We start from the raw sequence: 57,671 nt of genomic DNA on the forward strand, positions 1-57,671 counted from the left end.
TTGCCGATGGTGAAGGCCATGGCGCCGAAGGCGCCGATCGGGGCGAATTTCATCAAGATTGCGACGAGGCGGAAGACCGGAGCGGTCAGAACCTGGAAGAAATCCAGCACGGGCTTGCCACGCTCCCCGACGGAGCCGAGCGCAATGCCGAAGACGACTGAGAAGAATAGCACCTGCAGGATGTCGCCCTTGGCGAAGGCGCCGACGATCGTGTCCGGGATGATGTTCATCAGAAAGCCGACGATCGTCGCATCATGGGCCTGGGCGGCATAGTTGTTGACCGCCTTCGTATCGAGCGTCGCCGGATCGATATGCATGCCGGCGCCTGGCTGCAGCACGTTGGAAACAACGAGGCCAACGACGAGCGCCAGCGTCGAAAAGACGAGGAAGTAGCCGAGCGCCTTGCCGACCACGCGGCCGAACTTCTTGAGATCGGCCATGCCGGCTATGCCGGTCGTGACAGTCAGAAAGATGACGGGTGCGATCACCATGCGCACGAGCTTGATGAAAGCGTCTCCGAGCGGCTGCAGCGAAGCGCCGAGAGCAGGGTAGAAGTGGCCGAGCAGAATGCCGGCGGCGATGGCGGCGAGAACCTGCACGTAGAGGTGCCGGTAAAAGGGAGTTTTGCCGCGCTCTGTAGCGGCGTTCATTGCAATATCCATGGTGTCCTCCACTATGCCGGACGCCAATAGGGCGACGGCCAAGTCATGATGGTCAAACAGCCTCCCGACTGATGAGGACTTGTTTGCAACGCGCGTGCCAGTTACTTCCAATTGCCTAATTCATTGATATTATTGAATGCGTCGGGCTGACCCAGAAACGATAGTGCGATTTTTCGCACAAAGTGATTTGCTGGCCGTGCGAAAAGATGCACAATGCGGCCATGCTCCAGAGGACAGCAAATGAACCTTTACTGACGCCTGAACAGCTTGGCCGGCGCTCCCGATCCGTCTGGCTGATCTTTGCGGCGCTCGCCGCCGTCCTCATCGGAACGGCCCTTTACGGCGCCGGCATCTACGGCCGCCTGCAGGCAATTGCAGCGCTGGAGGATCAGGGGCAGACCGACGCCAATCTCAAGGTGGCGCTGCTGCGTGCCGTGCTCGAGGGGCCACGGGCTCTGCCGCTGCTCCTTGCCGATGACCAGCAGGTGCGGGACGCTTTGGCCTCGGGGCAGGGAGAAGCCGTCATGGGGCTTGACCGCAAGCTCCAGAGCCTTGTCGCCGGCACCCGCGCCTCGGTTCTCTATGTAACCGGCAAGAACGGCATCGCGATCGCTTCCAGCAATTGGCGGGAGCCCCTGAGTTTTGTCGGCAACGACTATTCCTTCCGCGATTATTTCCGCCGTGCGATGGAAACGGGCACGGCGGAGCATTTCGCGCTTGGTAATGTCAGCAACCGGCCGGGCCTCTATATTTCCCGGCGGGTCGGGGATGCCGCGGCTCCGCTTGGTGTCGTCGTCGTCAAGATGGAGTTCGATCAGCTGGAATCCGACTGGCGCGATGCTGTCCGGCCCGCCTATGTTGTCGACGAGCACGGTGTCGTGCTCATCACCAGCCTGCCGTCCTGGCGCTTTATGACGGCGAAACCTCTGCCGCAAGAAAGCCTTGCGGCGATCAGGAGCAGTTTGCAATTCGGCGAGGCGCCATTGCTGCCCTTGCCGATCGACGAACGGCAGGCGCTGGGGCCTGGAGCCGCAATCGTCCATGCCATCATGCCGGGCGCCGGGGAGGGCGAGTTCCTGCGATTGCGCACGGAGGTGCCATCGACAACCTGGCAACTCGAATATCTTGTGCCGACCGAAGCGCCGATCGCCTCTTCGGTGCGCGAATGGCGGCTGCTGACATTGGCCGCCCTCATTCCGGTGCTGGCGATCATGACCTTCCTGCTGCGCCGCCGCCAGATCGTCGTCATGCGTATCGCGACCGAGCGCGCCGCCCGCGAGGAGCTGGAGCGCCGGGTGCTGGAGCGCACACAGGACCTGAGCCGCGCCCGTGACCGTCTGCAGGAGGAGATATCGGACCACCGCGCGACCGAGGCGCGGCTGCAGGTGGTGCAGCAGGAACTGGTGCAGGCGAACCGCCTGGCGATCTTGGGGCAGGTCGCCGCCGGCGTGGCGCATGAGATCAACCAGCCGGTCGCGACCATCCGCGCCTATGCCGACAATGCTCGCACCTTCCTCAAACGCCATCAGCCGGAATCGGCCGACGGCAATCTCGATGCGATTGCCAGCCTGACGGAGCGCATCGGCACCATCACCGAGGAGTTGAAGGCCTTTGCCCGCAAGGGCCGCACTGCGGCGGAGCCGATCGAACTGCGCGCCGTCATCGAAGGCGCGGTCGTACTGCTGCGCAGCCGTTTTGCCGGCCGATTAGATGCGCTCGATATCAGGCTACCTGCAGCCGATCTGAAGGTGAGCGGCAACCGCATCCGGCTGGAGCAGGTACTGATCAACCTCTTCCAGAATGCGCTGGAAGCGCTGGAGGGCAGGGAGGCCGCGAAGGTTGAGATCTTCTGCGAGGAGACGGACAGCGAGGTGGCGGTGACTGTGGCAGATAACGGCCCCGGCATATCGGAGAACATCCTTGGCTCGCTTTTTTCGCCTTTTAACACCTCGAAAGAAAAAGGCCTGGGCCTTGGGCTCGTCATTTCTAAGGATATCGTTGCCGATTATGGCGGCCGTATCGAGGTCGAAAGCAACGAAAGCGGCACCCGCTTTACCGTTTATCTGCAGAAGGCACAGGCATGAGTGAAGCAATCCCGGTCTTSCTGRTCGATGACGACAAGGATCTCCTGAAGGCGACGAAACAGACGCTGGAGCTTGCCGGCTTTTCTGTTTCGACCTTTTCCGCCGCTACGGAAGCGCTGAAGGATCTGACCGCGGAGTTCTCGGGTGTGGTCGTTTCCGATATCCGCATGCCGCATGTCGACGGATTGCAGCTCTTCGATCGGATCCGCCGGCTCGATGAAGACCTTCCCGTGATCCTGATCACAGGGCACGGTGACATCCCGATGGCCGTCAAGGCGATCCAGGATGGGGCCTATGACTTCATCACCAAGCCTTTCGCGGCCGACAGGCTGGTGCAAAGCGTGCATCGTGCCGCCGAAAAGCGCCGGCTCGTGCTCGACAACCGGTCGCTGCGCGAGGCGGCCGAGCAGGCACAAGGCGACCTGCCGCTGATCGGCCAGACGCCGGCCATGGAGCGCCTGCGGCGAACGCTCCGGCAGATCGCCGACACGGATGTCGATGTGCTGGTGACCGGCGAGACCGGCAGCGGCAAGGAAGTGGTGGCAAGCCTGCTGCATCGCTGGAGCCGTCGCTCAAAGGGAAACTTTGTGGCGCTGAATTGCGGCGCCCTGCCGGAAACCGTGATCGAGAGCGAACTCTTTGGCCATGAGGCCGGCGCTTTCACCGGCGCGCAGAAGAAGCGCATCGGCCGCATCGAACATTCGAGCGGTGGGACACTCTTCCTCGATGAAATCGAAAGCATGCCGCCTTCCGCGCAGGTGCAGATGCTGCGCGTCTTGGAAATGCGGGAAGTCATGCCGCTCGGTACCAACGAGGTGCGCCCCGTCGACCTGCGTGTCGTGGCCGCTGCCAAGATCGATCTCGGCGATCCGCGTGAGCGCGGCGATTTCCGCGAGGACCTCTATTACCGGCTCAATGTCGTGACGATCAGCATCCCGCCACTGCGCGATCGGCGCGACGATATCCCGCTTCTCTTCGCCCACTTTACCGAACGGGCTGCCAACCGCTTCAAACGCCCGGTTCCGCCTGTTGCGCCCGAACTGCATCGCCATCTGAAAGACCATGACTGGCCAGGAAATGTACGCGAGCTCTCCCACTTCGCCGAGCGCTTCGTGCTCGGTCTCGAAGCGGCGCCGGCGGAAACGCAGCAAGACGGGATGGCGAACAAAGAGGCCTCGCTCCCTTTGCCGGCGAGAATTGACCGCTATGAGGCCGATATCATCCGGGAGACGCTGACCCGGAACGGCGGCGACGTGCGCCGAACGATCGAAACACTCGGCATTCCGCGCAAGACCTTCTATGACAAGCTGCAGCGTTATGGCATCGAGCGTGCCGCGTTCAGCTCTTCAAAGGCGGAGAGCTGACACATCGGTTACCGGCGGTGCCGAAACGGATCCCGGTATAAACACCTTGGTTGAGAGTCCGGGACCGTGACAAGTCGTCAAGCCGCGCTAGTTCCATCGATGCCTCACCCGGTGATTCATGGAACGAGCGCTTGATTTATGATGTTGTTGTCGTCGGCTCCGGCTTTTCTGCGATCGCAGTCGTCTGCAATCTTGTCCGGAAACTTCCGCAGACGGCGTCGATCGCCGTCATCGGCGATGATCCGGGTTTTGGCAGAGGCACGGCCTATCGCACTGAAATGCATCTCCACCGGCTGAATGTCCCAGCGGCGCGCATGAGCCTCTTCACGGACAGGCCGGCCGATTTCGTGGAATGGCTGAGCCGCAAGAACCGTCCGTCGCGGGATGCCGATTTCGCGTCACGGAGCGATTATGGGCTCTATGTCAGGGATACGCTCGCAGATCTGCTGCGGCCTCGCGACGACCGGCGCCGCGTCGATTTCATCAAGGCCAAGGCCACCGGTTGCGTCGAGCGCTATCCGGGCGCCCTCGGCTTTCTGCTGGAGCATGGCGGCGAAATCGCCGGCCGCCACGTCGTCCTCTGTCTTGGGTTGGGAAATGCGAAATTGCCGGTCGATACCGGAGTTCTTGGGAGCGCCACGCGTTCGCATGTGATCGAAAATCCCTGGCGCCTTTCCTGGCTGACACATGTCGGCCCGCAGGATCGGGTCTGTATCCTGGGCTCGGGCCTTACCATGATCGATCAGGTTCTTGGGCTTCGGTCGCATGGGCACCGCGGCCGCATCGATGTTCTCTCCCGTCGCGGGCTCGCGCCGCACGGACATGCCCGCGATCCGAAATCACCTGCGGCCATCGAGATCGATGCAAACGGGACGACACTCAGCCAGATCCTGCACGATATCAGGCGGCGGGTAAGATCGGGGGCCGACTGGCGAAGCGTCATGGATGGGCTGCGGCCCAAGACCCAGGCGATCTGGCAGAACCTCGCTCCAGCGCAGCGGTCGCGTTTCCTGCGGCATGCGCTGCCATGGTGGAACATCCATCGCCATCGCGTGGCGCCTGACATCTGCGACCGGTTCGAGCAACTGCGGCAGCAGGGCGTCGTCAATTTCCACGCCGGCTATCTCAAAACGCTCAAGGACGCCGGCGACGGGATCGGCATCGAATACCGCAAAAGAGGACGCCGTGAGACGATCGCTCTCACAGTCGATTGGATCGTCAATTGCACGGGGATGGAACGGGCGGGGTTGGCGCATTCACCGCTTCTGCAGGAAATGCGCCGGCAGGGCTTTGTCGTTGCGGATTCGCTTGGGCTCGGAATCTCGGTAAACCGGGATTCGCGCGTGCTGAATTCAGAAGGCGTGACGCAATCGAACCTTTATGCGGTCGGCGCGCTGACAGCCGGTCAATTCTGGGAGATTACCGCCGTTCCCGATATCAGGGCTCAGGCAGAACAGGTCGCTGCGCAAATAGCAATGTGAGAAGGACCCTCAGCCTTGACCGCATGGGTTGCGCCGCTGGCCTGTTTTCGATCAGGCCTTGCTTTTCTCACGGGCGGTTCTTGAAGGCATATTTCACATTCGGACGGCGAGAAATCCTCGCTCCATCGAATCAGGCAGCCCTTTAAGGGGCACCAACACATATTCACATCATGGCGTGAAGGTGCGCGGCGTTCTCTTTCATACCGCGCGCGAATAATACTCCCGGTGCTGCCGCAAATCTATAGAGGCGGTCAACTTTCGAGGATCAAATCGGCAGGTTACGCGCAATTTTTTGTGTAGCGATGCTGGAATGCCAGCGATGTCTTATTTCCGTCTAGGAGGACCTTGATCTTTCAAAACATTGGCGCACCATCTTACTTAGCGAAGGCGAAAATCGCTGAGGCAGACCTTTATAGGAGGGCCTATGCTGAACAACTCCCTATTTGATGCGTTCACCCGTAACTACGAGTCTCGCCGCGAGACGGATATGTCTATCGCGGACTATTTGTCCATATGCAAGAAGGATCCGATGGCTTACGCCAACGCCACCGAGCGGCTGCTGGCGGCAATCGGCGAACCTGAGATCATCGATACAGCCAAGGATTCGCGGCTCGGGCGGGTCTTTATGAACAGGACGATCCGAACCTATCCGGCCTTTGCGGGTTTTTTCGGTATGGAGGAGACGATCGAGCGGATCGTGTCCTTCTTCCGGCATGCAGCCCAAGGCCTGGAAGAGCGTAAGCAGATCCTCTACCTGCTCGGTCCCGTCGGCGGTGGCAAGTCTTCGCTTGCGGAGCGCCTGAAGCAACTCATGGAGGTCAATCCCATTTATGTGCTGAAGGCCGGCGACGACTTGAGCCCGGTCTTCGAAAGCCCCCTCAATCTCTTCGATCCCTTGGCCATGGGGCCGTTGCTGCTCGAAGAATACGGTATCCCTACCCGTCGCCTCAGTGGCCTGATGAGCCCATGGTGCCTGAAGCGCCTCGACGAGTTCGACGGCGATATCTCTCGTTTCCGCGTCGTGAAAATCCAGCCGTCCAGGCTTCGCCAGATCGCGATCGCCAAGACCGAACCGGGTGACGAGAACAACCAGGACGTCTCATCGCTGGTCGGCAAGGTCGATATCCGCAAGCTCGAGCACTATTCGCAGAACGATCCAGACGCCTACAGCTATTCCGGCGGTCTCAATCGCGCCAATCAGGGCATTCTGGAATTCGTCGAGATGTTCAAGGCGCCGATCAAGATGCTGCACCCGTTGCTGACGGCGACGCAGGAAAGCAACTACATGGGCACCGAGAATATCGGTGCGATCCCGTTCTCGGGTATCATCCTTGCCCATTCGAACGAAGCGGAATGGCAGACTTTCAAGGCCAACAAGAACAATGAAGCCTTTATCGACCGCATCTGCGTCATCAAGGTTCCCTATTGCCTCCGGGTCATGGAGGAGCAGAAAATCTACGAGAAGTTGATCGAAGGCTCGGAGCTTGCAGATGCAGCCTGCGCGCCAGCGACGCTGGAGATGCTGGCCCGCTTCTCCGTCCTGTCACGGCTTCGCAAGCACGAGAATTCCAATCTCTTTTCAAAGATGCGCGCCTATGACGGCGAAAGCCTGAAGGAAACCGATCCGCGCGCCAGAAGCGTACAGGAATATCACGATGCCGCAGGCGTCGATGAGGGCATGGACGGAATATCGACACGTTTCGCCTTTAAAGTCCTTGCGTCGACCTTCAACCACGACACAACGGATATCGGCGCCGACCCCGTTCATCTGATGTATGTTCTGGAACAGGCTATCCGCCGCGAGCAGTTTTCCGAGGAGACGGAAAAGCGCTATATGGAGTTCATCAAGGCAGAACTGGCGCCGCGTTATGCGGAATTCATCGGCAACGAGATCCAGAAGGCCTATCTGGAATCCTACTCCGATTACGGTCAGAATCTGTTCGACCGTTACGTCGATTACGCGGATGCCTGGATCGAGGACGTCGATTTCAAGGACCCCGATACAGGACAATTGCTCGACCGCGAACTTCTGAACCAGGAGTTGACGAAGATCGAAAAACCCGCGGGCATCGCCAATCCCAAGGATTTCCGCAACGAGATCGTCAAGTTCTGCCTCAGATCGCGCGCCCACAATGGTGGTAAGAACCCATCCTGGACCAGTTATGAAAAAATCCGGGAAGTGATCGAAAAGCGGATGTTTTCGCAGGTCGAGGATTTGCTGCCGGTCATCTCCTTCGGATCGAAGAAGGATAGCGAGACTGAAAAGAAACACAGTGAGTTCGTCTCGCGCATGGTCGCGCGGGAATATACCGAACGGCAGGTTCGCCGGCTGGTGGAATGGTACATGCGCGTCAAACAGGCGAGTTAGGTAGGCTGTCCGGCGAGTACCCATTAGGAGCAAACATGCACATCATTGACCGGCGGCTCAATCCGCGCGGTAAAAGTTTAGAAAATAGACAACGGTTTCTACGGCGTGCCAAGGACGCCGTAGCACAAGCGGTTAAACGATCTTTGCAAAACCGCTCCATCCGCGATGTGCTTGATGGCGGTGAAGTTACTCTCCCGATCGGCGGCATGGCCGAACCGGGCCTTCACCGGGGCGGAGGGGGAATTCAGGATCGTATCCTTCCCGGCAATCAGAAATTCGTCGAGGGTGATTTCATCAAGCGTCCGCCGGCATCGGGCGGCGGCCGTTCGTCCGAGGCGGGGGAGGGCGACGGCGAAGACGGCTTCCGCTTCGTCCTGACCCGGGAGGAGTTCCTCAACATCTTCCTCGAAGATCTGGAATTGCCTGATCTCGCCAAGCGGCGACTGAGCGAGACCGAGGAGGTGACACCGCAAAGGGCCGGTTTTTCTGTCTCCGGCTCCCCCTCCAACATCGCCGTCGGGCGCACGACACGCCTTGCCATGATGCGGCGCCTGGCGCTTCATCGCCCGAAGGTAGAGGAAATAGAGGCGCTCCAGAAGCAGATCGACGAATGCGACAATGCGGAAGAGCGCCTTGTTCTTGAAGACAGGCTGAGGACCCTGACGCTCAAGAGCAAGCGCATCCCCTATATCGACCCGCTCGACGTCCGCTACCGGCGCTTTGAAAACACACCGAAGCCTGTCGTCAAGGCGGTGATGTTCTGCCTCATGGACGTGTCCGGTTCCATGAGCGAGCATATGAAGGATCTCGCCAAGCGTTTCTACCTGCTCCTCTACCTCTTCCTGTCGCAGCGTTATGAGAAGGTGGAGATCGTCTTCATCCGCCATACTGAAAAGGCGGAGGAAGTCGATGAGGAGACTTTCTTCTATAGCCCGGCGACAGGCGGCACGCTGGTTTCCAGTGCGCTGGCGGTCATGCGCTCGATCGTTGCCGCGCGGTTCGATCCGACGGAATGGAACATCTATGCGGCGCAGGCCTCCGATGGCGACAATTCCTATTCCGACGGCGCTCTGACCGGCCAGCTGCTGCAGCAGGAAATCCTGCCGGTCTGCCAGTACTTCGCCTATATCGAAGTCGGTGAGGAAGACGGGGATTCCTCAATGTCTAGGTCACCGCTCTGGACGCTCTATCAGGAGATCCGCTCCGCAGCTCTGCMTCTTGCCATACGCAAGGTCTGCCGCAGGAACGAGATATTCCCTGTTTTCCATGACCTGTTTCAGAAGAAGGCTGCCAAGGCAGGGGCTACGCCATGAAGACCAGCACGCGGCATAAGGAAAAGCTTCTGTTTGAAGGGGCTGACTGGGATTTTCCGACCCTGCAGCGCATTCATGATGCCTGTGAGGACATCGCGCTTGGGGAACTGGGCCTCGATGTCTATCCGAACCAGATCGAGGTCATTACATCGGAGCAGATGCTCGATGCCTATTCCTCGACAGGCATGCCGCTGTTCTATCGCCACTGGTCCTTCGGGAAGCATTTTGCCCATCACGAAGCCTTCTACCGCCGCGGGATGCGCGACCTCGCCTATGAGATCGTCATCAACAGTTCGCCCTGCATCTCCTATCTCATGGAGGAGAATACGGCGACCATGCAGACGCTGGTCATTGCGCATGCTGCCTTCGGCCATAACCACTTCTTCAAGAACAACTATCTGTTCAAGCTTTGGACCGACGCCGAAGGTATTCTTGATTATCTCGACTTCGCCAAGAGCTACATCTCGCGTTGCGAAGAACGATATGGCGAAGTGGCCGTCGAACGCACGCTCGATGCCGCACATGCGCTGATGTCGCACGGTGTGCACCGCTATGCCGGCAAGACGACGGTCGACCTCCGGCAGGAAGAAAAGCGGCTGCAGGAGCGCCGTGCGCACGAGGAGAAGATCTTCAACGATCTCTGGCGCACCGTGCCTGTCGGCCTCAAGCGCAACAAGTCCGATCGCGATCTCGAGCACCGGCGTGCCGCACTCGGTTTGCCGCAGGACAATATCCTTTACTTCCTCGAAAAATCCGCGCCCCGGCTGCATTCCTGGCAGCGAGAGATCTTGCGCATCGTGCGCCACGTCGCCCAGTATTTTCATCCCCAGCGCCAGACCAAGGTGATGAATGAGGGGACCGCCACCTACGTCCATTACAACATCATGCAGCGCCTGCACGAGCGCGGGCAGCTCAGCGACGGCAACTATTTCGAGTTTCTGAAATCGCACACCAATGTCGTGTTCCAGCCGATGTACGATGATCGGCGGTTCTCTGGCTTCAATCCCTATGCGTTGGGCTTTGCGATGATGCAGGATATCGAGCGCATCGTGACGGAGCCGACTGGCGAAGATCGCGACTGGTTTCCTGACATCGCCGGACGGGGCGATCCGATGGCGGTCCTGCGTGATATCTGGGCCAACTACCGCGACGAGAGTTTCGTCAGCCAGTTCCTGAGCCCGAGCCTCATGCGGCGCTGGCGCATGTTCCAGCTCCATGACGACCCGGAGATTCAGGAGGGTATCCTGGTTTCCGCGATCCATGACGAGCGCGGTTATCGGCGTATCCGCCGGCAACTTTCCCGCGGCTACGATATTGGCCATACCGATCCGGCGATTGAGATCGTCGACGTCGATCTCGCAGGTGACCGTAGATTGCTGTTGCAGCACCGAGCCACCAATGACGAGTTCCTGGAAGAAGAAGATCTTAAGCTCGTCCTGCAGCACCTTGCCGATCTCTGGAGCTATGACGTTCTGCTGGAGGAACTCGACAGCAAGGAGAGTGTCGTCCGGAAGCACGTCGCCCACCCGCGGACATTTTCGCGACAGAGCGAATTCGCCTGAGTGGCGGGATTCTGCCTGCATTTAAGAGACACGATTCTTCAAACGTGATTGGACAGGCTGCGTAGTTGGGATCAACCTTTCAGAGGGGGCGTGCAGTCTATTTTTCCAAATAGGAGGCCGTCATGGAACAATACGCAGTCGATCAGCTTAAGGCTATAGCCAGGGTCAGCCGTACCACGCCACAACTGTCTCGCGCCGAGCGGTTGGACCGGTGGGCTGAGCTTCTGGAAGTCGATCCTGCGCGTTCGCTCGTTACCCTTCGGGAAACCGAATATCTACCCCGCGACCAGCGGACACTGATGAGGATCACCGGGTCACCCATATCCGTAGCCTATGACGATCCGGTTCTGCGTGCCGCGGGTCTCGAAGGCGATACTTATGGGGACGCCCAGAGCTTCTTCGATCTTAACGATCGGCAACTGCACGGGCTCGTCTGCTCCTGCCATTTCGGAGCACGGGTCGATGCGGGTGTCGTCGCCCGCCATCTGAGAGCGACCTCCATACCGGGCATGAAGGGCATTCTGGCGCGCATGCGGCTGATGTTTACGCGATAGGCCGACTGCCTATCCGAAACCAATGCTTAGACACCTGGCGGCAGCGGAACCGGGGTGGTGAAATGCGGCACTTCGTAGCCGCGCTTCACCTGTGGCCGGGCGGCAAGCTGCAGATACCAGCGGCGGACATTCGGGAAGTCGCTGAGGTCGATTTTGTGGCGCACGAAGCGCGAAACCCAGGGCCAGACGGCCATGTCGGCGATGGAATAGTCGCCGACAAGGTACTCCCGGCCTTCAAGTCTTGCATCAAGTGTTTCATAGAGCCTTATTGTATCCTTGCGGAAAAGCTCTTCGGCGAAGGGCGCGCGACCTTCATTGTAAGTCAGGAAATGATGGGCATGACCGAGCGTCGGCCCGAAGCCGCCCATCTGCCACATCAGCCATTCGATCGTGTGATGGCGAGCAGCACCTTCACGCGGCAGGAATCGTCCTTTCTTTTCGGCGAGATAGAGAAGAATGGCCCCGGATTCGGCGAGGGTAATACCGGTTTCGTGATCGACGATGGCTGGGATTTTGCTGCCCGGATTGATCGCCACATAGTCGGCGGAAAACTGATCACCTTTGGTGATATCGATCGTGTGGGCCTTATAGGGAAGCCCGAATTCCTCGAGTGCGATCGATATCTTCAGGCCGTTCGGGGTGATCCAGGTATAGAAGTCGATCATAGGAGCGATCAGTCGAACATCACTTCATCGACCGGCAGCTTTGCCATGCCGAAACGGCCGGTGACGTCGTCGAGGCCGGAGAACATGTCCCGCAACGCGTGGACGATGGTCTTAATCCTCGGATCGACGACTCGATAGACGATCAACTTGCCGTCGCGGTGCCCTTCGATGACGTTTGCCTCACGCAATTCCGCAAGTTGTTGTGAAAGCGTCGGCTGGCGGATGCCGAGTTCGTCTTCCAGCGCAGACACCGATGCTTCCGTTTCCATCAGATAGCAGACGATTGCCAGCCGGTTCGCATTGGCGACCAGCTTCAGAAGTTCGCTCGCCTCGCCGACACTGCGGCAGACTCTCGATGATACGGGCTTGGTCATCGCCATCTCTCTTGTTCTACAAAAAAGTAAAGTGAGTGCTCGGAAATTTCAATGCCCGGCCGCTTTGCGGGCGCAACTGCGATAAAAGATTTTATTTTCGGTAGATTTAATAGGTTTTTGATCTGTTTTCCCACCGGTCTCCGGCAGGACTTTTCTCGCTTTCAATTTATAAAAAAGTAGATTGATCGCAATGACAATCCCGACCGGAATGAAGATGAGAATCGGCGTTCATCCCAACAATCTCCACTTGCGGCTCGCCAGCGCATGGCCGGGTGCCTTTGCCGGGCTTGATCCGATCTTCGTTCCCTATGATGAAGGCCGCGACACAGCCTCGCTGCTGGAAGGCGGCGCGATCCATGTCGGCGGAACCGGCTCGACGCCGCCGATCGAGGCGGATGCGCGTGGCCTTCATGTCGAATATGTCGCCGCATCGGCACCGCGGCCAGCCAATGGCGCGATCTTCGTGCGCGCCGACAGTGATATCGGCTCGGTAGCTGATCTTGCCGGCCGAAAAATCTCGCTGATCGACGGTTCGTTTCACACCTATCTGCTCGCTCGCAGCCTGGAGGGCGAGGATCTCGCGCTTGGTGACGTCGAGCGCATCGAAAGCGGCACGCGGGATTCCCTGACGGAGCTGCTGGAGGGCAGGGTCGATGCCTGGATCGCCATGTCGCCGCGGCTGGAGAAGGTGATCGAGCGGACGGATCTCCGTCTCATCGTCCGCTGTGGCGCCACCATCCCCAACCGGTCGCTCTTCTGGAGCCTCGCGCGCATCGGACTTTCCCCTAGCGAAATTGCCGGCATTGCCTTGGAGCTTGCCCGTGTTGGCAGCGAGATCGCCGCCGATCCGGTAAGGGCAGCTCACCTTCTGGCGGAAAACGACCGTAGCGGTATCGACGCCGAGGCCTGGGAGAGGGTGGTACGCGCACGCGATTTCTCGGTCGTGCCGATCGATGCAGCAGTGCTGGCCGAGCAGCAGGAGGAAGCCGACACGCTTTTTCGCCACGGCTATTTTGATCGCGCGGTCGCCATTGGTGGGCCGCTGGAAGCAACGAAGTGAGGAGCCGGGAATGAACGTCTTCTGGTATATGTGTGCTCCTGACGGCGCCTATCCGTGGCAGCCGGAAGGCTCGCGTCCGGTCGATTACGGTTATTACAAGCAGCTCGCCCAGGCTTACGATCATCTGGGTTACACTGGCGCACTCTTTGCGACCGGTGCCCACGATGTCTGGGTGCTGGCAAGCGCGCTGCTTTCCCATACCGAACGGCTGCGGTTCCTCGTCGCCATCCACCCCGGTCTCGTCGCGCCGACATTGTTGGCCAAGATGGCCGCGACCTTTCAGGAATTTGCTCGCGACCGCCTGCTGATCAACGTCGTCTCAGGCGATGCCAAGATGCTCGGCGCCTATGGCATGATGCTGCCGCACGATGAACGTTACGACATGGCGGATGAATATCTACAGCTCTGGCATCGACTCTTCGCCGGCGAGAGCGTCACCTATCAAGGCAAGTATTTCTCCACCGACGGCGCCAAGCTCGCGCTTCCGGTTGGCGAAAGCATCGCCCCGCCGCCACTCTGGTTCGGCGGCTCTTCCGACAAGGCGCTCGACGTCGCGGCAAAGCACGTCGATACCTACCTTTCCTGGGGTGAGACGCCCGATCAGATCAAGGGCAAGGTCGAGGCCGTGAAGGCGCGTGCCGCCCAATATGAACGTGAGCTCGAATACGGCATCCGCCTTTATGTGATCGTGCGTGATACGGACGAAAAGGCGTGGGAAGCTGCCGCCGACCTTTACGGCCGCATGGACGATGCGGCGATTGCCGCCAACCAGCGTTTCGTCGCCCGCAGTGATTCCGTCGGCCAGCAGCGCATGACGGCGCTGCATGGCGGCCTGAAGCCGGACAACCTGCGTGATCTCGAAGTGGCGCCCAATCTCTGGGCTGGCATCGGCCTGGTACGGCCCGGTCCCGGCACGGCGATTGTCGGCTCGCCCGATACGGTGCTGCGCACGCTGGAGGCCTATCAGAGGGCCGGCGTCGAAACCTTTATTCTTTCCGGCATGCCGCTGCTTGAGGAAGCCTATCGTTTCGGCGAAAAGGTTCTGCCGCGTCTTGATGTCAGCAGGGAAGTGTCGAAGGCGCGCAACTACACCTGGTCGACGCTCTTCGATCGCGACCTTTCCACCGTCAAGAGCGCCTGACCCTCCGGCAAGAAAGCAAGTTCTGTGGCAGCAAGCGAATTCCACCCAGCCGAACAGGAGACGACAGGTAACGGGCTTGCAGCCCGCATCCTGAAGACGATCGAAGGCGTCCTTGGCATTGCCGCCGCGTCGGTGCTTGCCGTGCTGCTCGTCATGGTGCTGGTCACGGTCTGCATGCGCTATTTCTTCGCGGCTGGCTTCATCGGCGCTGAAGATCTCGGCATCTGGCTGCATGTGTTGCTGATCGCGCTCGGCGCACCGCTCAGTCTCAACAGCGCGCTTGCCATGCGTCTTGACGTCTTCGTGAAGATGATGCCGGAGCGCCTTTACCCGGCAACGCAGGTGGCCGCCGATATCTTCACCGTGCTTTCCGGTCTCATCCTGAGCTTCGGCGGCAGCGAGATCATGACCATGCTTGGCGGTATTTCCCCGACGCTCGGCGTGCCGGAATGGATCCGTTTCGGCTTTCTCGGCGCCGGCGGCGCGCTGATCCTCGTCGTTCTTCTGCTGCAGCGCATCGCCGAAGGAAAGGCTTGGCCGGTCCTGCTCTCCTTCGCAGTCGGCGTGGCACTCTATGCCGGCATTCCTTTCGTCTCCGTCGAACTCGACTGGCCGCCCAGCATCTTCCTCGGCCTGATTGCCGCTATTGGCCTCGTGCTTGCAGCACCCTTGCCGCATGCCTTCCTGGCCGCCGCCTATGTGGTGATCGCTTTCGGCAGCAGCCTGCCGGAGCCGGCGATCGTCTCTTCGACCGTCACCGGCATTTCGAAATTCCTGCTGCTTGCCATCCCCTTCTTCCTGCTTGCTGGCGGTCTGCTGACGGCATCGGGCGTTGCCAACCAGCTCGTGCGTTTCGCTGCCGCCATGGTCGGCCATCGCCGTGCCGGTCTCGCCCAGACGACGCTGCTCACTAGCGTGCTCTTTTCCGGTGCATCCGGCTCCTCGGTTGCTAATGCCGCCTTCGGTGCGTCCACCTTCCAGCCGGAGCTCGTCCGCCACGGTTATCCGCCGGCCAAGGCCGCAGCGATCATCGCGGCGACCTCGGTTCTAGACAATGTCATCCCGCCGTCGATCGCCTTCCTGATCCTGGCAACCGCCACCAATCTTTCGGTTGGCTCCCTGCTGGTCGGGGGCTTCTTTGCCGGTGGTCTGATGGCGATCTGCCTCGCGGTCGCCATCCATCTGACGGTCCGCGATCAGGCGCCGCTGCCGCGAGCCACGTCGGCGCAGCGCTGGCAGTCGGCCGTCCAGGCGATCCCCGCCTTCGGTCTCGGCGTTATCGTCGTGGTCGGCATTCGCATCGGCATCGTCACGACGACGGAGGCCGCGGCCCTTGCCGCCTTCTACACCTTCCTGCTCGGCATCGGTGCGCGGCTTGGCGTACTCTCGCTTTACACGGCCTTCCGGCAGGCGGCTGTCGAGGCCGCCGCGATCGGCCTGCTGATCGGCACGGCTGGCCCCTTTGCCTTCCTGCTTGCGGTCGACGATGTCTCGGGCCTGATCTCACACCTGACGACGGTGCTTGGCGGCAGTGCGCTCGCCGTCATCCTGCTGTCCAACATCATCCTGCTTGTGGTGGGCCTCGTTCTCGACATCGGCGCGGCGATCCTGCTTTTCGGMCCGATCCTGTTGCCGGCGGCCGTCGCCGCAGGCATTGATCCCATTCATTTCGGCGTCATCATCGTCGTCAACCTGATGATCCACGGCCTGACGCCGCCGCTCGGCATGCTGATCTTCGTCGTCAGCGGCGTGACCCGCATTCCAGCTTCCGCCCTCTTCAAGGCGGTCGTTCCCTATCTGCTTGCCCTTCTCGTCTCCCTCGCAATCCTTTGCGCCTGGGCGATTATCTTCTAACGGACAGGACCTCATTCATGGACAATCTCAACCGACGCAATTTCCTGAAGACCGCCGCGCTTGCCGGCACTGCCCTTGCCGCCCCGGCCTTCGTTCGCACGGCGGCTGCCCGTACGACGACGATTACCATCGCCTCGCTGCTCGGCGACGATAAGCCGGAGACGAAGATCTGGGTAAAGATCAGCGAGCTGGTAGAAGCCAAGCTGCCGGGCCAGTTCAAGTTCAACATCGTCAAGAGCGGTGCGCTCGGCGGCGAAAAGGAAGTGGCGGAAGGTGTTCGCTTAGGCTCCATCCATGCCAGCCTTTCGACGGTCTCTTCGCTCTCCGGCTGGGCGCCGGAATTGCAGATCCTCGACCTTCCCTTCCTGTTCCGCGATGCCGACCATGTACGCCGCACCGTCAGCGGGGAAGTCGGCGCCGATCTGAAGGGCAAGCTGCAGGCGCAGAATTTCGTCGTCGGCGACTTCATCAATTACGGCGCCCGTCATCTGCTCACCAAGGAGCCGGTGACGCGCCCGGAACAACTGAAGGGCAAGCGCATCCGCGTCATCCAGAGCCCGCTGCACACCGAGCTCTGGAGCGCTTTCGGCACGACGCCGATCGGCATCCCGATCACCGAGACCTATAATGCGCTGGCAACCGGAGTTGCTGACGCGATGGACCTCACCAAATCGGCCTACGCCGGCTTCAAGCTCTATGAGGTCGTGCCCTACATGACCGAGACCCGCCACATCTGGGCGTCGGGCATCATCTATTATTCGTCGACCTTCTGGGGCGGTCTGAACGACGAGCAGAAGGCCGTCTTCCAGCAGGCCTCCACGGAAGGTGCGGCCTACTTCAACCAGCTGATCGTCGGTGACGAGGTCGCATCGGTCGAAATCTCGCTGAAGAACGGCGGCAAGCTGCTGAAGCCCGAAGCCTTCGATGAATGGCAGAAGGGTGCACAGGGCGTCTGGGACGATTTCGCCTCTGTCGTTGGTGGCCTTGACCGTATCAAAGCCGTCCAATCGGCCTGAACAAGTTCTGAACGCGAGGCTGGCCGTCAGCCAGCCTCGCTCAGTCGTTGGATTGACGAAGCAGGTGCTGCCGAATTTACGCTGCTTCCTCTCCCAGTATTTTCACCGGCCTGTCCCACTGGATCAGCACCACGCAGCCGGTATCACTCCAGACCGAATGTTCGGTGCCCGGCGCATTGACGATATAGCTGCCGCGGCCGTAGTCGCCTGCCTCGTCCGATTGCACGCCGTCCAGGACAAGAATTGTTTCCAGTCCTTCATGTCGATGGCGGGGAACGCTGGCGCCGGCCTCATATTTCAGCAGCGCCACGCCCGGCTGGTCGCCGTCGAAAGGACGGATCCAATGGATCGTCACTTCATCACGGAAGGGGCCGAATTCAAGTGTCTTCCAGCCATCTGAAGTTAGGAGTTCGCGGGTAGTCTCAGGCATGGGCGATGCTCTCCAGGATGTCGTCGACATGCGCCGTCCAGCCGATGATCGCGCCCTGGGCGCGGATCATGGCGATGGCAGCCGCCTTGAATTCGGGAAAGTAACTTTCCGTCGCCTCTTCGGCGAGCAGACATTCATAGCCGCGATCGTTCGCCTCGCGCATCGTCGTCTGAACGCAGACTTCCGTCGTCACGCCGGCGAAGACGAGCTGTTTTATGCCCTTTTCCTGCAGCACGTCGCCAAGCTCGGTGGCATAGAAAGCGCCCTTGCCGGGCTTTTCGATCACCACTTCGCCCTTGAGTGGCGCAAGCTCCGGAAGGATTGCCGTGCCGGGCTCACCCGCAATCAGGATACGGCCCATTGGCCCCGCATCGCCGATGCGGAGTGTCGGATTGCCGCGATCGCGCTTTGCCGGCGGCAGATCCGAAAGGTCGGGCTGGTGGCATTCCATTGTATGGATGACCGGCAGGCCGGCATTGCGGAAGCCCTGGATGAGGCGTTTGACATCCGGCACGATCCTGGTGATGCGGCTGACATCATTACCGAGGCTGGCGCCGAACCCGCCCGGCTCGGCAAAGTCGCGCTGCATGTCGATGACGATGAGGGCCAGTTGGTCGTGTTTCGCCGGGAAGGCGAAGGGTTCTGCCTTGATCTCTGCCATCAGTGATGCCCCGCCATATGTGCGCCGATGATGCCGATATCGGCCGAGCGTGCCGGTGTCTCGTAGACCAGCTTGCCTTCGGAAATCACCATGATGCGGTCGGACATTTCGAGCAGCTCATCGAGGTCTTCGGACAGCAGCAGCACGGCCGTACCGGAATTGCGGGCTCTCATGATGCGGGCGCGGATCTCGGCAACGGCTGAGAAATCGAGGCCGAAACAGGGGTTGGAGACGATCAGCAGATCGACCTCGCCCGTCAGTTCGCGGGCGAGCACGGCGCGCTGCACATTGCCGCCGGAAAGCGCCGCAATCGGCGAGGACGAGGAGGCCGTCTTGACTTTAAAATCGAAGATCAGGTCGGTGGCGCGTTTCTTCATCTTGGCCTTGTTCAGCCAGATCGCATCCTTACCATCCGCCTTGAGATCGAAGGTGCGGAAGGCGAGGTTTTCGCTGACCGTCATGCGCGGGGCGCAGGCATTCTGCAGGGGCTCCTCGGGGATGAAGCGGACATTGTTCTTGCGGGTCTCCGGGCGCGTCGCGCCATAGGTCTCGCCTTTGACACTGACGCGGCCGGTATCGGTCGGTCGTTGGCCGGCGAGGATTTCCGTCAGTTCCTTCTGGCCATTGCCCGATATGCCGGCAATGCCGACGATCTCGCCGGAGCGAACAGTGAGATTGCCGATCTCGATGGTCTTGAGGCCTGAACGGTCCGGCGCCTTGACCTGCTCGACCGTCAGCACCGGCCTGGCATTGTCGGAAATTGGAACGCGGGTGTCGAGTTCGGCCAGTTTGACGTCGCCGATCATCATCGCCGCCATGTCGGCGGTCGAAACCTCGCCCACCTTGCCGGTGCCGACCAGCTTACCGCGCCGCAGGATGGAGACGGCATCGGCAAATTTTGTGACCTCGTGGAATTTATGGGAGAYCATCAGCACGGTCAGCTCGCCTCGTTCGGTCATGCCACGCACGAGGCCGAGCATCTCGTCGGCTTCGGCAGGCGTCAGCACCGAGGTCGGCTCGTCTAGTACCAGAAAGGAGCGGCCGAGATAGAGCTGCTTGACGATCTCGAGCTTCTGCTTTTCGCCGGCGGCAAGTTCGCTCACCGGCCGATCGAGAGGGATCTTGAAGGGCATACGCTCCATGAAGGCAGCAAGATCCTTGCGCTCCTTCGCCCAGTTGATGATGGCAGGCACTTCGGCGCGGCTGATGACGAGGTTTTCCGCACCCGTCAGCGAAGGGACCAGCGTGAAGTGCTGGTAGACCATGCCGAGGCCGTAAGTTGCAGCATCCTTCGGCGAAGCGATCGCCACTTCACGGCCATCGACGGAAAGCGCGCCGGATGTGGCGTGGTAGAAACCCATGATGCATTTGACGAGCGTCGACTTGCCGGCGCCGTTTTCGCCGAGCAGCGCATGAAAGCTGCCCGAGGGTACGTTGATCGACACGTGGTCGAGCGCCGTGAAACTGCCGAAGCGCATCGTCATGTCGATCGTGTCGATGCCGACGGCCTTGCCGGCCTGCGGAAGGGGAGTGTCGCGGACCGTACTCATGGCAGCTGGCTCACAAGCGTTTCAGAATTGGAGACGGAACCGAAGACGCCGCCCTGCATCTTGACCATCTTGATGGCGGCCAGGTGGTTGCCATAGTCGGTCGCGCCGCAGCAATCTTCCAGAAGCAGGCACTCATAGCCGCGGTCATTCGCCTCGCGCATGGTGGTGGAGACACAGACGTCGGTCGTGATGCCGGTCAGGATGATGTTCTCGATACGCTTCTGGTTGAGGATCAGTTCCAGATCGGTCGCGCAGAAGGAACCCTTGCCGGGCTTGTCGATGATCGTCTCGCCTTCGGCAGGGTAGAGTTCCGGAATGATGTCCCAGCCGGGTTCGCCTCGGGTCAGGATGCGCCCGCACGGGCCTGGATCGCCGATACCAGCGCCGATGCGCTGTGAGCGCCAGCGCTTGTTGGCCGGCAGGTCGGCAAGATCAGGGCGATGGCCTTCGCGTGTGTGGATGATGTGGTAGCCCTTGGCGCGCATGGCTGCGAGCACCTTCTTGATCGGCTCAATGGGCGCCTGCACCAGCGACAGGTCGTAGCCCATGTGGTCGACATAGCCGCCCTTGCCACAGAAATCCGTCTGCATGTCGATGATGATGAGCGCGGTATTGTCCGGCCGCAGGGCGCCATTATAGGGCCAGGCATAGGGATCGGCGTCGACATAATGTCCTTTGGTTTCGACCATGGCGTCCATCGTCTTCTTCTCCTATTCACCCGCGAGTTTGAATGTTTCGCCGTAGCGGCGCGCCGGCTTGTCGAAGCCGCACGATGTGCCATCCGTGACCTTCACCTGATCCTCCCAGGGAAGGCGGTATTTGCCGGCAATAAGGTCATGCATGTAGGTGTAAGGTGCATCGCCGGCGCCGCCGGCAACGGCGACGTAGCCGCGATGGCCGAACTGGTAGATATTATTTTCGACACCCCAGCCGCGGCGGGCTTCGCGCACGAGATCGGGACGCACTTCGGCGGTGATGATCTCGTTGACCCGGCCGGAGGTGCCATGGGCAATGATCGAGCCGTCGAAATTGCAGATCATGCCTTCGCCCATCGAATCGAAGGTACCGTCCGAGCCGCACATGCAGACGCTCGCCGTGACCATGAGATTGCAGAAGGCGTTAGACTGGTTGGTGAATTTCCAGCTTTCGCGGATCGGTGCCGTATAGCCGGCCGTGCGGATCATGATTTCCGCGCCTTTGTAGGCGCATTCGCGCGCCATCTCGGGAAACATCCCGTCATGGCAAATGATGAGCGCGAGCTTGGCGCCTTTCGGCCCGTCGATAACGGGAATGCCGAAATTGCCGGGCTCCCAGGGTTCGACAGGCACCCAGGGGTGCATCTTGCGGTAGTAGAGCGTCAGCTCGCCCTTGTCGTCGATGATGATACCGGAATTATAGGGCATGCCATCAGGGTTCAGTTCCATGATCGAGAAGCAGCCCCAGATCGCGTTCTCCCTGCAGGCCTTCTTGAAGGCTGCGACCTCCGGCCCGTCGAGCGTGCACATGATCTCCGGATTAATATCCATCGACAGGCCGTGCAGGGCATATTCCGGAAAGACGACCAGATCCATGCCCGGCTGGTTGCGCCGCGCCTTGGCAACGAGTTCGACGATGACCTGCGTCTGGCGCGTAAGGTCTTCCCTTGTCACGGTGACCGGAAGCTGCAGCTGCACAAGGCCGATGCCGACGCCATGTTCCGACTTGTTCAATCCGCCGAGACCGTTCATGGCTTGGCTCCTTTCACGCTTATTTCGTCAGGGAAAGCGCGCCGGGTGCACCGGCGAGCGAACGTGTCGGCGAGGACGTCGCAATCATGATGACCAGGGTCAGCACGTAGGGAGCGGCGTAGAAAAGGTAGTAGCCCTGCGTGACGCCGACCGATTGCAGTGCCGGCCCGAGCGCACCAGCGCCGCCGAAGAGCAGAGCGGCGAGGAAGCAGCCGATCGGGTTCCAGCGGGCGAAGATGACGAGTGCGACGGCCATCAGGCCCTGGCCGGAGGAAATGCCCTCATTCCAGGAGCCAGGATAATAGAGCGACAGATAGGCGCCGCCGATTGCCGCCAGCGAACCGCCGACGGCCGTTGCCAGCAGGCGGACGCGATCAGGATTGATGCCCATGGCGCGTGCGGCATCAGTGCTGTCGCCGACGACGCGCAGGATCAGGCCGACACGGGTGTTCTTGAAGGCCCACCAGAGCATGAAGGCGAGTGCCGCGCCAAGCAGGAAGAGTACATTGATATTCAGCGCCGCCTGGATCTGGGGCATGCTGGACCAGAAACCCAAGGGGATTGCAGGCAGGTGCGGGGCTGCCGGCTGGATGAAGGGCTTGCCGAGAAAGAAGGCAAGACCGAGCCCGAACTGCATCATGGCGATGCCGATCGCGATATCGTTGACCTTAGGCCATTTGCAGATCCAGCCATGCACGAGGCCGAAGACCCCACCCGTCGCCATGGCCGCCAGCACGCCGAGCCAGGGCGAATTGCTCATGACGGCAACGGCGTAGGCCGTCATGGCACCGAAGACCAGCGTGCCTTCAAGGCCGAGATTGATGCGGCCGGAGCGTTCGGTGATGGTCTCGCCGAGGCTGACGAAAATGAAGGGCGTGGAAACGCGGATGGCGCCTGCGAGGATGCCGAGGGGCACGCCCCATATGCCGATACCTGTCTCTTCCATCAGAGGCTCCTTTTCCAGAGGTCGGGATTGAAGATCTTGAAGCGGCCGTAGAAGGTCTCGCAGAAGAGAATGACGATGAAGAGCGTGCCCTGCAGCACCAGAACGGTGGCATCCGGCAGGCCCATGCGGCGCTGGATGAGGCCGCCCGAGGCATCGATGCCGCCGAGCAGGATCGCGACCGGAATGATCGCCAGCGGATTGTGCCGGGCGAGGAAGGCGACGAGGATGCCGGTGTAACCGTAACCTGCGGCAAGCGAAGCATTGGCGCTGCCTTGCACGGCGGCTACCTCGACCATGCCGGCGAGGCCTGCAAAACTGCCGGCGATCGCGGTGAAGCCGACGATTAGCCTGCCGACTGGCAGGCCCTGGATCTGGGCGGCGCGTACATTGCCGCCGGCGATGCGGGCCGCAAAGCCGTAGCTCGTCACCTCGATCAGGATCCAGGAGAGGATACAGGCGACAATGCCGATGACGAGGCCCCAATGCACGTCCATGCCCGGGATGTTGCCGAGCATATATTCAGGCGGCAGCGGCGTGGTCGAAGGTTTGTTGAGGCTGGCAGGATCACGCAGCGGCCCTTCCACGAACTGGTTCATCAGGGCGATGGCGATATAGGAGAGCAGTAGCGACGAGATCGTCTCGTTGACGCCGCGATAGTGCCGCAGGAAACCGGCTAGGCCGATCCAGATACCGCCGACCACCATGGCGGCAATGCCCATGAGAATGAGGGTCAGGAAAACAGGCGCGGTGCCGGCAAGCGGCATGGCCATGGCCGCGGCGGCAACGCCGCCCAGCACGACCGCTCCTTCCCCGCCGATGATGACGAGGCCGAGGCGGGCGGGCAGGGCGACGCAGAGTGCCGTCAGGAGAAGGGGTGCGGCACGACTTAAGCTGTTCTGCACCGAAAACCAGCTGCCGAAGCCGCCGGTATACATAAGCTGGAAGAGCATCGCTGGCGATTTACCGATCGCCAGGATGAAGAGGGAGAAGAGCGCAAGACCGATCAGGATGGCCACAAGGCCGATGACAACAGGTTCGGCATGTCGCGCGATCCATTCGAGGAAGGGGCGCAGCGACGCCGATTTCTCGGAAGGGACTGATATTGCGGGATCATTGGCCTGGACAGTCATGGCGCTTCTCCCTTGCCGGTTTACGCTGTGGACCCGACGACACCCTCGACCAGATAATTCATGCTCTCGAGCTCGATCGCGTCTTCGGCATAGCTCTTGTCGGCGGTCACGACGGAATTGCCCTTATTGTCCTTCAGTGGACCCTTGAAGACCGAGAAGCCGCCCTTCATCATCTCGGCGTGGGTGGCTTCGAAAGCCTTGCGACCCGTCTCGGCAATACTGGGTCCGAGTGCGCTCATCTTGACGAAACCGTCCTTCAGGCCGCCGCGGACGAAATTGCCGAGCTTTTCGCCGGCCTGTGCCTTCTTGACGAAATCGCTGTAGACATTGCCCCAGGCCCATTCCGCACCAGTGAGGTACTTTTCGGGAGCAAGCGGGCTCTGGTTGGCGTGATAGCCGCAGACGAAGGCGCCGCGGCCGGCGGCCGTCTCGACGACGACCTTCGGGCTGTCGACGTGGCAGGTGATGACGTCAGCGCCCTGATCGACCAGCGCATTGGTGGCTTCTGCTTCCTTGACTGCGAGTGACCACTCACCGGTGAAGATCACCTGGCAGGTGATGGTCGGATCGACCGTGCGCGCGCCGAGCAGGAAAGCGTTGATGTTCTGCAGAACCTGCGGGATCGGTTTGGCGGCAACAAAGCCGATCTTCTTGCTCTTCGTCGCGTGGCCGGCGGCAATGCCGTTCAGGTACTGGCCCTGGAAAATATAGCCGAAATAGGAGCCGGTATTGGCCGGGTTCTTGCTTTCCTGCCAGAGGCCGCCGCAATGGCGGAACTGGATATCCGGGTACTTGGCGGCCATTGCCAGCATGTGGGGGTCGAAATAGCCGAAGGAGGTCGGGAACAGCAGGGTGGCGCCATCGAGATTGATCATCGATTCCATCGTTTTCTGGACGTCGACGGTCTCCGGCACATTTTCTTCTTCGACGACAGTAATGCCCGGTAGCGCCTTGACGACTGCAGCGCCCTCGGCGTGCGACTGGTTATAGCCATAGTCATCCTTCGGGCCGACATAGATGAAGCCAACGGTCAGCGCAGTCTGCGCAAGTGCAGGCGAGGAGAGGAAGCCGGGAGCTGCGCCGACCAGGGCGGTGGCAGCAGAAGCCTGGAGGAAATGGCGACGGTTCATGGAAAGGAGTTTGGTCATCGGAATGCTCCCTTATGGCGGCTTTGCCGGTTCAATCGGTTACGGAAAAGTGTATGCAATGACCGTGCCAGATTTTATTCCATTGAATGCATTGGAAATATTCAATGATCCGCAAAACACTGTAGAAAAGTGTATGCAATTTTTAGCCACACAAGATTAAAAACTATGCAGAGACTATAAAATTAGCTAATTTCGGCGTCAGATGCTTCTGCGTACTGTGTCGCGGCGCATCGGCCAGTACGTTTCTTTATTAAAACAATGAGTTGCAGCTATATTTGACTTTGCGGCGTCAACAATGCATGTGTATGCATTCGTCAATGGGCAGAATCATTCCTTGAAGCAGGTCAGGCGCAGAGAGATCATCAGGGCAGGAACGACTGTCGAGCAGATGGTGCGGGCTATTGCCGATATGATCGTGACCGGGCAGATGCTGCCAGGCGATAAGCTTGACGAGATCTCGCTCGCGGCCCGTTTCGAAGTGTCGCGCACGCCGGTGCGCGAGGCGCTTCGCGAACTCGGCGCAATGGGGCTCGTCGATCGCGAGCCGAACCGTAGCGCTCTCGTCACCAACGTAACCGAGACCTATTTGCATTCGATGTTCGAGGCGATGGCGGAGCTCGAAGGGGTCTGCGCGCGTTTGGCCGCCGAACGTATGACGGTCGATGAGCGGCGCATCTTGGAAATCGAACATCGCGCTTCCGCTCGGCTTGTGCATCAGGGTGCGGAAGAGGACTATGCTGTTCACAATACCGAGTTCCACACCCGGCTCTATCGCGGTGCGCATAACGAGCATATCTATGAGCTGGTAACCCAGAGCCGGGCCCGGCTCGCGCCCTTCCGCCGCGCGCAGTTCCGGCTGCCGGGTCGGCTCGCGAAATCCTATGATGAGCACGATATGATCGTGACCGCGATCATGCGGGCAGATGGTGCAGCCGCTGCAAAGGCAGCCTATTTGCATGTGGAAATCGTCAGCGATGCCAGCGTCGTTTTTGCCTCGGCGAGAGAGAAATAGTTGCCACGGCCAGCACAGACGGCGTAAGGCGGCAATCATGACCGTAACGTTTGGAACTGCAGACGTGATCGGACGCGGAGGACCAAATCCCCGATTGCGCGGTTGCTGCTGAATTGACAACATCCAGACCACACCATAAGCCGGGTTGTGACCGGCAATTGAAGAGGCAGCAATAATGTCGATCTGGATTGGGCGAATTCTGTCAGCGACAGTTGTTGTTCTGCTTCTTGCTGATGCGGCCACCAACCTTTTTGCACCTGATTTCATAAGGGCGGAAATGGAGGCAACCGGTTTCCCAGTCAATCTCGCTCCGGCACTCGGCATTATCATTGCGATCTGCGCGATCCTTTATGCTGTTCCGAAAACAGCCTTCCTTGGTGCGATACTGGTAACCGGTTTTCTCGGTGGCGCTATCTGCACACACTTCCGCCTGGGCGAGTTTTTTACGCCTCCCCAGATCGTCAGCCTGCTTCTGGGGATTGCTGCCTGGAGTGGCCTGTATCTGCGCGACCCAAGACTGCGCCAGTTGATACCGCTGAACATGGTTTAAGCGCGTAGCGATCTCGTCCCGGAGTCTGAACAATCGCTCCGTCCCTGTCCAGGACAGGCGCGCGTTCGCGATCTGCGACCAGGACAATCGTTACGCTTACCGGCTGCATTTTTTTCCTGCAGGAAATCGGCGGCTGGGTTCTTCAGACTCTCAGCCGCCGACAGAGACCCCCGTCCGTCGGACAATCCAGTCCCGTCAAGTAAAAAGCTCGCCCTCGGATGAGGGCGAGCCAGAACCATCTACAGGAGTGGATTTCTGTATCGATGGGTGAGGTCGATCCGGCAGGGAACCGGATCGACCTCTTTCTTCTGAATTGGAGGTCACCAAACCAGAAGCCTGTGATGAAAAACCCCGAGATGCGATCCCGGGGTCTTCAATATTCAGCTTAGAACGAGCGCTGCAGACGGAAGTAACCCGTCGTGAAGTCGTCGCCATCTTCCGGATCCAGGTACTGGACGGAAGCCTTGGCGTAGAAGTTGTCGACGATCTGGTAATCAACCGTCAGGCCGACCTTCCAGGCGTCGCCGGTACCGTCGAAGTCATCCGGAACGGTGTCGAACGCGCTGGCACCGCCGATGTAGTTGCCATAGTACTGAACACCAGGAGTGATCTTCAGCTTGTCCGTTGCCTTGATGGCGTATTCGGCAGCAACTGCCCATTCAGCCGTCGAGTAGTAGGAGTTCGGGCCGCTGGAGTAGACGACAGCCAGGCCGAGCGTGCCCGGGCCGAGTTCAGCCGTACCCATAGCGCGGATTGCGCCGTCTTCGTTGTCGAAGTCCCAGCCGCCGGTGATCTGGTAGCTGAAGGCGCCAGCCGTGCCGCCGATACCGAAGGCAACGCCGACATTGTTCGGGCCATCGTTCGGAACCAGGAGGCCGGTGACCGGATCCACGTCACCCTGATAGACGCCGTCTTCCAGTTCGTCGACGCTGAGACCAGCGTAGAAGGTGCCGGTTTCGTACTGATAACGGATCGAGTTATGCAGCGTTACGACAGAACCGATGTCGTCGGTTTCGCCGGAGAGACCATCGTCCCACCAGGAGTAGAAGAGACCAGCGCGGAAGCCAGCGACGTCAAGGTAAGCGGAGTCGAGGATCGTTTCCTGGTTCGTTGCGTTGTCGGCATTGGCCTGGAGAACGATCACGCCGGTGAGCGGGCCGTATTCGGTGTCGCTCTTAGCTGTGAACTGAACCTGACCACGGGTAACTGCATCCCAGTCAGAGTCGTTGTCACCGCCGACGTTCGAGCCAACGTTAACCTGGAAACGGATGTAACCTTCGATCTTCAGGCAGGTTTCCGTGCCCGGGATATAGAAGTAGCCGGTGCCGTAGGCGTCGCAGACGCGAACGTATTCAACCGGTTCCGGCTCGGCAGCGACAATTGCGTCTGCTGCGAATGCCGGTGCAGCGATGAGGGCAGCTGCAGAACCAAGCAACATCATACGAATGTTCATGGAAAGCCAATCTCCTAAGTTCGAGTGCGTTCCACGAAAGAACGTCCCCTCTGATAAAACCCGATTAATTCGGTAAGACCTAAAATAACCGAAAGGGGGGCGGGCTCAACAATGAAAGCTCTCATTTTGTAGAGAATTCTAACTAAACCTTGATGTGTGTGACAGATGTACAACAGTCCTTGCGCGGGTATTAACGAGAGGTAAAATAGAAAGGCGAAATATTGCTATATTAGGACGACTTAGCCGGATTGGCCACGCGCAAAGGGGCGCGGGGAGTTGTCGATGAACGCTGAATTTATCTAAAATCCAGCACCCGCGAGCCTGTATTTGCCCATCTGGACGGGCTGCCGAAAGAAAATTTGGCTGGCGAGTGGGATTTGGTTGGCAGGCGCGACCGACATTCGCTCGTGCCGAAAGTCGATTTTAAGCGATGATTCGGCGGAGGCCGAGAGCAAGCCTCGCGGAAGCGTATACGGCTCCAAAGGAGGCACTTCTGCTTCCTGTCTATAAATCTTAGACCTGCGCTCGCCGCGCTTCCGGATCGGGGATCGGAACGGCAGCCATCAGGGCCCTCGTGTAATCCTCTGCCGGATGTTCGAAGATCTGGCGGCGGGTGCCTGTTTCGACGATCCTGCCGCTGCGCATGACGGCGACCTTATGGGACATGCGTTCGACAACCGCCATGTCATGCGAGATGAAGAGGTAGGAGAGCCCCATGCTTTCCTGCAGTTCCAGCATCAGGTCGAGCACGCGGGCGCGCACGGATACGTCGAGCGCCGCAACGCTCTCATCGGCAACGATCAGCTTCGGCTCGAGCGCCAGTGCACGCGCAATGCAGATGCGCTGGCGCTGGCCGCCGGAAAATTCGTGCGGATAACGCGTGGCGGCATCCGCCGTCAGGCCGACACGGCGCAGGAGTTCCGCGACCCTGTCCTGCCGCTCGGCCTTGTTCGCGATACCGTGGATAACCAGCGGCTCGGCAATCGCGGAGCCGACTGCCATGCGCGGGTCGAGCGAGGCATAGGGGTCCTGGAAGATCATCTGCGCCGTGCGGCGTATGGGCTGCATCTCGCGATGGCTGAGCCCGGCAATGTTACGGCCATCGATGATCACATCGCCGGTAAAGGGGATAAGGCCGAGCACCGCCTTGCCGGTTGTCGATTTTCCCGATCCGCTTTCGCCGACGAGGCCAAGCGTTTCGCCCGGCAGGATATCGAAGGAAACGTCGCTGACGGCCGCAGCGGGCGCCTTGCCCTTGAAGAGAAAGCTCGCTGCCCCGCCATAGGTGACGTTGAGGCCGCGTACATTCAGGACCGGGGTGCGGTCGGGATGCAGGGTCTCGACTCTGCGCGATGTGATGCGCGGAGGAGCGTCGGTGCCGGCAAAAGCGCCAAGGCGCGGCACGGCCGAGAGCAATTGCTGCGTATAAGTCTGGCGCGGCGCGCGGAAAATGCCGACTGCCCGACCTTCTTCGACGATGCCGCCATTCTGCATGATAATGACGCGATCCGCCATTTCGGCGACGACGCCCATGTCATGGGTGATAAGAATAATGGATGTGCCGAATTCCGACTTTAGTTCGCGCATCAGTTTGAGGATCTGCGCCTGCACCGTCACGTCGAGCGCCGTGGTCGGCTCGTCGGCGATCAGTACTTTCGGACGGCAGGATAGCGCCATGGCGATCATCACGCGCTGGCGCATGCCGCCGGAGAGCTCGTGCGGATATTGCTTCAGACGTTTTGCCGGGTCGGTGATCTGCACGGCATCGAGCATCTGCAGCGCGATCGCCTCGGCATTCTCGCTGCCCTGATGCTCGCGGATCGCCTCCGTCAGCTGTGCGCCGATCGACATGACCGGGTTGAGCGAGGTCATCGGTTCCTGGAAGACCATGGCGATATCGCCGCCGCGCACGCTTCGCATGGCCCGGTCGGAAAGTTTCAGCAGATCGCGTTCGCCGAGCATGATGCTGCCGGAGGCGACCTGGAGCGAGGCCTTCGGCAGCAAGCCCATGATTGACAGCGACGTCACTGATTTGCCTGAGCCGGATTCCCCGGCCAGGCAAAGCGTTTCGCCGCTCGCGAGATCAAAGCTGATATCTTTCAGAACCGGTTTGCGTCCGTCAGGCGTTCGCGCATCGACACTAAGATTGCGAACGCTAAGAATGGGCGCGGCGGGCATGGCTTCAATCACGCGAATACGATCCTCGGGAAGTAGAAGGAAACGACCCAGTTCGGCATATCGACGATTTCGCTGATGCGCAGATCGCCGCAGACCGAGCAGAGCAGATAGGCGTCGACGGCGCTCATGCCATGTTCCGCGGTCAGAAGATCGATCATGCGCATGACGCTTTCGCGTGCGCCGGTCATCAGGTCGGGGCCGATACCCGTCGTGACTTCATAGCCGGCGCCGTCGAGGTGGCGGGTGACGGGCTCGGTGGTGGTGAAGCGCGGCGTCTGCAAGCGCGCATCCTTGACGAGTTCGATCGTCGCCTCGACATTCATCTGGCTTTCGATCGCCGTGCCGCAGACTTCGCCGTCGCCTTGCGCCGCATGCGTGTCGCCGATGGAGAAGAGTGCGCCTTCGACCTCGATCGGCAGATAGAGAGTGACACCTGCGGTCAGGTCACGAATATCCATATTGCCGCCGACGCGGCGGGGCGGCACGACGGAATGCGTGCCCGGCTCGGCCGGGGCGACACCAATGGTGCCGGCAAAGGGTTTCAACGGCACGCGGCCGCCAGGGCCGTAAAGGGCCGGCGTCATGCTGTTAGCGTCATAGGACCAGACATGCAGCGCCGGATCCCTGAACTGGTCGGCCAGCAGGCCGAAACCCGGAATATTCGCCGTCCAGCCGGTGCCCGAGGGAATGAACTTGCGCAGCGTTACCTTCAGTGCATCGCCGGGCTTGGCGCCCTCCACGTAGATGGGACCGGAGACCGGGTTGATCTTGCCGAAATCCAGATTGTTCAGCGTATCGAGCGTCGCGTCGCTGCCGACCTGGCCGCCAGAGGAATCCAGGCATTCGAAGTGGATGGTCTCGCCGGGCTTGGCGACGACAGCTGGTGCGAAATCCTTGTTCCAGCCGAAATTATGCTGGGCGCGGTGAATTGTGTGGGTGCAGGCAATGCACATAAGGTGTCTCCCTCGATCTTATGAGGCCTTCCCGGTCGGACCGGGAAGGCGTTATTTCCTAGGGCTTATTGCTTCACGTAGATCGCGTCGTAGTTGATGACGCGGGTGGGGTCGATGTAGATATTGTCGGCACCGCCCATGCGCAGCGACTTGGCAACGACGCGGCGCTCGTTGATGACGGGAACCCAGGGCGCATCGGCCATGATGTCGGTGAAGACCTTGCCCCAGGCGGCTGTGCGCTCGGCGGACTTTGCCGGATCGGACATGGAGTCAGCGGCAACCGCACGTTTGTCGAGATCGGCATTGCAATACCAGGACCAGTTCCAGCCGCCCTGAACGGCGCCGGCGCAACCGAGGATCGGACCATAGAAGTTAGACGGATCCGGGAAGTCGGCGATCCAGGCCATGCCGCCCGACCAGATCATTGGCGCTTCACCTTCCGTGCCGCCCGCCGCGATCACGTTGGCCTGTGCGAGAGCACGAACCTCAGCTTTGACGCCAACAGCTGCGAGATCCTGCTGGATCGCCTGGGCGATGCGCGGCTGCGGATCGGTATTGGTGGAGTAGAGCACCGTTTCGAATCCCTCAGGGAAGCCGGCTTCGGCAAGCAGTGCCTTGGCCTTGGCAACGTCATACGCATAGCCGGTGAAGGACTTGTCGTAACCCGGCATCAGCGGCGGGAGCGGCTGGTTGGCGGGTGTTGCGCGACCGTTCAGGATGCGCACGATGCGGTCCTTATTGACGGCCATGTTGATCGCCTGGCGCACCTTGACGTTGTCGAACGGCTTCACCTTGGTGTTCAGCGTGATGTAGCCGGTGTGAAGCTGTTCGCCGTCGACGATCATCTTTGCGCCATCGGCAGAGTTCTTGATTTCGAGGAATTTCGCCGGCGGGATACCGTCGCCGGCGATATCGACCTCACCCTTCTGCAGGCGCAGCAGCGCAACCAGCGGCTCCTGGCCGACTTCGACCTTGAAGCTGTCGATATAGGGTACGCCCTTGACGAAATAATCCTTGTTGCGCTCGAAAACGAGCTGCTGGCCGATCGTCCAGTCCTTCAGGATGAAGGTGCCGGAACCGACGGGCTTTTTGCCGAAATCGCCGCCTGCGGCTTCGACGGCTTCCTTCGGCACGACCGAAGCGAAGTTGATGGCGAGTACGTGCAGGAAGGTCGCGTCCGGGCGGGACAGGTGGAAGATGACAGTGCTGTCGTCGGGCGTCTCGATGCCCGAAAGCGTTTCGGTCTTGCCGCCGGTTTCGTCCTCGAAGCCCTGGATGGCGCCGAAGAACCCGGCACCCGGACCCTGTGTCTTCGGATTGACGGCGCGCTCGATCGAATATTTCACGTCGGAAGCGACGACTTCGCGGCCGTTGGAGAACTTTACGCCCTTGTGCAGCTTGAACGTATAGGTCAGGCCATCGGGCGATACAGTGAAGCTTTCGGCGAGCGACGGGATCGGGTTCGGCGTGCCCGGCGCATAGTCCATCAGGCGCGAATAGAGGCTCTTGATCATCGACCAGTTGACCCAGTCGTAACCGATGGCCGGGTCGAGCGTGGTGATGTCGTCCTTGTAGGTGACGACGATATCGCCGCCCTGCTTGGGTGTTTCCTGTGCCGTGGCGGCGAGGGGGGCGAGCGCCACCATCGTTGCCATGGTTGTGTGTCGAAGCCAGCGTTTGAACATTCGGGTTCCCCTTCTTTGGTTGCTGTCAACGTGTACGGATGCGTGGATCGATAAGCGGGGCCACCAGGTCGGCGAGCAAGTTGCCGATGACGATGGCAAGTGCCGATGTCAGCGTGACGCCCATGATGATGGGTATGTCGACCTGCTGGATTGCCTGCCAGGCGAGCTGGCCAATGCCCGGCCAGCCATAGACCGCTTCGACGACGACCACGCCGCCCATGAACTGGCCGATATCGATGCCGATCATGGCGATGATCGGCAGGATGGCGTTTGGCAGGGCGTGGCGGAAGATGATGCGGCGCGAAGACAGGCCTTTGGCCCGCGCCGTGCGCACATAGTCCTGATTGAGGACGTCGATCATCGCGGATCGCACCATGCGTGCATACCAGCCGGCGCCAAGAACGCCGAGGGTGGAGGCTGGCAGCACGACATGGGCGAAGGTGCCGTAGCCGCTCATGGGTAGCCATCCGAGCGTTACGGCAAATACATAAAGAAGCAGCAGGGCTACGACGAATTGCGGCGCCGAAACCCCGACGAAGGAAGCCGTCATGACAAGCCGGTCGACGAAACCGCCACGGCGCACGGCGGCGATCGTGCCGAGGGTCAGGCCGAGAGCAACTTCCACCAGAATACCGGCCAGCATGAGCACGAGCGTCGCCGGCAGGCGGGCGGCGATCAGCGTCCAGACCTCGGTCTTCTGCGCATAGGAGCGGCCGAGATTGCCGTGCAGGAGGTTGCTCAGATAGGTGCTGAACTGAACGAGCAGCGGCTGGTCGAGGCCGAGTTCGTGACGGATGTTGGCAACCGTCTGCGTCGTGGCGCTTCGTCCGGCGATCATGCGCGCCGGGTCGGCCGGCAGCGCATAGAGCAGCACGAAAGTAATGGCGGCAACGCCGAGAAGAATGAGGGCGGCCTGAACGAGCCGGCGAAGGATGAGGAAGACCATCAGCCTCTCCCGCGCTGGGTCGGATCAAGAATGTCGCGCAGCGCATCCCCGACGAGATTGAAGGACAGTGCCGTCAGCAGGATGATCGCGCCGGGGAAGAAGACGAGCCACGGAGCTGCCTGGAAGTAACTCTGGCTTTCGAAAATGATATTGCCCCAGGAGGGTTGCGGCGGCTGCACTCCGATGCCGAGGAAGGAAAGCGTCGCTTCCAGCAGAACGGTGGTGGCGATACCAAGTGTGCCCCAGACGATCGCCGTCGGCACGAGGTGCGGCAGGATATGCAGGAAAAGCACGCGCATATGGCCGGCACCGAGCGAGCGTTCGGCCATGATGAAGTCGCGCTCCACCAGTCCGCGCGTCTCCGTATAGACGATGCGGGCGACCTGCACCCAGTTGACGAGCGCGATCACCATGGCGACGATCCAGAGGCTCGGCCGCAGCAAGGCGGCAAGCACGATTGCCAGCAGCAGCGCCGGGAAAGCCATCATCAGATCGGTGAAGCGCATCAGGATATTGCCGACGATGCCGCGCAGGTAGCCGGCGAGGATACCGATGAGGAGGCCGATCGCGACCGCAATGCCGTTGGCAACGAGGCCGATGACGAGCGAGGTGCGTGCACCGAAGAGCATGCGCGAAAAGAGATCGCGACCGAGCGTATCGGTGCCGAGCAGGTAGGGGCCACCAGGCGGCAATGGCGCACCTTCAAGCGACAATCCGTCGAACATCTGCTCATCAGGATTGAAGGGCGCGATCCAGGGAGCGGCCACGGCAAGGCCGATGACAATAAGGACGACAATAAGGCCGAAGAGGGCGGTCGGCTGCCGCAAAATGGCTTTTAATATACGCATTCAACCCGCCTCCGGCAGGGGCTCTATGCCGCCGATAATGAAGGCGGCGATCTGTTCCATCGGCAGGCGGCGGCGCATGGCGCAATTGCGCAGGATCGAATAGGCGCGCTCCTCATCGACACCATGCGCCTTCATCAGCTTCTCGACGGCGGCATGGACGAGCGGTCGAAGGCGCACGCGCTCTTCGAGATATTGCAGCCGCTCGGTGGCACCCTTGCGCTCCTGGTGAATGGAGACGGCCATGACGAGGGCCGGATAGACAGCGGAGGCGGCAATCGGCTTGGCGATGATCGCGCCGGCACCCTGGCCGAGCGCCCAGGCGATACGGCCCGGTGCTTCCGAGCCGAGCAGTGCGACGACCGGGCATGTCGCGGCGGCACCGCTCCAGGGCAGGAGATCATCAAAGCCCTGGTCGGCATCGACGATGACGAGGTCGGGCACGCCTGCGGCCGAAAGAGGCGCCCATTGCAGCGTTGCCGAAAGGCCGAGAAGTCGTAGCTGACGGATCAATCTTTCCGTATTGCCGTCCTCACGGTGCAGGACCACGGCACGCCAGCCGGTGAAATTGGGTGTTTCCTTCATGATACAACCCGCAATTTCGGCGAAGCCGGCTTGTTGCGGCCGGTCAGATAGGGATCGGCAGCAAGCGGCGGACGCGAGGCGATCACATCAAAGCCGTTCTGGAGATTAATGCGGCCGAGATGAAAGGGCAGGGCGGCGTGGTTCGTTTCCCTGTCGATGCTGAGCATGCCGAAGGGTGTTGCCCAGTTCTTGTTGTAGAGTTCCCGACGCACGGCAGAAGGCTCGTCGCCGTCGGCAGCCACGATCGCATCAACGCAAAGACGCACGGCCGTGTAGGCACTGGCAAAGACGCTGGAGATGCGGCGCGGCGCGCCGTAATGAGCGAGGATCCGCTGTTTGAAGTCGCCATTTTCGGAGGTGGCGACACTATCGAAATAGGAGGCTGCGCAGAGCTGGCCGATGGCCGCACCCGGCGCGATATCGTCAAGCTCGCATTCCATCAGGTCGCAGCTGACGACCGGGCAGTTCTCGGGCCGGAAGGCCGCGTCGCGATCGGCAAGCCGCCGGATCGCCTCATGGAAGGCGTAGCTCGACGGGCCGATAAGATTGTTGAGGATGAAGCTCGGGCGGCGCTGCTCGATATCGGCGACGATGCGCTCGACGGCAGTTTCCTCGAGCGGCAGGTAACGCTCGCCCAGAACCTCGCCACCGGCATTGGTGGTAAGTTCGCGGGCGAGCCGGTTCATCTCCCAGCCCCAGACATAGTTGGCGCCGACGAGATAGGGCCGGTTGCCGTAGCGCGGAATCAGATGTTCGAAGAGCGGCAACAGATGCTGGTTCGGGCAGCCGCCGACATAGATGACGTTTTCGTTCGCCTCGAAACCCTCGTAGGGGCACATGTACCAGAGAAGCCCGTCATGCTTTTCGATGAGCGGGATGACTTCCTTGCGGGCGGCCGAGGTAATGGTGCCGACAATGTGGCGGCAGCCGGCGCGCAGCAGATGGCGCGCGCCTTCGAGATAGGCGGCAAGATCGGCCTGCGGGTCGAAGAAAACAGGTTCGACAGGCAGGCCGCTTTCTGCGGCAAATTCGGCAATCGCGAATTCCGCGCCGTCGCGCGCGTCGCGCCCCATCGAGCCGTAAGGGCCGGTGGTGGAGTAAAGAATGCCGATTTTCAACGCATCATTCATCTGCAAGCCAAAAAACCAAAAACCCCATGAGGGCGTCCCATCCGCGATGGGGCCATCATGGGGCGAAACTGCCCAGCGACTATCGAAGTCATGTAAGAATGCGGAGGCGCTCTCTGCCTAATCCGCAGGCTTGAATAAAATACAGGCAGTCCGGTTTTGTCAAGCGCGCGGCAGGCGAAATCCGGGACGTTGCGGTAAGATTACAGCAGAGGCGAAGGCCTGAAGATGAAGCTCTCGCCCCGTGCCGGGTCCCGTTTGGGAGTGTTGGCAAAAATATCAACTCCGGCGATAGTGTCGATGAGGTGTTTTGTTGGGGCGGCATTGAATGAAAGCGCAAATAAAGGTCAATGCCGAAGATATTCATAGGAAACTCAACCGGCTGGGGCCCGGTGGCGAGCTCTACCTGAAAAAGGGCCGTTATCCCGATCCGATAACGATAATAGGTAAACGAGGCTCCGAGGATTGCCCTATATACATCACCGGTCCGGGAGCGATCTTAGGCTCTGATATGGACTTCGACGCCTATCGGGAAACTGCGAACAAACTGGCCGCCGCTCACCAGAAAGGTGGTTCGTTTCCCGGCATCTATTTCATGGCCGACAATGCGGCTTTGACATTGCGGGATTGCCAATGGGCTATCATCGACGAACTGGTTTTCAGGAACTGCTGGCCGACAGCAATATACCTCGATAACTGCCAACACATTTTCATACGCCGCGTCGATTTCAGGGGAGGGTGCATTGCGATCGGTGCGGCCGGTCCCTACACGCGTCATCTGCTCATCGAGAAATGCAGCTGGGTGCAGGATACGAAAAGCCACGGTGAAGACGACGTCCTGTCGATCCGGGACAATGGTTATGTTCGTGCCGACTTATCCCTAGGAGACTGCAGGCTTTGGAGCGATATCCCCTGGAAGCAGGTGCACGGATCGGGCGACGAGGATGGTCCCGTTGACCCCATCGGCGATGCACGTGCCTATGACGGCGACTTCTTCCGCGCCTGGACCATCGCCGGGTATGTCATCATCCGCGACAACGTCATCACAGACGCATTCAATGGCGTCCATTTCTTCAATCAGGCATCGGAGTCCACCAAGGAAGCCTTCGCTCGGAACGTTCTTATCGAAGATAATTGGTTCGTGCGGATAAAGGATAATGCCGTCGAACCTGAGAATTTCGCGTGGAACTGGACGATCCGCCGGAACCAATTCGTCGATTGCTACATGCCGTTTTCCTTCGAAATGCAGCGCTCGGGCTACTTTTATGTCTATGGCAATCTTGGCTGGAACGTTCACATTCCCGGACCCGAAGACGACAAGCATGCCAAGGGCGTGCTTTTCAAGTTTCCCGACACGCATATTGCGGATGGACCGCATTACGTCTTCAACAATACCTGGCTCCTTCGCGCGCCGATTGCCAAGAAGAAGAGATTTGCGAAGCTAGAGCATCGCAACAACCTTATTGGTTATGCGGCTGATGCTGATAAGTTCAAGTGGGAGGCTTGTTCTCCCTTTGGATCAGGCTGGAGCTTCGATTCCTATCCCTCGAGCGAGCTGGATGACCTCATCCGCTTTGAGGAGGGTTGCTTCACACGTTCCTGGGGATCTCTTGGCATTGTCTTTGACGGCGACGTGATCTCGCACCCGGATTTTCCCGACCGATTGCGGCAGGCGCATTATGATATCGGCAAAAATGCCAGCTATGCGGACGTTCAATTCCAGGAGCAGACCATCGGTCTGCCATCCGGATTGAAGATAACCAAGACTCCGCCGGCGGTAGCCTTCTCGATCGAGTTGCCGGATAAATCGCGCAGTCTGTTTGCGCCATCCAACTATTGCGTCGGCGCCTGGCAAGAAACCGGCCGGATCGATGCCTTTGATCCATCATTCGCGGTCATATGGCCTACACCAGCACGATATTCTGAGGGAGATCAGTCTTAGGAAGGGAGGGGAAGAGCAAGGACAGCGGCAATACGAACGCTTGCGATCAAGAGTCTGCGGCCGTCAAAAGTTCAACGCGCACTGGCTGAATATCGTGCGGGCAATTTGCACTCGATCAAGCCGCTATCGTCTGATCGGCAATGTAGGCCGCTAAAAGCTGAGTTCGCATAGAGGCCTGGCCTCTATGCGAAGAGATCGTCCTTGCTCGCCATGAAAGTTTGTCCAGCGGCAATGGCGACGCTGAACCTGCCGTCCGCAAAGCGGATGGCCGTGCGAATATCCCGTGCTGCCGAGATCACAATCTTCACCGGCCTGCCATTCTCCCAGTCGAGGTCGAGAAGCATGCCGCCGCGCACCCGCAAACCGCGCAATGAGCCGCGCGGCCACGCTTTGGGCAAGGCTGGTAGCAGGTGAATTTCGCCTGGGCGAGACTGCACCAGCATTTCCAGAATGCCGGCGGCCCCGCCGAAATTACCGTCGATCTGGAAGGGCGGATGGGCGTCGAACAGATTGGTATAGGTCCGCTCAGGGTCGATCAGCAGTTTGACCACATCGAGCGCATGATCGCCGTCACGAAGCCGTGCCCAGAGATTGATGCGCCAGCCGATGCCCCAGCCCGTCGCGTCGTCACCGCGGATCTCCAGAGAGCGACGGGCAGCGGCGGCAAGCGCAGGCGTGTTGTCCATGTCGATCTGCCAGCTTGGATAGAGGCCATAGAGATGCGAGACATGCCGGTGGTGCATTTCCGGCGCTTGCAAGTCCCAGTCTTCAAGCCATTCCTGGAGCTGGCCCGCTGATCCGATCCTGTCGGGCGGAAGGCGCGGCAGGACGCGATCGATCTCCGAGACGAACTCTTCCTCGCCGCCGATCGACGTGGCGACGGGGCGAAGCAGATTGAGGAAGTCCCGGATAATCTGGCTGTCCATGGCAGGCCCGGCGCAGATCGAAGCGCCGTGCGGGTGGACATTTTCGGGTGAAAGCGAGGGGTTTGTCACCAGATAGCTTGTGCCCGGAAGCGACACCAGCACATCGAAGACAAACTCTGCCGCGGCCTTGGCAACCGGGAAAAGCCGCCTGCGTAGACGATCGGCGTCGTCGAGGTAATCGCTGAGATCAAGCAATTGTGTCATGAGCCAGGCGCCACCGGTCGGCCAGAGGCCCCATTTGGCTCCGTCGATCGGCCCAGTCGCGCGCCAGAGATCAGTATTGTGGTGCATGACCCAGCCGCGGGCGCGATAATGCACTTGTGCCGTCTCACGTCCGGCTTCAGCAAGTTCCTCCGCCATCTCGACGAGCGGCTCGATGCATTGGGGCAGATTGGCCGGCGCCGGCAGCCAGTAATTCATCTGCAGATTGATGTTGACTGTATATTTGCTGCCCCAGGGCGGATCGACCTCCTCATTCCAGATGCCCTGCAGGTTTGCAGGCTGCGTGCCCGGGCGGGACGAGGCGATCATCAGGTAGCGGCCGAATTGCACATAGAGTGCCGCAAGCCCGGGATCCTCTCCGCCGGCAAAGCCCGCAATCCGGCGATCGGTCGGCTGCGAGGCTGCCTGCGTCGTGCCGAGATCGATCGCGAAAGTGCGGAACAGCCTTTGATGCTCGGTGATATGGTCACGGCGCGTGGCCTCGATGCTGTGGCCGCCGGCTTTCGAAAGGCGCCCGGTGATAGCGCCATCGGGATCGCCGGAGACGTCGTCAAAACGCCGGAAACTCGTGGCGGCATCGAGCAGAATCACAAGCTCGTCGGCATTGTCTACGGAGATGATGCCGTTGGAGGAGCTCAGGCTCCCGCCTGTATTGATCACCCGAATGCCGAAGGCAAAGCGAAGGGCGGCGGCAATGCCCCATTCCGCCTTGCCGGTGCCCGAGAAAGTCAGTCCTGTAGCGTCCTGGTCGACGAGTTGCCCCTGTTGCGGGCTGTCGAGCGATATCCGGCATCTGATGGCTCCGGGCCGATCCGCTGAAAGGCGCAGGACAAGCACGCCATCAACCGCGGAAACAAAGGCTTCGCGGAAGAAGGTGATGCCGTCGGCAACATAGGAGGTCGTGGCGATCGCCGTGTCGAGATCGAGCGTGCGACGGTAGCTGCCGACAGTTTGCGAATGGAGGAAATCGATACGGAGATCGCCGATCGGCTGATAGGACATCTGCTTGATCGGCCGCGCCATCAGATGTTCTTCGGCCATTGCTTCGGCTTCCGCATAGTGCCCGGCGAAGATCAGTTCCCGTATTTTCTCCAAGTGGCCATAGGCATCGGGATTGACCGGCCGGTAAGGCCCGCCGGCCCAGAAGGTGGACTCGTTGATCTGCAGCCTCTCGGAAACAGGGTCGCCGAAGACCATGGCGCCGAGCCGACCATTGCCGAGCGGCAGCGCATCCGTCCAGAGCCGGGCAGGGGAATCGTACCAGAGAAGGTTGTCCGCCATCGTCATTCTGCCGGGATGCTGTTTGCCGGCCTGATGTCGCGGATCCGCAGGCCGTCAACGCTGAAGAGCAGCGCCTTTCTCGCAGAAAAGCCGGCGCTGACCGTTTCGCCCGGGCGCAGGGTTCTTTCCGAGCGGTCCTCAATGATCACGGATTGGCCCGAAGCGAGAGTTCCGTAGATGAAGCGGGTTCCGCCGAGGTTTTCCACTACGTCGACCTTGACGTCGATCGCGCCGCCGCCTTCGTCCTGTCCGGTGAAATGTTCCGGGCGGATGCCGACCTTGACTGGCATTTCCTTGCCCAGGCCGACGATGCCGGCTCTAAAAACCGTGCCGCAATCGAGCTTGATCACCCCATCCGCGCCCAGCTTGCCGTCGAGGAAATTCATCCGCGGCGAGCCGATGAAGCCAGCGACGAAGAAATTGTCGGGATCGGCGTAGAGCGTGTCCGGCGTGCCGGCCTGCTCGATCTTGCCGGCGCGCATGACGACAATCTTATCGGCAAGTGTCATCGCTTCCGTCTGGTCATGCGTGACATAGATCATCGTCGCGCCGATGCGCCGGTGCAGTTTCGCGATCTCGACGCGCATGGAGACGCGGAGTTCCGCATCGAGGTTCGACAAGGGCTCGTCGAACAGGAAGACGGCCGGGTTGCGCACGATCGCCCGGCCGATCGCGACGCGCTGACGCTGGCCTCCGGAGAGCTGTGCAGGTTTGCGCTTGAGCAGCGGCTCGATCTGCAAGGTGGCAGCGGCGGCGGCAACGCTCCTGTCGATATCGGCCTTGCCCATGCCGGCCATGCGCAGCGAGAAACCGATATTCTGCTCCACCGTCATATGCGGATAAAGCGCGTAGTTCTGGAAGACCATGGCGACGCCGCGTTCGATCGGATCGGCCTCATTCATGCGCCGCCCGTCGATCGTGAGGTCCCCCGCGGTGATCTTCTCAAGGCCGGCGATCATACGCAGCAGCGTCGATTTTCCGCAGCCGGAGGGACCGACGAAGACCGTGAATGAACCATCATCGACGCTCAGATTGAGGCCCTCTATCGCTTGAAAGCTGCCATAGGATTTGTCGATATCGTGCAATTCTACGCTGGCCAAAGCTTCCTCCCTTTAACCGCTTGGCGGGCAGAGCGCGTCAGGTGATCCGTCGCGTCGAGCCTCGCAGGATGATGTCGCATTCAAGGACGACGCTCCGCGTCGCCCCGCCTGACGGTTCTGTCAAGCGTTCCACGAGAATGTCGGTGATGGTTTCTGCAATGCTTGCCACCGGTTGGGCGACGGCCGTAATACCGGCTTCATAGAGCCGGAAGATTGCCACGTCGTCGAAGCTGGCGAGCGAAATATCCTCGGGCACATGGCGGCCGTTCTCCTTCAGCCAGCTCAGCCCTCCGACTGCCATGCCGTAGTTGGCGGAAAAAATTGCGGTCGGCGGATTTTCGAGCGACATCAATCGCTTGGTCGCCTCATAACCGCCATCCATGCGCCAGTTTCCACGCGCCGCGAGCGTCGGATCGATTGTGATGCCCCGGTCGCGCAGCGCTTGCTCATAGCCCGCCAGCCGCTCGATACCCGAAGAATTGCGTGGATCGCCTGTCAAAATGCCGATGCGGCGGTGACCGAGATCGATGAGGTGGCTGACGATGCGATAGCTTGCGCGGTGGTTCTCCACCATGACCCGGTCGGCCGCCAGCCCGCGGACGTCGTTGTTGTAGAAGATGATCGGAATATCGTGATGGATCAGGTCGTCGACACGGTCGTAAACCTCCGCTGTGCCGTCCATGACCAGCGCATCGACACGCTGCGCGGCGAAGAAATCCAAGGCTTCCGCGACCACCCGCGGATCGCCGCCATGGCAATAAGTCAGAAGTGCGCGTCCGGTTGGGCGCACCGAATGGGCGAGATGCTCCAGCATGCGGGCATGGAATTCGTCGAATGTCGGCACCAGGAAGCCGATCATATGGGTGAGGTCGGTGCGGATCGAAGCGGCGGCGGCATTGCGCCGATAGCCGAGATCCTGGATCGCCTGCTCGATTTGCTCGCGGTTGGACCGGCGGATCGTCTGGCCGTTGAGATAGCGGGACACGGTGCCGACTGCGACGTTTGCCACCCTTGCAACGTCGATGATCGTGGCTCCGCGCCTCCTTGCAGCCGTCTGGTCCGTCTGTCGCATTTCGAGCGGGCTCCTACACTCATTCATGGGAAATGGCGCCTGGTCAGGCGCCTTTCCGTCGTATAGCCCAGCGCCCCGCCGCCCACCAGTATTGCGAGCGGCAAGAGCAAAGTCCGACGGTTCCCTTACCTCAACCTGCATCAGGCGCCTTCGAATACTACTGCGCTGTGGATGTGCAGGCGTGGCACGGTGATGTTGATGGCGCCGTCGTCGCCGGCATTCCACGCGAGATCCTCGCCGGTCATCGCATCGAAGACGCGTTTCGGTTTTGCCGGCAGACGCACTGTGGCATTGACAGGGCCGATCGCCGGAATGTCCTCGATCATTTCCATCACACGCGTCGAGCCGTCATCGCCGCGCACGTCCTTGCCGCGGATCTGCGGCGGACCGTAGAGGAGATGCAGGATATGGCGATCGTGCTCGATCTGACGCGTCAAAGTCGCCCGCCCGGAGGAGGGCAGGTCGGTGACCATCGCCGGATTGGGAACGAGCCGGTCGATAAGGCCGCGAACGACATATTTGTAGAGCGGCTGACCCATCGCCCGGTAGAGCCGGAAGATCGGGTAGGCTATATAGGCCGCCCCCTTATGCTCGGTCACGGCAGCGCCGACCATCTCGGCATTTGTGTCATCGGGCGCATGTTGGTGCGAGCAGAAATGTTTGTACGAGCGATTGAAGTAAGATGGGAAAATACCTGCCAGGACAGTCGCACCGGCTGAGCGGACGGTTTCAGCCTCATCGTAGAAAACGAAAGCCGTTTCCGGCATGGAGGCGTCAAGGTCCTTGCCGGCCCTTACATAGCTCGGCTTGAAAGCGACGGGTGCTACACCTCTTTCAATGCCGAAGTCGATCGCGAATTTACCGCTCTCATCGAGCCCCGAATGCCAGGAAGCGATGATTTTGCCACCGCCGGCCAAATAGGATTTCAGACGTGCGGCGAGTGGCGCATCGACGGGGATCTCGTCCGGCAGGATCAGCAGGCGGTATTGTTCGAAGCGGCCGGATATATCGAGGACATCGAAGGGGCGTTTCAGCTCCTGCAGCACCTGGGCCGCACCATCATCGCTTGGATGGTTGCGTGCCCCCTTGGGGTTCATATGTTCGGCCGAGAGGATGGCGATCTCGGAGATCTGCTTTGCGCCTTCCAGGAAGGGTTCGAGCTTCTCGACGCGATGATAGGCCGGTGCGATCGACGCATAAGTGTCGGGGTTGATAGCTCCGTTCGGATGAAGCTGGTCGCCGACCAGGCATTTGGAGCCGAGCGCGATCATCTGGGCGCATTCATATTCCAGTGCGTCCGGATGTTTGAAGCCGCCAAATTCGCCCCAGGATGTGTGGAACTTGCCGGTATGGGCGAGAAAGTCCATGCCGAGTGTGGCGGCATAACGTGCGCTCGACGGGAAGTGGTCATAGCCCCAGCCACCAGTCGGCAGGCTTTCGAGCTCGAGATGCGAATAGGTCGAAAAGCGTTCTGGCCCCTGCTTATGGATATGGCCGCAATTGTAGAAAACGCGCAGGCCCGGAAACTCTGCGAACAATGCCTCGCTGGTCTCGCGACGGAACTGCTCGTTGACCGCCTCGTCATTCTTCAGGCGGTCGGCCGGATCTTCCGGGTCAAGGCCCTCGCATTGCATGCGCTCGATACAATCAGGGCAGACGCAATCAGGTGTCAGGATGATATCGAAGAAAAGCCCCTGTGTCGGATAGTTCTGGGCGACTTCGCGCGCCTGTTCGAGGATGTAGTGCCGCAGGCCCGCATGATTGAGGCAGAGCGTGTGCCAGGCCGGGCTCAGTTGCTTGCCGGCGGAAGGGTCTGCCGGCCGGTCGTGATGATAGCGGTTCGAGGCGCTCATGGCCCGCCATTCGGGATGTTCGCGCGCCGTCAGCTCGTCCCACTGCACGGAAATATAGATCGGGCTTTCGATATCGGCGGCAGACAGCGCCTTCACCATATCGCCGAGCAGATCCGGGCGGGCAAGCTGCGGATGCGGCTTGCCGACCTTGGTAGGGTAATAGGACCAGCCATGATGGCACTTGGCGAAGATGGTGATGGAATCGACATGTGCTGCCTTCAGCGTCGAGACGAAGGCATCCGGATCGAAATCGGCGCCGATGCCGGGAATATGTTCCGACGTATGGAAATCGAGATGGATCTGGCGGTAGCGCAGCGGCTTGTTCGTAGTTTTGGGCATGGTTCTATTCCTTTGCGCCGGTGCGTGTCTGCGATCCGGCGGCGAACTGACGTTGGAAAATGAGGAAGACGAGCAGGGGAACGAGGGTGGTGATGATGGCCGCCACCGATCTCAGGTCCCAGTTGATCTCGTAGCTGCCGGAAATGCGGGCAAGCAGCACGGGAAGGGGCACATCGCTGCGCAGGAAGAGCATGGGCAGCAGCAGGGCGTTCCATGTCCAGAGGAACTGCAGGATGCCGACGGCGAAGATCGGCGAAAGGCTATTCGGCAACACCACATGGCGGAAGGTCGCCAGCGGCCCGCAACCGTCGATCTTGGCGGCCTCCACCAGCTCACGCGGGAAATCCTCGAAGAAGTTTTTGACGAGGAAGATCGACCAAGCGAAGGATAACCCGACATAGGGGATAAGCACCGACAGCATGTTGTCGATCAGCCCCATATCGCGCCAAAGCGTGAAGAGCGGAATGATGACGACCTGCTGCGGCAGCACGAATGCATTGATGATGACGATCAGCAGCACCCGGCGGAATGGGAATGTCAGGAAGTGGAAGGCATAGGCTGCAGCCGGTGTCAGCAGCATGGTGAGCGCCGTCGCGATGCCGGCCGTCTTCATCGTCACCCACATGGAGTCTGCGAGCGGATATTTGTCCCAGACGCGGCGCCAGGCATCGAGCGTGAGATCGAAATGATCGAAGCGCCACCAACCCAGCGAGACACCCTCGGGCGGGCGGAAAGAGGTGACGACAATGCCCATGATCGGGATCACCCAGATGAAGGCGACGATTCCGACGACGACGATAATCCAGCGAGGAGCCTTGCCGATCATTTCGCACCTGCCGTTCGCTGGATGATGGCCGGGATGGAAATGATAAGGACCGCCAGCAGCAGGATGACGGTCGCGGCCGCCCCATAGCCCAGTTTGAACTGGGTCATGGATTCCCGGTACATGAAGTAGCCGACGGTTTCCGTCGAGCGCACGGGGCCGCCGCCGGTCAGGATATAGATGATGTCGAAGGCGCGTAGTGCCGTGAGCAGGTTGATGAAGACGGCGACGCGCACGCCCGGCATCGACAGCGGCATCATGATATGCCGCATGGTCGAGACCGGCTTGGCGCCATCCATATAGGCGGCTTCGAGCACAGATTTCGGGATCGCCTGGATGGCCGCAAAGATCAGCATGAGGGGCAGGCCGACGCCGCTCCAGGAGGCCGCGATGATCAGCGCCCAGAGGGCCGTGTTGGCATCCCCCAACCAGGCATGCGCAAAGCCCGGAAAGCCCAGGAGTTGGATCAGCGAATTGAGCAGGCCGCCGGCATCCGCCCTGTAAATGCCGATCCACATATAGCCGGAAACCGCTTCCGAAATGCCGAAGGCCGCGAAGATCATCACGCGGAAGGGCAGGGTTTGCTGCGGCGCAAAAGCGCACAGCATTGCCAGAATCCAGCCGATCGCCACTGAGATGACAGTCGTTCCGATGGTGAAGATCAAGGTCGTCAGCAGCGTGTTGCGAAATGCCGCGTCGGCAAACAGCCGCGCGTAGTTTCCGAAGCCGATGAAAACAGGCTTTCTCAGCCCCTGGATATCCCAGAAGCTCAGCCGGATCGTCTCCACCAGCGGGTAGATCACGGCAATCGCGAACAACACGAGAACCGGCGCAATCAGGATCAGTGCGGCGGGCGTGTCCCTGAGCAGACGCCGACGGCTTTTAATGCCAGCCGCCAGCGGAGAACCCTGCATCACGCCCGCCGCTTCCCGCACCGGGGAAGCGGAGGTGCTAGCCATCAGTAGGAACCCTGGGCCTTGGTTTCGATAGCCGCAAGAACCGTGTCGATATTGGCGCCCGACGGATCCTGCAGGAATTTCTGCAGCTGCACGCGATACTCGTCGACGAGATCGCCGGGCAGCAGGTCACCGAGCACGAATTGCAGCTTCGAACTCGCAACGGCCTGCGTCGCCACTTTCTGTACTTCGCCATAGAGCGAAGTATCGACGTTGCTGCTTGGCGAAGCATAACCGGCCTTGGCGAGAATGTTGGCGGCCTCGGCACTCGTCCAGAAATCGAGGAAGGCGTCTGCAGCCTTCGGATTGGGGCCATTCGTCGTCACCAGCAGTTCCTTGGCGTCGACGCTCGATGTATCGTCATGGCCCATGCCGAGAGACGGGAACTGGAAGAGACCGTAATCCTTGCCTTCGACCAGCTTGTAGTCGTTCTTGGCACGATTGTTCATCCACATGCCGATCAGCWGATAATTCTTGGCGTTGGCCTGGAAGACTTGGTCGGCCTCACCGTCCCAGTCATTGGCAAGCATGATGTTCGCCGCGCCGCAGCAGCCGGCAGTCAGCATCTCGGCGTATTTTGTCAGCGCCGTCTTCACAGCGGGATCGGTCCAAGGAATTTCATGAGCGCCAAGCTTCGTCGCCGTCTCGACGCCTGCGGTTCTGAGCAACAGAGTTTCGAACCATTCGGCGTGTGCCCAGTATTTGCCGGGGATCGCGACCGGGGCCGCGTAGCCGGCCTTGGTGAGCTTTGCGAAGGAGGCGACAAACTCGTCCCAGGTCTTCGGCGGTTCGGCAATACCGGCCTTGGCGAGATGCTCCTTCTTGTACCAGATGCCGGAGCGATCACCGAAGGTGTAAGTCAGACCGTAGGTCTTGTCGCCGATAGATCCGAGATCCTTCCACGACTGGCTGATGAGCTTGTCCCAACCGAAGGATTTCCACGGGTCGTCAATCGGCCGGAGCATGCCGGCATCGGCGAGTTCTTTGCGGAAGGCCGGCCATGTGTTGAAGAGCACGTCGACGACCTCGCCGCCCATCAACGCGGTGCGGATGCCGCCACGCATGTCACCTTGGCCGGTGATGGCGACTTCGCGGATCGTGACATTTGGATATTTCGCCAGAAAGGCCTTCTGGATCGAATGCATCATGTCGAGTTCGGAGCCGCCGAGCCAGTTCAGAACGACGAGTTCGCCGCTGACTGGATCCTGAGCCCGTGCTGCACCTGATATGGCCAGCAAGGCGGTGCTGCCTGCTCCTGCGAGCAGCGTGCGGCGGCGGATTTCAGGCATAAATTTACTGCTGTTGGTCACGTCAAGTCCTCCCAAACGTTGACTGCTGCCATCCGGCATTCAATTTAGTTGAAACGTTATCATCTATTTTGCCTCGAACAAGTGTTTTTATCGATAAATAAACGACATGCGCTTAAGCCATTATAGCATAAGCATAAATTCAGGCATGTATGATGATTTAAACATGGCTTTCTCAAGCGAGGTGTTCGCAAAAGGGGCTAGGAATCCGGGTCGTCTCCGCAGGATTGCGGTGGCGTTGCCCGACCTGGCCTGGCGTGGCGCACGATCTCGTGAACAATCATTTTTCGGTCGATGCATTCATCTTTCCAGTGTTGACGCTTACATATGGTAGCGTTACCATAAGCGTCGACGGCGCCGGGAGATGCTGAATAATTGCAATGGAGGAGACGCATGGGAGAGCGTGTGGAGGAGAAAAGTCTTCACGGGAGCGTTCAATCGATCGACCGCGCCATGATGCTGCTCGAAGCGATGGGAATGGACGAGGACGGCAACCGTCTGGTCGATCTCGCCACCCGTACGGGTCTGGCGCCATCGACGGTCCATCGCATTCTGACGACGCTGGAGCAGTGGCAATTCATCCAGTACAATCCGAATGATCGCATGTGGCATATCGGCCGGCAGGCCTTTGCCATCGGTTCCGTGTTCACCCGTCAGAGCAACCTTGTTGCGACCGCGCTCCCCTATCTCAGGCGCTTGCGCGACCAGACGCGCGAAACTGCTAATCTCGGCTTCGTTCAGGACGGCGAGGTGGTCTGCGTCGATCGAGTTGAGAGCCGCGATATCACCCGCAGCGTCACCCGGGTCGGCAGCAGGGTGCCAATGACGGCCTCAGCCATGGGCAAGGCGATCCTGGCAACCTATTCGCAGGAAGATCTGGAGACGATCCTGTTGCGCGAGGGAAGCCGGCGCTTTACGGCCAATACGCTCACCAGACAATCGGCGCTTCGCGCCGATCTCGAAAAAATCCGGACAGACGGTTATGCTATCGATGATGAGGAGCTGGTTTCCGGCCTGCGTTGCGTGGCCTCTGCTGTCTATGACCATCACGGCGAGGCGATCTGCGCCATATCACTGTCGAGCATCGCATCGCGGATAACGCCGCAGCGGATTCCGGTGCTCGGGCGCCTGCTCGCTGAGACTTCTGCGCAGTTGACGGCGGCTCTCAGCGGGGAGATGCCGCCTGTCAACGCCATTGCGAGCTGACGCGAAACACCCTGCTCGAATGGACCGCCGGCTCTTTCGAACCGGCGGTTTTTTATCCGATCAGGACCAGTCGACGATGATCACCTCGTGGTCGAGGATTGCGCCGACATCGATGGCGATTTCGCTGCCCTCGTCGATGATCTTCACTGTCTTTCCCGCAACTCTGAGGCTCGCGTCGGAAGCAGTCTTGCCGGCCGGCTTGCGCAGACGCAACGTCACCGGACCGATCGGTAGGAGTTCGTTCTGGCGGCCCGGCACGCGGGAGATCAGAACGCGGTTGTTGAGGTGAACAATCTGCCGTTTATCCTGCTGATAGAGCGCAGCGGTGATGAGGCCATGCGTGCCTTCCAGCCTGAGCAGCGAGTGATCGCCAAGCATCCAGCGCGCGGCATTGGTAATCAGGCGTGCGTGCTCGAACTGGTCGTCACGGGCATAACAACGGTCGAGATCGGCGACGAACCAGACGAATTTGCCCTTGCCGTTCTCGCGGACAGTGATGGCGGGCACATCCGAATAGGGTTGCCGCATCCAGGAGGTTTCCGGCGGATAAATCGGAAAATCCGGAATGAAGGTCGCCAGCACCTTGACGTCATCATCGACGCTAACGACCGGCAGGTAGCCGCCGAAGGGTAGGGTGTCGGTCCCCTCCAGACCGGCCAGCACCGGATGGCGGCTTCCGTCAGCTTTCGGTGCCGTCTTGTCGGAGGGGCCGTGCACACCGGCGCGCAGCTCCGGCAAGAGGCGCAAATAGGTGTGGCGCGCGCTGGTTTCGATGTCGGGATTAACGGCCTCGAAGTCGCCATGCGTTCCGTTCCTGCGATGGACACCGAAGAGCTTGCCAAGAGCGAAGTCCGTCCGGCGGTCGCCATGCTGGCTGTAGAGGCTCGCTTCTGACGAAGCGATCACCGAACCGCCGTGGGCCGCGAAGGCCTCGATAGCGGCTACCTGCTCGTCCGACATGGCGGCGAGGTTCGGAAGGATGAGCACGCTGAAGCGTCCCGCCGCCTTCTCGATATCGTCGGCATTGACGGGCAGATAGGTGATGCCGGCGCGGTCGAGCGCCCGCACTGTGCCCCGATAGGGGTTCATCGTGCGGTCGTTTGCCTTGTCGCGGCCGTGATAGTCGTGGTTGTTCTGCGACCAGACGACGCCGACATCGGCCTGCGGCTGCCGGTTGATCAGAATATCCTGGTTCGCCTCATGCCATTTGAAGATCGGCTCAGCCGTCTTGTACTGACGGCGGTCCTCATGCAGTGAGCCGATATGGTGCCACCAGGGCTGGATGCCGCCGGCAAAGCCGGAGGAGGACCAGAGACGCACTTCGGCGGGCGGCATGCTGGCGAGGCGGAAAGCCGGCGAGCCAAGCTGGTATTGCGGCGTGCTCTCAGGAATGAGCTTGTCCCAGCCCCCCACCTCATGCAGCCGTTTGCCGGTTTCGGTATTGTCTTCGAAACCGTCGATCAGGTTGCGGCGCTGGTGGTCGAGCATGACGATCGGGCTGCGGGCAAGGATTTCCTTGAGATCGATGAAGCGGTTGCCGTTGTTCAGGATGTCGCCGCTGATCATGCCCATCCAGCAGCAGTCCTTGCCGCCGACCTCAGTCGTGACCTTGTTGTTGAATTCCCAGAGATCGGTGCGGCGTTTATAGTTCCACTGGATCCAGCGGCGATAGTTCTCGTCGGCCCAGTCATGGCGGCGGGGCAGGTCTACGCCCGACCATGCGAAGAACTGCTCGGTGCAGTGCCGGCAATAGCAGATGTTCTTGCGCGGGATGCCGGCCCAGCTGTTGTCGGCAAAACCGTCTGGCATAGTACGCTCGATGATCTCGCGCATGATGTCAGGCAGATATTCGCCGTAATAGGGCGAGTTGATGCAGGTCACATATTTGTCCGCCTGCCGGTAGGGTTTGCCGTCGATATCGAGGCAGATCCAGTCCGGATGAGCGCGGTAGAAATCCTCTGCGACACGGTTTGAATCCATGCGCGCGATGACCTTCAATCCTTCTTCGCGCGCAGCCCTGACGATCTCGCCATAGAGGTCGCGGTCGCCGAGGGTTGCCGCCTTGTGATGCAGCGGGAACTTCGTCGGATAGTAGCTGACGATCCCGCCGGCATTGATGATGACGCCTTGGACACGGGTCCTACGCCAGTGCTCCCGCCACCACGTGTCGTCGTAACGCACCGGGTCGATCTCGACCAGATTGGTCTGTCCCCATCGCAACGCTGTGCGGTACCAAGGCTCCGATCCCATGACAATTTCCACCCTCGTTCAGTTGGTTTGCATCGCCAAACTAAATGAAAGCGTCGCCTAGTCGCCGACTTTTCCCGGAAATTCCACGATGTGGAAAACTCCGGCAAAGTGTGCGATGGCCGCTGCGGAAGATGTTCGGTTGTATTATCGTGGCTATGCCGCTCAAACGTCGCCACAATGCGCTGAGCTATTACGCCCGCGTTGACTCCGATCTTGCTTTTTGGAATTGAAATATTCGTTTTGCGTAATGCCTGAGAAACCTTCCAAGGGAGGGCAGCGCTGTTCCGAAATGCCGCGAGGGGAGAAAAGATTGCGAAGCCGACGGACCGATGGTCGTCCCACGATTGCCGATGTTGCGCGTCTCGCCGGGGTCGGGGCGATTACGGTGTCGCGGGCGCTGCGTGATCCGAGCCAGGTTTCCGCCACCCTGCGCGCGAATATCGACAAGGCGGTGAGGGAACTGAACTACGTTCCCAATCTCAGCGCCCGGGCACTCGCCTCCGTCAGGGCCGATGTCATCGGTGTCCTCGTTCCTTCGCTGACCCAGAATATTTTCTCCGACGTTCTGCGCGGCGTCTATGACGGTGTCGAAGGCACCGAGCTGCAGATCCAGATGGGCAATACCCGCTACCAGCCGGAAGAGGAGGAGCGACTGATCGCACAGATGCTGCGCCAGAAGCCGGCGGGCATGATCGTCTCTGGTACGGAACAGAGCGATCGCGCGCGCGAAATGCTGGAAGATGCTCGTTGCCCAGTCATCCAGATCATGGACCTGACGGACAAACCGATCGATACGATCATCGGCTTTTCGCATTATGAGGCCGGCCGGGCGATAACCCGTCACCTGATCGAGGCCGGCTACCGGCATATCGGTTTTCTGAGCGGCTGGCTGAATGGCCGTTCCTTCGGCCGTTATTCCGGTCTGAAGGACACGCTGACGGAAGCCGGCATCTATAATCCGAGCTATATTTCGCCGATCGACAGGAGCGACAATATTCCCGAAGGTGTGGGCTGGGAAACGCCGCGCTTTGCAACGCCCTCGACGGGCCGCAAGCTGATGGCCGATCTTCTGGACGCCAATCCGGATATGGACGCTGTCTTCTGTAACAATGACGTCATGGCGCTTGGTGCGCTGTTCGAATGCATGGAGCGCGGCATCCGCGTGCCCGAGGATTTCGGCATCGCCGGCTTCAACGATTTCGACATTATGGAAGCGGCCTATCCTTCGATCACCAGTGTGCGCAGCCCCCGCTGGGAATCCGGTTACAATGCCGTTATGGCGCTCCGTCGCCGCTTGAGCGGAGACGACAGCGGAGACCGGATTGTCGACTTGGGCTTCAAAATCAAGAAACGTGTCAGCACCGACCGCAGCGGGGAACTGCGGCGCCGGCTGGCGGGCGACTGACGCCAAGACCGCCGATCTTTCGCTTGCGGCATATGTCGCAATTTGAATAAGAGCTTTTCCAAAACGCCCATAAATCCGCCGTCGAACAAACTTGACGCCTGTATCTGGTAGCGCTACCGTCCCCTTTGCGTTGCTCGTCGACCCAGAAGACGCTTCATAACAAAAACACCGGGAATTAAGCGTCAACCGGGATGCAGCGCCTCGATAAGGGAGGATCTGAGCATGGCGATTACTCGACGTAAATTCATGGAAAATTCTGCGGCTGCCGTTGTCGGCGCCGGTATTGTGGCAAGCTTCGGGCCGGCCGCGTTTGCGCAAGCCACCGATACATTGAAAATTGCTTTTGCTGCCCGCGGCCTCAGGACCATCGACCCTGCGAAGTCGATCCAGGGTGTCGACAATTGGGCGATTATCCACGTCTATGACAAGCTCGTCGACCTGCCGCTCTGGAAGTTCCCGGCAACGATAGACGAGCTCGTACCGCGCCTTGCAACGAGCTGGAGCTCGACGCCGGATTCGAAGTCCTGGACGCTGAAGCTCCGTCAGGGTGTCAAGTTCCACAAGGGCTATGGCGAGATGACGTCCGCGGACGTCAAGTTCACCTTCGACCGCATTCGCGATGCCGTCCGCGTCGGTGGCGTGCGTCCGAAATTCACCAATATCAGCGAGGTCGTGGCCGACGATCCCTACACGGTCACCTTCAAGCTGGCGCAGCCGGATCCGCTCTTCCTGCTCGGCGTTCTCAGCGACTACGACGCCTCCGTCATGAGCAAGAAGGCAGTCGAGGAGAAGGGCGAGGAGCCGATCGGCCGCGATCCGATCGGAACCGGCCCCTATGTGCTGGAAACTGTCTATCCGGATCCGTCGCAGGGCGTCATGCTGGTTGCCAATACAGAACACTGGGACGTCCAGCCGGCGACACCCAAGCTGCAATGCCTCTATATCGCCGATACGACGGCGCGTACGCTGGCGCTGCTGTCAGGCGACGTGCATCTGATTGAGGGCGTTCGTGCCCCCGGCTGGGCGGCTTCCATGTCGCAACGCGATCCGAACCTGATCTTCGACGTCGTCAGCCCCGGCAGCTTCTTCACCATGCAGGTCAACGTGACGAAGAAGCCGTTCGACGATGTGCGTGTGCGTCAGGCGCTCTTCTATGCGATCGACCGCGACGAGATCACCACAGCGATCGCGCCGATCAGCAAACGCACTTACGGGCTCAATCCACCCTCCTATCCCGGTGGCTTCACGGCGGAAAACATCCCGGCCGATGTTGCCTACAAGTATGATCCTGAAAAAGCCAAGTCGCTGCTTGCCGAAGCCGGGTTCCCTGATGGCTTCAGCTTCAAGAACGATACGTCGCAGCGCGAGGATTTTTCGGCCATCATGCTGATGATCCAGGCGCAGCTGCGCAAGGTTGGCATCAATATGGACCTGAACATCAAGGATCATACAGCCTTCCATGCCGACCAGAACATTGGCACCAACACGCTGTCGCAGCAGTCGTCTGCGCTGCCGCCGGTGCCGACGCAGGTGATCGTCACCTATCTGTCGAAGGGCGCTGAAGTTCGCTCGGATGGCAATGGCGGGGCGAATATGAGCCATTATGGCGCTGCCGTTCCAGGCATCGACGACCTCCTGGGCAAGGCGCTTGCCGAGCCGGATCTCAACAAGCGCTTGGAGATCGTCAAGGAAATCGAGATCAAGGCCCTCAAGGATGCGGTCATTCTGCCCGTTTCCAACAACGGTTTCATGATCGTCCGTTCTGAAAAGGTCGATCTCGGCTACGATGTGGTTTCCGGCTATGTGAATTGGCCGCTGACCAAGGCCAAGATCAAGGCCTAACTTCCTTAGAACGGCGGACAAAAACCGAATCGCGTCCGCCGCTCCAGGTCTTTGTTAAAGCATCGGATTGTTCGAAAACCGCTTCATATTTTCGGTCCGATGCTCCAGTCGCGAACACGTTCCGACATCATGATCGTTCCCAGCGTTGAGCGGAGAGCGTTGCGCCCTGCGCGCTGATATTGGTCTTATTCCTGCGAGGTCAGACATGGCGCAAGCCGACACCGTATCCTTCAGCCTGCCATCCACACCGCTTTCGGGCAGTGTCGCATGGGCTATCGACGAATTGCGCAGCCGCCTGAAGCGGCGGGGTGCGAAGTCCTCCGATAAGGCGTCGGGGCAGGGTATCTCGATCGTGGTGGCCGAGGTTGGATCGCCACAGGCGCCGGCGGCGATGGCGCGGAGCGAGGAGGCGTTTGCTCTCATCCGCGACGGCAACACGATTACCGTGTGGGCGCATGACGAAAGGGGTATGGTCTATGCTTTGACCGAGCTCGCCGATCGCGTGCGCTATAGCGATGGCGAAGATCTGTTTGCAGGCAAGTTTCCTCTTGCCGAAAAACCGTCAGCTCGCATCCGCAGCATGGCGCGGCTTTTCTGCAGCGAGGAAGAAGACAAGGTCTGGTTCCACGACAAGCAGCAATGGCGCGATTATCTGACCATGCTGGCATCGAACCGGTTCAACCGTTTCGCCCTGACGCTTGGCATGGGCTACAACTATCCCTACCACAATCCGTGGATCACCGACGTCTATTTCTATTTCTCTTATCCGTTCCTGCTGAAGCTGCCAGGTTATGACGTCGAAGTGACCGAGCTCTCCGACGAGGAGCGCGAAACCAATCTGGACATGCTGAAATTCATTGGTCGTGAGGCCGCCAAGCGCGGGCTGGAATTCCAGCTGGCGCTCTGGACGCAGCGCTACGATTTCGACGACGTGCCACGTGCCAACTACACGATCACGGGTGTCACTGATGATAATCTCGCACCTTACTGTCGCGATGCGATCACCGAATTGCTGCGGCAAGTCCCCGAGATAACCGGCCTGACATTCCGCGTCCATGTCGAGGGCGGCATTGCGGAAGGCGAGTACGGGTTCTGGAAAGAGGCTTTCGCGGGTGTTGCTGCCGCCGGCCGTCCTGTCGAGATCGACATGCATGGCAAGGGTCTCGATCACACCATGTTGCAGATCGCCCGCGAGTCCGGCATGCCCTTTGCCGCCTCGCCGAAATATCTCGCCGAACATATGGGGCCGCCCTATCACCAGTCCGCTATCCGCAACAAGGAGTACCCGCCAGAGGTGGCGCGCAGCGAGCGCGAGCAGCTCAGCGAAGGTTCCCGCAAGTTCTTGCGCTACAGCTACGGTGACCTCCTGACCAAGGACAAGGACTACAAGGTCATCTACCGCATCTGGGCGGGGACGCAGCGGGTGCTGCTCTGGGGCGATCCGGAATTTGCCGCCGGTTATGGCCGCAGCTCCATGTTTGCCGGCTCCGACGGCGTTGAATGGTGCGAGCCGCAGAGCTTCAAGGGCCGTATGGGTACCGGCATTCCCGGTGGTCGCTTCAACTACCAGAAGCACGGCCTGCCGACGCGCTACGACTGGCAGAAATATGAGTATCAATACCGCGTCTGGGGGCGACTGCTCTTTTATCCGGAAGCACCGCGCGAAAGCTGGATGCGCTATCTCGAACATGAATGCGGCGATGCCGCCGCCGACTGCGAGAAGGGGCTCTCCTGGGCAAGCCGCGTGCTGCCCCTGATCACCCTGGCACACGGCCCTTCAGCGTCCAACAATCACTACTGGCCGGAAGTCTACACCAACCTTGCACTCGTCGAAGGCTCAGGCCGTCGCGCCTATGGCTTCGACATGGAAGGGCCGGTCCGTTTCGGAAATGCACCAACCTTCGATTCATCGCTCTTTGCCAATGCGCGCGAATATGCCGAACTGCTTCTCGCCGGCAAGCCCTCGCATCGCTACACACCACTTGATGTGGCCGACTGGCTGGAGGAGATGGCGGAAGGCTGTGAGGCGGCTCTGACAAGGGCGAAGGCGACCGGAAGCTTCGGCTCCGCCGCCGTCCAGCGCATCATGATCGACATACAGATCTCGGCCGGCATTGCCCGCTTCTTCGCGGAGCGCTTCCGGGCTGCATGCTGGGCGGAGCTTTTCATCGCCACCAAGGTCACGACGCTGATCGAGCCCGTTATTGATCACGCGAAGCGCTCCGTCATGGCTTGGCAGGCGGCGGCCGATGTCTCCCGCGATATCTATCACGACGACTTGACCTACGGCCCGCAATCCTGGCTGCGCGGCTCGTGGCAATCGCGCCTGCCGGAGATGGCGGCCGAAGTTCTCGATCTGGAGTCGCTGCGCGGCGCCGGCAAGTTTGAATCGGTGCAGCCGGACGAGCAGATGCTTGCAGCCGTCAAGGCGCTCAAGGCCCGCCAGCCGGTGATCTCCAGCACTGCGGGTATCGCAGCACCTGCAACATTCAAAGCTGGCGAGGCGCTTACGGTGCATGTCGATGAGACGGTGGACGAGGAACCGGTGCTGCACTATCGTCATGTCAATCAGGCCGAGCGCTGGAATTCGGCGAAGATGACACGGAATGGCGATGGCTTCGCCGCGACCATTCCCGGCGACTACACCGACTCCAAGTTTCACCTGCAGTTTTTCGTCAGCTCGAGGAGGGGCGGGCGAAACGTGCTGTCACCAGGTCTTGAGG

General features: G+C 60.2%; 46 protein-coding genes (2 of these 46 only partly in view). 19 read left to right on the forward strand and 27 right to left on the reverse strand.

All coding sequences use genetic code 11. From position 1 onward, the window contains the following. Positions 1-662, reverse strand: the start of a protein-coding gene (locus AC1DTN_RS25015) for a dicarboxylate/amino acid:cation symporter (protein WP_439018153.1). Its footprint begins 673 nt before the window's first position; only the first 662 of its 1,335 coding nucleotides appear in the window; it begins with the start codon at positions 660-662; its stop codon lies beyond the left edge, outside the window. 221 nt (positions 663-883) lie between these two features. On the opposite strand from AC1DTN_RS25015, the gene AC1DTN_RS25020 reads away from it, so the two are divergent. From AC1DTN_RS25020 to AC1DTN_RS25050, 7 genes are all read left to right on the forward strand, one after another. Further along, complete coding sequence (locus AC1DTN_RS25020; RefSeq protein ID WP_439018152.1) at positions 884-2,746, forward strand: sensor histidine kinase; 1,863 nt, start codon at positions 884-886, stop codon at positions 2,744-2,746. Continuing rightward, positions 2,743-4,110, forward strand: a complete 1,368-nt coding sequence (locus tag AC1DTN_RS25025; RefSeq protein ID WP_477923044.1) for a sigma-54-dependent transcriptional regulator — start codon at positions 2,743-2,745, stop codon at positions 4,108-4,110. Before AC1DTN_RS25020 ends, AC1DTN_RS25025 begins: the two co-directional genes overlap by 4 nt. A 131-nt stretch (positions 4,111-4,241) precedes the next feature. Beyond that, the gene (locus AC1DTN_RS25030) at positions 4,242-5,591 is read left to right on the forward strand and encodes an FAD/NAD(P)-binding protein (RefSeq protein WP_439018150.1); all 1,350 of its coding nucleotides are present in this window, start codon (positions 4,242-4,244) and stop codon (positions 5,589-5,591) included. Positions 5,592-6,015: 424 nt separating this feature from the next. After that, positions 6,016-7,959, forward strand: coding sequence for a PrkA family serine protein kinase (locus AC1DTN_RS25035; protein WP_439018149.1), 1,944 nt, complete (start codon positions 6,016-6,018; stop codon positions 7,957-7,959). Between the two features lie 35 nt (positions 7,960-7,994). Then, positions 7,995-9,272, forward strand: a complete 1,278-nt coding sequence (locus AC1DTN_RS25040) for a YeaH/YhbH family protein (RefSeq protein ID WP_477923046.1) — start codon at positions 7,995-7,997, stop codon at positions 9,270-9,272. After that, positions 9,269-10,834: a SpoVR family protein gene (locus tag AC1DTN_RS25045; RefSeq protein ID WP_113322969.1), complete on the forward strand. Its 1,566-nt coding sequence runs from the start codon at positions 9,269-9,271 to the stop codon at positions 10,832-10,834. Before AC1DTN_RS25040 ends, AC1DTN_RS25045 begins: the two co-directional genes overlap by 4 nt. Before the next feature lie 122 nt (positions 10,835-10,956). Then, entirely contained in the window at positions 10,957-11,388 is a 432-nt protein-coding gene (locus tag AC1DTN_RS25050) for a hypothetical protein (protein ID WP_113322968.1), read from the forward strand. 26 nt (positions 11,389-11,414) lie between these two features. Here the strand turns inward: AC1DTN_RS25050 and AC1DTN_RS25055 are convergent, their stop codons facing one another. After that, on the reverse strand, positions 11,415-12,053 hold the full coding sequence (locus tag AC1DTN_RS25055) for a glutathione S-transferase N-terminal domain-containing protein (RefSeq protein WP_439018147.1): 639 nt from the start codon (positions 12,051-12,053) through the stop codon (positions 11,415-11,417). An 8-nt stretch (positions 12,054-12,061) separates the two neighbouring features. Continuing rightward, complete coding sequence (locus tag AC1DTN_RS25060; RefSeq protein WP_113323003.1) at positions 12,062-12,427, reverse strand: ArsR/SmtB family transcription factor; 366 nt, start codon at positions 12,425-12,427, stop codon at positions 12,062-12,064. Between the two features lie 214 nt (positions 12,428-12,641). Between AC1DTN_RS25060 and AC1DTN_RS25065 the strand changes: the two genes are divergently transcribed. From AC1DTN_RS25065 to AC1DTN_RS25080, 4 genes are read left to right on the forward strand one after another with little or no spacing between them, the layout of a single operon-like run. Next, positions 12,642-13,487: an ABC transporter substrate-binding protein gene (locus tag AC1DTN_RS25065; RefSeq protein ID WP_439018146.1), complete on the forward strand. Its 846-nt coding sequence runs from the start codon at positions 12,642-12,644 to the stop codon at positions 13,485-13,487. Positions 13,488-13,497: 10 nt separating this feature from the next. Continuing rightward, complete coding sequence (locus AC1DTN_RS25070) at positions 13,498-14,628, forward strand: LLM class flavin-dependent oxidoreductase (RefSeq protein ID WP_439018145.1); 1,131 nt, start codon at positions 13,498-13,500, stop codon at positions 14,626-14,628. 24 nt (positions 14,629-14,652) lie between these two features. After that, complete coding sequence (locus AC1DTN_RS25075) at positions 14,653-16,482, forward strand: TRAP transporter large permease (protein ID WP_439018144.1); 1,830 nt, start codon at positions 14,653-14,655, stop codon at positions 16,480-16,482. Between the two features lie 17 nt (positions 16,483-16,499). Continuing rightward, positions 16,500-17,498, forward strand: coding sequence for a TRAP transporter substrate-binding protein (locus tag AC1DTN_RS25080; RefSeq protein WP_442207359.1), 999 nt, complete (start codon positions 16,500-16,502; stop codon positions 17,496-17,498). Positions 17,499-17,574: 76 nt separating this feature from the next. On the opposite strand, the gene AC1DTN_RS25085 is transcribed toward AC1DTN_RS25080, so the two are convergent. Genes AC1DTN_RS25085 through AC1DTN_RS25120 form a run of 8 tightly spaced genes read right to left on the reverse strand, consistent with a single transcriptional unit; the run spans position 17,575 to position 25,090 of the window. Then, complete coding sequence (locus AC1DTN_RS25085; protein ID WP_007826658.1) at positions 17,575-17,928, reverse strand: cupin domain-containing protein; 354 nt, start codon at positions 17,926-17,928, stop codon at positions 17,575-17,577. Beyond that, the gene (locus AC1DTN_RS25090) at positions 17,921-18,589 is read right to left on the reverse strand and encodes a cysteine hydrolase family protein (protein ID WP_439018142.1); all 669 of its coding nucleotides are present in this window, start codon (positions 18,587-18,589) and stop codon (positions 17,921-17,923) included. Before AC1DTN_RS25090 ends, AC1DTN_RS25085 begins: the two co-directional genes overlap by 8 nt. Beyond that, a complete protein-coding gene (locus AC1DTN_RS25095; RefSeq protein WP_477923053.1) occupies positions 18,589-20,139 on the reverse strand; it encodes an ABC transporter ATP-binding protein in 1,551 nt (516 codons plus the stop codon). Before AC1DTN_RS25095 ends, AC1DTN_RS25090 begins: the two co-directional genes overlap by 1 nt. Beyond that, complete coding sequence (gene biuH, locus AC1DTN_RS25100; RefSeq protein WP_442207360.1) at positions 20,136-20,837, reverse strand: biuret amidohydrolase; 702 nt, start codon at positions 20,835-20,837, stop codon at positions 20,136-20,138. Before biuH ends, AC1DTN_RS25095 begins: the two co-directional genes overlap by 4 nt. Before the next feature lie 12 nt (positions 20,838-20,849). After that, entirely contained in the window at positions 20,850-21,866 is a 1,017-nt protein-coding gene (locus AC1DTN_RS25105) for a formamidase (protein WP_442207361.1), read from the reverse strand. Between the two features lie 19 nt (positions 21,867-21,885). Further along, entirely contained in the window at positions 21,886-22,812 is a 927-nt protein-coding gene (locus AC1DTN_RS25110) for an ABC transporter permease (protein ID WP_442207362.1), read from the reverse strand. Continuing rightward, complete coding sequence (locus tag AC1DTN_RS25115; protein WP_113322959.1) at positions 22,812-23,942, reverse strand: ABC transporter permease; 1,131 nt, start codon at positions 23,940-23,942, stop codon at positions 22,812-22,814. Before AC1DTN_RS25115 ends, AC1DTN_RS25110 begins: the two co-directional genes overlap by 1 nt. Before the next feature lie 20 nt (positions 23,943-23,962). Then, positions 23,963-25,090 (reverse strand): BMP family ABC transporter substrate-binding protein, encoded by a 1,128-nt coding sequence (locus AC1DTN_RS25120; RefSeq protein ID WP_442207363.1) that lies wholly within the window; start codon positions 25,088-25,090, stop codon positions 23,963-23,965. Here AC1DTN_RS25120 and AC1DTN_RS25125 point away from each other — a divergent pair. The 3 genes from AC1DTN_RS25125 (at position 25,083) to AC1DTN_RS25135 (ending at position 26,652) form a co-directional block, all read left to right on the forward strand. Further along, positions 25,083-25,250 (forward strand): hypothetical protein, encoded by a 168-nt coding sequence (locus AC1DTN_RS25125; RefSeq protein ID WP_442207364.1) that lies wholly within the window; start codon positions 25,083-25,085, stop codon positions 25,248-25,250. The genes AC1DTN_RS25120 and AC1DTN_RS25125 overlap by 8 nt on opposite strands. 135 nt (positions 25,251-25,385) lie before the next feature. After that, entirely contained in the window at positions 25,386-26,102 is a 717-nt protein-coding gene (locus AC1DTN_RS25130; protein WP_439018136.1) for a GntR family transcriptional regulator, read from the forward strand. Between the two features lie 175 nt (positions 26,103-26,277). Next, entirely contained in the window at positions 26,278-26,652 is a 375-nt protein-coding gene (locus AC1DTN_RS25135) for a DoxX family protein (RefSeq protein ID WP_439018135.1), read from the forward strand. A 385-nt stretch (positions 26,653-27,037) separates the two neighbouring features. On the opposite strand, the gene AC1DTN_RS25140 is transcribed toward AC1DTN_RS25135, so the two are convergent. The 8 genes from AC1DTN_RS25140 to AC1DTN_RS25175 form a co-directional block, all read right to left on the reverse strand. Continuing rightward, positions 27,038-28,105: a porin gene (locus tag AC1DTN_RS25140; protein ID WP_439018134.1), complete on the reverse strand. Its 1,068-nt coding sequence runs from the start codon at positions 28,103-28,105 to the stop codon at positions 27,038-27,040. 513 nt (positions 28,106-28,618) lie between these two features. Next, entirely contained in the window at positions 28,619-30,295 is a 1,677-nt protein-coding gene (locus AC1DTN_RS25145; RefSeq protein WP_442207365.1) for an ABC transporter ATP-binding protein, read from the reverse strand. Continuing rightward, entirely contained in the window at positions 30,292-31,236 is a 945-nt protein-coding gene (locus AC1DTN_RS25150) for an acetamidase/formamidase family protein (RefSeq protein WP_442207366.1), read from the reverse strand. The genes AC1DTN_RS25145 and AC1DTN_RS25150 overlap by 4 nt, the downstream gene beginning before the upstream one ends. 65 nt (positions 31,237-31,301) lie before the next feature. After that, the gene (locus AC1DTN_RS25155; protein ID WP_442207367.1) at positions 31,302-32,921 is read right to left on the reverse strand and encodes an ABC transporter substrate-binding protein; all 1,620 of its coding nucleotides are present in this window, start codon (positions 32,919-32,921) and stop codon (positions 31,302-31,304) included. Positions 32,922-32,946: 25 nt separating this feature from the next. Beyond that, the gene (locus AC1DTN_RS25160) at positions 32,947-33,867 is read right to left on the reverse strand and encodes an ABC transporter permease (RefSeq protein ID WP_439018130.1); all 921 of its coding nucleotides are present in this window, start codon (positions 33,865-33,867) and stop codon (positions 32,947-32,949) included. Further along, positions 33,867-34,715, reverse strand: coding sequence for an ABC transporter permease (locus tag AC1DTN_RS25165; RefSeq protein WP_439018129.1), 849 nt, complete (start codon positions 34,713-34,715; stop codon positions 33,867-33,869). Before AC1DTN_RS25165 ends, AC1DTN_RS25160 begins: the two co-directional genes overlap by 1 nt. Continuing rightward, the gene (locus AC1DTN_RS25170) at positions 34,716-35,297 is read right to left on the reverse strand and encodes an ANTAR domain-containing response regulator (RefSeq protein WP_113320424.1); all 582 of its coding nucleotides are present in this window, start codon (positions 35,295-35,297) and stop codon (positions 34,716-34,718) included. Then, entirely contained in the window at positions 35,294-36,427 is a 1,134-nt protein-coding gene (locus AC1DTN_RS25175) for a transporter substrate-binding protein (RefSeq protein ID WP_113320423.1), read from the reverse strand. The genes AC1DTN_RS25170 and AC1DTN_RS25175 overlap by 4 nt, the downstream gene beginning before the upstream one ends. Positions 36,428-36,752: 325 nt before the next feature. On the opposite strand from AC1DTN_RS25175, the gene AC1DTN_RS25180 reads away from it, so the two are divergent. Next, the gene (locus AC1DTN_RS25180; RefSeq protein ID WP_439018128.1) at positions 36,753-38,366 is read left to right on the forward strand and encodes a right-handed parallel beta-helix repeat-containing protein; all 1,614 of its coding nucleotides are present in this window, start codon (positions 36,753-36,755) and stop codon (positions 38,364-38,366) included. Between the two features lie 182 nt (positions 38,367-38,548). Here the strand turns inward: AC1DTN_RS25180 and AC1DTN_RS25185 are convergent, their stop codons facing one another. The 7 genes from AC1DTN_RS25185 to AC1DTN_RS25215 all read right to left on the reverse strand — a co-directional run bounded on the left by AC1DTN_RS25185 (position 38,549) and on the right by AC1DTN_RS25215 (position 48,248). Next, complete coding sequence (locus AC1DTN_RS25185; RefSeq protein WP_442207368.1) at positions 38,549-40,795, reverse strand: glycoside hydrolase family 95 protein; 2,247 nt, start codon at positions 40,793-40,795, stop codon at positions 38,549-38,551. 2 nt (positions 40,796-40,797) lie between these two features. Further along, positions 40,798-41,895, reverse strand: a complete 1,098-nt coding sequence (locus AC1DTN_RS25190; protein ID WP_439018126.1) for an ABC transporter ATP-binding protein — start codon at positions 41,893-41,895, stop codon at positions 40,798-40,800. Between the two features lie 37 nt (positions 41,896-41,932). After that, the gene (locus tag AC1DTN_RS25195) at positions 41,933-42,967 is read right to left on the reverse strand and encodes a LacI family DNA-binding transcriptional regulator (RefSeq protein WP_113320419.1); all 1,035 of its coding nucleotides are present in this window, start codon (positions 42,965-42,967) and stop codon (positions 41,933-41,935) included. Positions 42,968-43,107: 140 nt separating this feature from the next. Further along, complete coding sequence (locus AC1DTN_RS25200) at positions 43,108-45,159, reverse strand: alpha-amylase family protein (protein WP_439018125.1); 2,052 nt, start codon at positions 45,157-45,159, stop codon at positions 43,108-43,110. A gap of 4 nt (positions 45,160-45,163) precedes the next feature. After that, positions 45,164-45,985 (reverse strand): carbohydrate ABC transporter permease, encoded by an 822-nt coding sequence (locus AC1DTN_RS25205; protein WP_439018124.1) that lies wholly within the window; start codon positions 45,983-45,985, stop codon positions 45,164-45,166. Continuing rightward, complete coding sequence (locus AC1DTN_RS25210) at positions 45,982-46,941, reverse strand: carbohydrate ABC transporter permease (RefSeq protein ID WP_310382068.1); 960 nt, start codon at positions 46,939-46,941, stop codon at positions 45,982-45,984. The genes AC1DTN_RS25205 and AC1DTN_RS25210 overlap by 4 nt, the downstream gene beginning before the upstream one ends. Next, the gene (locus AC1DTN_RS25215; RefSeq protein ID WP_477923067.1) at positions 46,941-48,248 is read right to left on the reverse strand and encodes an ABC transporter substrate-binding protein; all 1,308 of its coding nucleotides are present in this window, start codon (positions 48,246-48,248) and stop codon (positions 46,941-46,943) included. Before AC1DTN_RS25215 ends, AC1DTN_RS25210 begins: the two co-directional genes overlap by 1 nt. A 390-nt stretch (positions 48,249-48,638) precedes the next feature. Between AC1DTN_RS25215 and AC1DTN_RS25220 the strand changes: the two genes are divergently transcribed. Next, positions 48,639-49,451, forward strand: coding sequence for an IclR family transcriptional regulator (locus AC1DTN_RS25220; RefSeq protein ID WP_442207370.1), 813 nt, complete (start codon positions 48,639-48,641; stop codon positions 49,449-49,451). A gap of 60 nt (positions 49,452-49,511) precedes the next feature. Here the strand turns inward: AC1DTN_RS25220 and AC1DTN_RS25225 are convergent, their stop codons facing one another. Continuing rightward, on the reverse strand, positions 49,512-51,701 hold the full coding sequence (locus tag AC1DTN_RS25225) for an alpha-amylase family protein (protein WP_442207371.1): 2,190 nt from the start codon (positions 51,699-51,701) through the stop codon (positions 49,512-49,514). A gap of 310 nt (positions 51,702-52,011) precedes the next feature. On the opposite strand from AC1DTN_RS25225, the gene AC1DTN_RS25230 reads away from it, so the two are divergent. The 3 genes from AC1DTN_RS25230 to AC1DTN_RS25240 all read left to right on the forward strand — a co-directional run. Further along, positions 52,012-53,106 carry a LacI family DNA-binding transcriptional regulator gene (locus AC1DTN_RS25230; RefSeq protein ID WP_442207372.1) on the forward strand — a complete coding sequence of 365 codons (1,095 nt, stop codon included), beginning with the start codon at positions 52,012-52,014 and terminating at the stop codon, positions 53,104-53,106. A gap of 222 nt (positions 53,107-53,328) precedes the next feature. Next, positions 53,329-54,948 carry an ABC transporter substrate-binding protein gene (locus AC1DTN_RS25235; RefSeq protein WP_439018119.1) on the forward strand — a complete coding sequence of 540 codons (1,620 nt, stop codon included), beginning with the start codon at positions 53,329-53,331 and terminating at the stop codon, positions 54,946-54,948. 205 nt (positions 54,949-55,153) lie between these two features. Then, positions 55,154-57,671: the 5' portion of a hypothetical protein gene (locus tag AC1DTN_RS25240; RefSeq protein ID WP_442207373.1), read on the forward strand. It continues 44 nt past the right edge of the window; the window shows 2,518 of its 2,562 coding nt (coding positions 1-2,518); the start codon lies at positions 55,154-55,156; its stop codon lies beyond the right edge, outside the window.

The sequence above is a fragment of the Rhizobium sp. 01T444 genome (assembly GCF_056398305.1).

Excerpts from the sequence above, each read along its gene's own strand:
- AC1DTN_RS25020 (WP_439018152.1), top strand. The coding sequence starts at position 884 with ATGCTCCAGAGGACAGCAAATGAACCTTTACTGACGCCTGAACAGCTT.
- AC1DTN_RS25035 (WP_439018149.1), top strand. The coding sequence starts at position 6,016 with ATGCTGAACAACTCCCTATTTGATGCGTTCACCCGTAACTACGAGTCT.
- AC1DTN_RS25045 (WP_113322969.1), top strand. The coding sequence starts at position 9,269 with ATGAAGACCAGCACGCGGCATAAGGAAAAGCTTCTGTTTGAAGGGGCT.
- AC1DTN_RS25050 (WP_113322968.1), top strand. The coding sequence starts at position 10,957 with ATGGAACAATACGCAGTCGATCAGCTTAAGGCTATAGCCAGGGTCAGC.
- AC1DTN_RS25055 (WP_439018147.1), bottom strand. The coding sequence starts at position 12,053 with ATGATCGACTTCTATACCTGGATCACCCCGAACGGCCTGAAGATATCG.
- AC1DTN_RS25060 (WP_113323003.1), bottom strand. The coding sequence starts at position 12,427 with ATGACCAAGCCCGTATCATCGAGAGTCTGCCGCAGTGTCGGCGAGGCG.
- AC1DTN_RS25065 (WP_439018146.1), top strand. The coding sequence starts at position 12,642 with ATGAGAATCGGCGTTCATCCCAACAATCTCCACTTGCGGCTCGCCAGC.
- AC1DTN_RS25070 (WP_439018145.1), top strand. The coding sequence starts at position 13,498 with ATGAACGTCTTCTGGTATATGTGTGCTCCTGACGGCGCCTATCCGTGG.
- AC1DTN_RS25080 (WP_442207359.1), top strand. The coding sequence starts at position 16,500 with ATGGACAATCTCAACCGACGCAATTTCCTGAAGACCGCCGCGCTTGCC.
- AC1DTN_RS25085 (WP_007826658.1), bottom strand. The coding sequence starts at position 17,928 with ATGCCTGAGACTACCCGCGAACTCCTAACTTCAGATGGCTGGAAGACA.
- AC1DTN_RS25090 (WP_439018142.1), bottom strand. The coding sequence starts at position 18,589 with ATGGCAGAGATCAAGGCAGAACCCTTCGCCTTCCCGGCGAAACACGAC.
- biuH (WP_442207360.1), bottom strand. The coding sequence starts at position 20,837 with ATGGACGCCATGGTCGAAACCAAAGGACATTATGTCGACGCCGATCCC.
- AC1DTN_RS25105 (WP_442207361.1), bottom strand. The coding sequence starts at position 21,866 with ATGAACGGTCTCGGCGGATTGAACAAGTCGGAACATGGCGTCGGCATC.
- AC1DTN_RS25110 (WP_442207362.1), bottom strand. The coding sequence starts at position 22,812 with ATGGAAGAGACAGGTATCGGCATATGGGGCGTGCCCCTCGGCATCCTC.
- AC1DTN_RS25115 (WP_113322959.1), bottom strand. The coding sequence starts at position 23,942 with ATGACTGTCCAGGCCAATGATCCCGCAATATCAGTCCCTTCCGAGAAA.
- AC1DTN_RS25120 (WP_442207363.1), bottom strand. The coding sequence starts at position 25,090 with ATGACCAAACTCCTTTCCATGAACCGTCGCCATTTCCTCCAGGCTTCT.
- AC1DTN_RS25130 (WP_439018136.1), top strand. The coding sequence starts at position 25,386 with ATGCATGTGTATGCATTCGTCAATGGGCAGAATCATTCCTTGAAGCAG.
- AC1DTN_RS25135 (WP_439018135.1), top strand. The coding sequence starts at position 26,278 with ATGTCGATCTGGATTGGGCGAATTCTGTCAGCGACAGTTGTTGTTCTG.
- AC1DTN_RS25140 (WP_439018134.1), bottom strand. The coding sequence starts at position 28,105 with ATGAACATTCGTATGATGTTGCTTGGTTCTGCAGCTGCCCTCATCGCT.
- AC1DTN_RS25150 (WP_442207366.1), bottom strand. The coding sequence starts at position 31,236 with ATGTGCATTGCCTGCACCCACACAATTCACCGCGCCCAGCATAATTTC.
- AC1DTN_RS25155 (WP_442207367.1), bottom strand. The coding sequence starts at position 32,921 with ATGTTCAAACGCTGGCTTCGACACACAACCATGGCAACGATGGTGGCG.
- AC1DTN_RS25160 (WP_439018130.1), bottom strand. The coding sequence starts at position 33,867 with ATGGTCTTCCTCATCCTTCGCCGGCTCGTTCAGGCCGCCCTCATTCTT.
- AC1DTN_RS25165 (WP_439018129.1), bottom strand. The coding sequence starts at position 34,715 with ATGCGTATATTAAAAGCCATTTTGCGGCAGCCGACCGCCCTCTTCGGC.
- AC1DTN_RS25170 (WP_113320424.1), bottom strand. The coding sequence starts at position 35,297 with ATGAAGGAAACACCCAATTTCACCGGCTGGCGTGCCGTGGTCCTGCAC.
- AC1DTN_RS25175 (WP_113320423.1), bottom strand. The coding sequence starts at position 36,427 with ATGAATGATGCGTTGAAAATCGGCATTCTTTACTCCACCACCGGCCCT.
- AC1DTN_RS25180 (WP_439018128.1), top strand. The coding sequence starts at position 36,753 with ATGAAAGCGCAAATAAAGGTCAATGCCGAAGATATTCATAGGAAACTC.
- AC1DTN_RS25185 (WP_442207368.1), bottom strand. The coding sequence starts at position 40,795 with ATGGCGGACAACCTTCTCTGGTACGATTCCCCTGCCCGGCTCTGGACG.
- AC1DTN_RS25195 (WP_113320419.1), bottom strand. The coding sequence starts at position 42,967 with ATGCGACAGACGGACCAGACGGCTGCAAGGAGGCGCGGAGCCACGATC.
- AC1DTN_RS25200 (WP_439018125.1), bottom strand. The coding sequence starts at position 45,159 with ATGCCCAAAACTACGAACAAGCCGCTGCGCTACCGCCAGATCCATCTC.
- AC1DTN_RS25205 (WP_439018124.1), bottom strand. The coding sequence starts at position 45,985 with ATGATCGGCAAGGCTCCTCGCTGGATTATCGTCGTCGTCGGAATCGTC.
- AC1DTN_RS25210 (WP_310382068.1), bottom strand. The coding sequence starts at position 46,941 with ATGGCTAGCACCTCCGCTTCCCCGGTGCGGGAAGCGGCGGGCGTGATG.
- AC1DTN_RS25220 (WP_442207370.1), top strand. The coding sequence starts at position 48,639 with ATGGGAGAGCGTGTGGAGGAGAAAAGTCTTCACGGGAGCGTTCAATCG.
- AC1DTN_RS25225 (WP_442207371.1), bottom strand. The coding sequence starts at position 51,701 with ATGGGATCGGAGCCTTGGTACCGCACAGCGTTGCGATGGGGACAGACC.
- AC1DTN_RS25235 (WP_439018119.1), top strand. The coding sequence starts at position 53,329 with ATGGCGATTACTCGACGTAAATTCATGGAAAATTCTGCGGCTGCCGTT.